Raw genomic sequence first — 56,784 nt, 5'->3', positions numbered from 1 at the left:
GGATCGGAGCCGATCCGCCCTGGCTATTCCGCCGGCACCGCCTGCGGCACCGCCGCGCGCTTCTTCCGCCCGAACCCGTCGAGCGCGAGATAGACGATCGGCGTGGTGTAGAGGGTGAGCACCTGCGCCAGCAGCAGCCCGCCGATGAGGGCGATGCCGAGCGGCTCGCGCAGCTCCGCGCCCGGCCCGGTGGAAAGCGCCAGCGGCACCGCCCCGAAGACGGCGGCCAGCGTCGTCATCAGGATCGGCCGGAAGCGTTCCCGGCAGGCTTCGAGGATCGCCTCCATCCCGCCGGCACCGCCGTTGCGCTCATGGTCCAGGGCGAAGTCCACCATCATGATCGCGTTCTTCTTCACGATGCCCATCAGCAGGATGATCGCGATCAGCGCGATGACGCTGAAGGAGGTGTCGGTCAGGAGCAGCGCGAGCAGCGCGCCGATGCCGGCGGTCGGCAGGGTGGAGAGGATGGTGATGGGGTGCAGCAGGTGCTCGTAGAGGATGCCGAGCACGATGTAGATGGTCAGCAGCGCCGCCAGGATCAGCAGCGGCTGGCCGCTGGTGAAGGACTGGAAGGCGCGCGCGCTGCCGGCGAATTCCGTCCGCATCGTATCCGGCAGCCCGGCTTCCAGCGCCGCCCGTTCCACCGCCGCCGTCGCCTCGCCCAGCGCGACGCCGGGCGAGAGGTTGAAGGTGATGGTGGAGGCCGGGAACTGCGCCTGATGGGTGATGAACAGCGGCGCGGTGCTGCGTTCCAGGGTCACGAGCGAGGAGAGCGGCACCTGCACCCCGCCGGCGCCCGAGAGCCAGATATCGTCCACCTGCTCGGGGTACTGCTGCAGCGCCGGGTCCACCTCCAGCACCACGCGGTACTGGTTGCGCGGGCGATAGATGACCGAGACCTGCCGCTGCGAGAAGGAGCTGTTGAGCGCCGAGGTGATGGCGGCGACGCTGACGCCGAGCCGCGCCGCCGCTTCCCGGTCGATCACCAGATGCGCCACCGGCCCGGCATTCTGCTGGTCCGAGGAGACGTCCTGGATCTGCGGCAGGGTGCGCAGCCTGCGCACCAGCACCTCCGACCAGGTCCGCAACTCCGCGATGTCCGGGGAGAGCAGGACGAACTGGATGGAGGCGTTGCCGGCCCGCCCGCCGATGCCGATATCCTGCACCGCCCGCATGAAGGTCTGGATGCCGGGAATGGTGCCGAGCGGCCGCCGCAGCCGGTTGATGACGTCATCGGCGGAGACGCCCGGCCGCTCCGCCAGCGGCTTGAGGCTGATGAAGACGCGCCCCTGGCTGACCGAGGCATTGCCGTTGCCGGCGCCGATCGCCGAGGCGACGCTGGCGACCGCCGGATCCTGCCGCAACACGGAGACGACGCGGTCCTGCAGTTGCAGCATGGCCTGGTAGGAGGTGTCGGAGGCCGCCCGCGTGGTGGCGATGATCAGGCCGGTATCCTGGTCCGGGAAGAAGCTCTTCGGCACGATGGTGTAGAGCCAGACCGTGATGCCGATCAGGCCGAGAGTCGGGATCAGCATCAGCCGGCGCCAGCGCAGTACGTGCCGCAGGCTCCAGAGATAGCCGTCCGTCATGCCGCGCATCACCCATTCCACCGCCCGCCCGAGGCGGCCGGGCGGCGGCGGGTTCCGCCGCGCCAGCCGGGCGGCCATCATGGGAGTGAGGGTGAGGGAGACGACGCCGGAGAGGGCGACGGCGATGGCGAGCACCACCGAGAATTCCCGGAACATGCGCCCGACCAGCCCGCCCATGAAGAGCAGCGGGATGAAGACCGCGATCAGCGAGACGGTGATGGAGACGACGGTGAAGCCGATCTGCCGCGCACCCTCGATCGCCGCCTGCAGCGGCGGCATCCCGCGCTCCCGCAGCCGCGCCATGTTCTCGATCATGACGATGGCGTCGTCCACCACGAAGCCGACCGAGATGGTCAGCGCCATGAGCGAAAGGTTGTCGAGCGAGTAGCCGCAGAGCCACATCGCCGCCAGCGTGCCGAGCAGCGAGAGCGGCACCGCCGCGCCGGTCGCCAGCACCGCCGAGGTCCGCCGCAGGAAGAGCGCGACGACCAGCACGACCAGGACGATGGAGATCAGCAGGGCGTGCTGCACCTCCCGCACGCTGGCGCGGATCGTCTCCGTCCGGTCGCGGATGGTGCGGATCTCGATGCCGGCGGGCAGCCAGCGCTCCAGCTGCGGCATCAGCTCCCGGATGCCGTTCACCACCTCGATGACATTGGCGTCCGCCTGCTTGAAGACCGTCATCATCACGGCCGGCTGCCCGTCCACCGTGCCGCCCTGGCGGCGGTCCCGCGCATCCAGCGTCACCCGGCCGATCGAGGAGAGGCGGACGATGGCGCCATCCTGCTGCCGGAGGATGATCCGGCCGAACTCCTCCGGCGTCGTCAGGCGGTCATTCACCGCGACGGCCGCCATCTGGTCCCGGCCATCCACCAGCCCGGTCGCCTGGGTCACGTTCGCCTGGCTGATCGCCTGGCGGACGCCCTCCATGCTGACGCCGGCGGCCCTGGCCGCGGCCGGGTCGATGGCGATGCGGATGGCGGGCTGCTCGGCGCCCTGGATCTGCACCTGCGAAACCCCCGGCACCTGGGCGATGCGCGTCGCCACCACGCTGTCCGCAGCGTCATAGACGGTGCCGGGCGAGACCGTGTCGGAGGTCATCGCCATGATCAGGACCGGCGCGTCGCCCGGGTTGACGCGGCGGATATAGGGGGGGGTGGGCAGGGGGGGCAGGTCGCTGCCGGCCGCATTGACCGCAGCCTGCACGTCGCGCGCCGCGTCGTCGATCTTCCGCGCGAGATCGAATTGCAGGACGATGAAATAGGCCCCGAGCGCCGAGTAGGACGTCATCTCGGTGACGCCCGAGATGGCGCCGAGCCGCCGCTCCAGCGGCCCCACGACGGAGGCCGCCGTGGTCTCCGGATCGGCGCCGGGCAGCCCGCCGCCGACGAAGATGGTCGGGATATCGGTCCGCGGCAGGGGGGCGATCGGCAGGGCGAAATAGGCCACGATGCCCGTCAGCGCGACGCCGAGCGCGAGCAGCGCGGTTGCGATCGGCCGCAGGATGAAGGGCGTGCTGATGGACATGCCTGTCATGTCCCGCGGGGATGCTGCCGCATCGCCGCGGCCCCGATCGCCGGCGCCGCGCCCAAGCGCGGCCCGGCTGCGCACCGGCCGCGGCACCCGTTCGGGTGCTCGGCCGGCTTTGCCGGCTGCATGGGTCGCGCGTGGCGGCGGGCCATCATTCCGCCGCGACCGGGGCGCGCCGCCGCACGAGGCGCTGCGCCCGCGCCCGCAGGCGCTCCAGCCCCAGATAGATCACCGGCGTGGTGTAGAGGGTGATCACCTGGCTCAGCAGCAGGCCGCCGACGACCGAGACGCCGAGCGGCAGGCGAAGCTCGGAGCCCGTGCCGCTCTCGAGCACCAGCGGCAGGGCGCCGAGCAGCGCCGCCAGCGTCGTCATCATGATGGGGCGGAAGCGCAGCAGGCAGGCTTCCTCGATCGCCTCGCGCGGCGTGCGGCCATGGTCGCGCTGCGCCTCCAGCGCGAAGTCGATCATCAGGATGGCGTTCTTCTTCACGATGCCCATCAGCAGCACGATGCCGATGAGCCCGACCACGGAGAGGTCGAGCCCGAAGAGCAGCAGGGCCAGCAGCGCGCCGATGCCGGCGGAGGGCAGGGTGGAGAGGATGGTGATCGGGTGGATCAGGCTCTCATACAGCACCCCGAGCAGGATATAGATGGTGACGACGGCGGCCAGGATCAGCCAGGGCTCGCCGCGCAGCGAGCGCTGAAACTCCGCCGCATCGCCCGAGAAACTGCCGGCGATGGTCTCCGGCAGGCCGATCTCCGCCTCCGCCGCGTGGATGGCCCTGATGGCCTCGCCGAGCGAGGCCCCGGGGGCGAGGTCGAAGCCGAGCGTCACGGCGGGGAACTGTCCCTGCTTCGTCACCGTCAGCGGGCCGGCGGCGCGGCCGATGGCGGCGATCTCGGCGAGCGGCACCTGCGGCGTGCCGGCGGGCGAGGAGACCGGCGTGCCCTGCGCCGTCGCCGCCTGTCCCGCGGTCGCGGGCACGCGCAGCAGGCCGATCATGGCGGGGTCGTCGCGCAGCGCCGGGGATGCCTCCAGCACCACGCGGTACTGGTTGCTCTGGGTGTAGATGGTGCTGACCTGGCGCTGGCCGAAGGCGTTGTAGAGCGTGTCGTCCACCGCCTGCATGGTGACGCCGAGCCGCCCGGCCTTGTCGCGGTCCACATCGATCGTCAGGCGCAGCCCGCCATCGCGCTGGTCGGAGGCGACGTCGCGCAGGATGGGCAGCTGCATCAGCCGCCGCTCCAGCACCGGCGCCCAGCGCGCCAGCTCCCCGGCATCGGGGTTCATCAGCGTGTACTGGTAGGGCGTGCTGCCGGGGCGGGCGCCGATCTGGATGTCCTGCACCGGCTGCATGTGGACGGTGACGCCCGGCATCGCATCCAGCCGCGGCTGCAGCCGGGCGATGATGGCCGCCGCATGGTCCGCCCGCGCCTCCCGCGGCCGCAGCACCGCGGTGATCCGGCCGGTATTCGGCGCCGGGTTCACTACGCCCGCGCCGACCACGGAGGTGACGGCGACGACGTCCGGATCCGCCCGGATCGCCTCCGCCACCGCCCGTTGCAGCCCGGTCATGCGGGTGAAGGAGGCATCCTCGGGCCCCTCCACCGTGGCGACGATCAGGCCGGTATCCTGGGTGGGCAGGAAGCCCTTCGGCATGACGACATAGAGCGCGACGGTGCCGGCCAGCGTCAGCCCCGCGACCAGCAGCATCAGCCCCTCCCGCCGGAGGGCCCAGGCGAGGCTGCGGCCATAGGCGTCCCGCAGGCCGTCCAGCGCGCGCTCCGTCAGGCGGGAGAGGCGGCCGGGGCGCTGCGCCGCCGCCGGGCGCAGCAGGCGTCCGCACATCATCGGCGTCAGCGTGAGGGAGACGAACATCGAGACGGTGACGCAGATGGTCATGACCAGGGCGAATTCCTGGAACAGCCGCCCGACCACGCCCGGCATGAAGAGCAGCGGGATGAAGACCGCGACCAGCGAGAGGGTCAGCGAGACCACCGTGAAGCCGATCTGCGCCGCGCCCTCATAGGCCGCCTGCAGCGGCCGCTTCCCCTCCTCGATCAGCCGGACGATGTTCTCGATCATGACGATGACGTCGTCCACCACGAAGCCGGTGGCGATGGTCAGCGCCATCAGCGAGAGGTTGTCGAGCGAGAAGCCGCAGAGCGCCATCACGCCGAAGGTGCCGATGATCGAGAGCGGCAGGGCGACGCCGGGGATGAGCGTGGCGCGGGCGCTGCGGAGGAAGACGAAGATCACCGCCACCACCAGCACCACCGCCAGCGCCAAGGTGAACTGCACGTCACGAACCGAGGCGCGGATGGTCTCGGTCCGGTCGGCGACGATCGAGAGCGTCATCCCCTGCGGCAGCGCCCGCTGCAGCCGGTCGAGCTGCTGGCGCACCTGCGCGACGGTCGCGACGATATTGGCGCCGGGCTGGCGCTGCACATCGATCAGCACCGCGGGCTGGCCGTTGTGCCAGGCGCCGTTCAGCGTGTTCTCCAGCTCCTGCACCGCATCGGCCACGTCGCTGAGGCGCACCGGCGCGCCGTTGCGCCAGGTGACGATCAGCCGGGAAAAATCCTCGGGCGAGCGGAGCTGGTCGTTGGCCATGATGGCCGCGGCCTGGCGCGGCCCGTCCACCACGCCCTTCGGCGTGTTGACATTGCCCGCCGCAATGGCGGTGCGGACATCCTCCAGCGAGAGGCCATAGGCCGCGAGGCGCACCGGGTCCGCCTGCACCCGCACCGCCGGGCGCATGCTGCCCTGCACCAGCACGCGGCCGACGCCGCTGACCTGGGAAAGCCGTTGCGCCAGCAGCGTGTCCGCGGCGTCCGACAGGCGCCAGATCGGCAGTGTCTCGCTGGTGAGCGCGAAGGTGATGATCGGCGGGTCGGCCGGGTTCACCTTCGCATAGGTCGGCGGGTAGGGCAGGTTGGCCGGCAGCGTCCCGCGCGCTGCATTGATCGCCGCCTGCACGTCCTGTGCCGCGTCGTCGATGTCCCGCCCGAGGTTGAACTGCAGGGTGATGCGGGAGGTGCCGGGTCCACTGGTGGAGACGATGTCGGTGAGACCGGCGATCTGCGCCAATTGCCGCTCGAGCGAGGCGGTGACCAGCAGCGCCACCGTCTCCGGCGAGGCGCCGGGCAGCGTCGTCGTCACCTCGATGGTCGGGAAGTCCACCTCCGGCAGGGCGGAGACCGGCAGGCGGGCATAGCCGTACAGCCCGCTGAGCAGCACGGCGACGGCCAGCAGCAGCGTGGCGATGGGCCGCGCGATGAAGGGGGCCGAGACGCCGCGGAAGCGCGAGGAGGGGGGCGGCACCGGCCCGCCGGCCGAGCCATCGGCCGCCGGGCTCATTGGCCGGCATCCGCGGCCTGGCGCGGCCGCAGACGGCGCTCGCCCGGGGCCGGGGTGCTCGGCTGGCCGCCCTCCTCCAGCGGGATCACCGCCGCATCGGGGGTGAGCCGCAGCGCGCCGGAGGTCACCACCCGCTCGCCCGGCACAAGGCCCTGGCGCACCACGGCATCGGTCGCGGTGATGGCGCCCAGCCGCAGCGGCCGCTGCTCCACCCGGCGCTCCGGCGTCACGACGAAGGCAAAGGCGCCGTCCGGCCCGCGCTGCACCGCGACCAGCGGGATGGTGGTGACGCCCGGCAGCCGGTCCACCTCCAGCCGCACATTGACGAAGGCGCCGGGCCAGAGCCGCTGGTCCTCGTTCGGGAAGGCGGCCTTCAGCCGGATCGTGCCGGTCTGCGCATCGACGGCGCTATCGAGGGTCATCAGCTCGCCCTCCGCCCGCGGCGTCGCCTCGCCCTGGCGCACCACCTGCACCGGGACGCTGCCGCGCGCCAGCGCATCCTGCACCCGCGGCAGGTCCTGCTGCGGCAGGGTGAAGACCACCGCGACCGGCTGAAGCTGGGAAACGGTGACGATGCCGGTCGCGTCGCCGGCGCGGACGATGTTGCCCTGGTCGACCAGCCGGAGGCCGAGGCGGCCATCGATGGGGGAGCGGATGGTGGTGAAGGAAAGCTGCGTGCGCGCCGCATCGATCGCCGCCTGGTCGGCCGCCACCTGCGCCTCGTACTGCGCAACCTGGGCGCGCTGGGTGTCCTGCTGCTGGCGGGAAACGCCCTCGTTCCGGGCGAGCTGGGTGTAGCGCTGCAAGTCCAGCCGGGCATTGGCCAGCAGCGCCTCATCCTGCGCCTTCTTGGCGATCGCCTGGTCGAGCTGCGCCTGGTAGCTGCGCGGGTCGATGCGGGCGAGGACATCGCCGCGCTTCACCATCTGGCCTTCCTGGAAGGCGATCTCGATGAGTTGCCCGTCCACCTGGGCGCGGACGGTGATGGTGTTGAAGGCCTGCACCGTGCCGATGGCTTCCAGCCGGATCGGCAGGTCCTGGCGCTGCGCGGCGGCAACGGTCACGGGCACCGGCGCGCCGCGGCCCGGCCGTCCGCCGGCCGCCGGACCCGCCGCCTCGGCCTGCGGCGCCGCGGCGGAGCGCTGCTGCCACCAGAACCAGCCTCCGGCCCCCGCCCCGGCGAGCAGGGCGAGACACAGGAGGATCACGAGCGGGCGGCGCATGGGCAGGGATCGAAGCCTTCGGGACAAGTGGTGGAGATACGCCCGGCCGGCGCAATTCCCATGGGCCGGTCGGGTGACGAATCGTGTCATACGCGGCCCATGGCATGCTGACACATGTCATCCTCAGGCGCCGGGGACCCGGTGGGCCTTGGCCGCGCCGCACTGGCGGCGGGGCAGACACGAACGAGCCGGATGTCAGGCCGGGCTGCCCCAACCGCCGCCGAGTGCCCGGAACAGCCCGACCGCCGCCTGCAGCCGGGCCAGCCGGGCCTGGGCCAGGGTGTTGCGGGCCGAAAACAGGGTCTGCTGGGTGTTGAGCAGGGTGATCAGGTCGATGGTGCCGGCGCGGAGCTGAGCCTCGCTGATGGCATAGCTGCGCTCCGCCATCCGCACCGCATTGGCCTGCAGCGCCTCCTGTTCGGTGGTCTGGCGCAGCGCGACCAGGGCGTTCTCGGTATCCACCAGGGCGTTGAGGATGGCGAAGCGGTAGATCGCCAGCAGCTCCTCCGCCTCCGCCTCCCGCAGCCGCACCTGGCCACGCAGGGCGCCGCCGCGGAAGATCGGCTGCACCAGCCCGCCGGCCAGGGTGAAGACCAGCGATTCCGGCCGGGTCAGCGTCTCCAGCGCCAGGCTGGAGTAGCCGCCCGAGGCGGTGAGGGTGATGGAGGGCAGCAGCTGCGCCCGCGCCACCACGATATTGGCATTGGCGGCGGCGAGCACCGCCTCGGCATTCAGCACGTCGGGCCGGCGCACCAGCATCTCGGCCGGCAGGCCGGGCGCCACGGGCGGCACCACCAGCCGGTTGAAGACGCCGCCCTCCACCGCGATAAATTGCGGCGGCCGCGCCACCAGCGTGCCGAGCGAGTTGCGGTTGGTCTCCACCTCCTGCACCAGGGGCGGGATCAGCGCCTCCTGCTGCGCCGCCACCGTTTCCTGCTGCGCCAGTTCCAGCCCCGTGCCGGTGCCGACCGCGACGCGCTCCCGGATCGCCCGCAGCACGCGCTGGGCGATCTCCAGGTTTTGCCGCTGCAGCGCCAGCCGCTCCTGCGCCCCGAGCAGGGCGAAGTAGGTATTGGCGACCGAGGCCTGGGTGGTGAGCATCACCGTACCGACATCGAAGCGGTTGGCCAGGGCCACCCGTTCCGCCGCCTCCACCGCCGCCCGGTTCTTGCCCCAGAAATCGAATTCGTAGCTGGCCGACAACAGGGCACGGTTGCTCGAGGTCACGCGGATGCGCCGGCCGGCCAAGCCGCCGAGGCTCGCGCTGCTCACGCCGCCGGTCTGCTGCCGCGCGGCCTGGAGGTCGAGATCGACGGCCGGCAGCAGCGCCGCGCCATTGATGCGGAGCTGCGCATCGGCCTGCCGCACCCGGGCGATGGCGGCGGCGATATCGGTATTCGCCGCCATGGCGACGGCCATCAGCGTGTCCAGCTCAGGCGCGCCGAAGCCGCGCCACCAGTCCGGAGCCGGCCATTCCGGCGGGCTGGCGGGATCGGCGGCGGCGAGCCGGCCAGGCAGGCCGATGCCGGATGTCGTGGCCGGCGGCGTCAACTGCGCGCAGGCAGGAAGGAGGGCGGCGGCGCTGAGCAGCGCCGCGCGGCGGCCGAGGGCGGGAGCCATGCCGCTACCGCCGCCCCTCGCGCCGGGCCGCGGCGATCTGCGCCCGGCCGGCGGGCGAGACCGCCTCCATGGCCTGCACCATCGTCGCGGTGAAGGCGAGGCTGAAGGCCGCCCAGCGTTCCGACCAGGTGGCGAGCGCCGCGCGCAGCGCCTCGGGGTCGAAGGGCTCCCGGGCCATGGCCGCGTCCACCGCGCGGCTGGCGGCGCGGAAGGCGGCCAGCTCCCCGGCATAGCTCTCCCGCTCCGCCTCAAGCACGGCGCGGAATTTCGGCCGGTCCTCCGCCGGCAGGGTGGCCTCGATGCGCCCCACCATCCGGTCGAAGCCGCGGCCGCGCGGCTCGACCGGCGCGGGCCGGGTCAGCAGCAGGCCGCCGAGCACGAGGTTCAGCACCACCGAGGCGCCGAGGGCGGCGCCGAGCAGGGCGTGGCGGGAAGGCCAGCGAATCAGAGGGAATCCTCCGCGATCGGCAGCGTCTGCAGCGGCGCCAGCGGGTCCCCGACGCGGGACGGCGAGGCGGCGAGGCCGAGCCAGAGCGCGCAGCACGCCATGGCGGCGAGCGCGCCCCAGCCGGCCGGGGCGGCGGGACGCAGCGCCGCCAGCAGCCGGCTCCAGCGGCCGGGCGGGGCGGGCAGGGGGCTCCGGGCAATCTCCCGTGCCACCGCCGCTTTCAGCCGCGCAACCGAGGCTGGTGCCGGCTGCGGCAGCCCGGCACCCAGCCGGTCTTCCAGCCGACGGGCCTCGGCGAGCATGGCGCGCGCCTCGGCCGAGGCCGCGAGCAGCGTGGCGGCGGCCTGGCGGTCGGCGGGCGGCCAGCGCTCCGGCCGGGGGCCGTGGGTGTCGAGCAGGCGGGCGAGTTTGCCATGGGTCATGGCGTCAGCAGCCTCCGCAGCATCAGGCGGGCGCGGCGCAGCAGCCCTTCCAGCGCGCGCTCCGAGACATCGAGGACGGCGGCAGCCTCGGCGCCGCTCAGCCCCTCCTCATAGGCGAGGGCGATGGCCGCGCGCTGCCGGGCCGGCAATTGCGCCAGGGCGGCGGCCAGCGCGGCGCGCTCCTCGGCCTCGACGGCGGCGGCTTCCGGGCCGGAGGCGGGATCGGGCAGGGCGGCCAGCGCCGCTTCCCCGGCCTGCGGCGCCGAGGCGCGGCGGCGGGTGCGGTCGATCGCCAGGTTCAGGACGATGCGGTGCAGCCAGGTGGTGACCTGGGCACGGCTCGGGTCGAAGCGGCCGGCTGCCTGCCAGGCGCGCAGCAGCGCCTCCTGCGCCACCTCCTCCGCCTCGGCCGGGTCGCCCAGGACCCGCAGCGCGATGCGCAGCGCGCGCTCGCCATGGCGCTCGACCAGCACCGCGAAGGCGGCACGGTCGCCGGCGGCGGACCAGCGCATGAGGTCGGCATCGCTGGCCGTCTCGCGCGCCATCAGGCCGGCGGGGCGGTCCGTCGCCGGCACGGCGGCGGCCAGCGGCAGGCGGGGAAGGGCAAGGAGGATCGGCATCGGATTTCGCCGCGTGCTACGGCCGGGCCGGCGCAAACCCACGCGCGATTCCGCCGCCGCGGCGCAACCGGCCCCCCGGTCACGGCGCGGGAAAGAGCGCGTCCGTCCGTCCCATCAACCAGTAGGCGGTCAGACCAACCCACTCGCGGAACCCCCATTCGAATTCCTGCAGCCGCACCGGGAAGGAGGTGTCCATCCAGGTCGCCACGCTGTAACCGGTGCGGTAATTCACCGGCCAAGCCAAGGCCTGCCAGCCCGCCCGGCGGAACACGCCCATGGCGCGCGGCATATGGCTGGCGGAGGTGATCAGCAGCCAGGTCTCGCCCGGCCCGGGCTGCACCAGCCGGAAGGTGTTCACCGCATTCTCGTGCGTGTTGCGGGACTCGTTCTCGAACACCATGCGCTCGGCCGGCACGCCGAGGTCCAGCCAGAGCTGGCGCGCCACATCCGCCTCGCTCAGCGCGCCCGGCGCCAGGCTGGCCGAGCCGCCGGTGAAGACCAGCCGCGCCTCGGGGTGGCGGCGGATCAGCGCCACCGGCTCGGTCATGCGCTCGGCCGCGCCGTTCAGGGCGGGCAGGCCGCGGGCCTCGGTCATCCGCTGCTCCACCGCGCCACCCAGCACCAGGATGCCGTCGATACGGGCGGGCTCCGTGGCCGGGCGCGAGAAGCGGTCCTCCAGCGGCAACTGGATCCACTGATTCAGCGGCAGCAGGGCAATGAGGGCGAAGAAGCCGAGGCCGGCCAGTGCCGGCCAGCGGCCCCAGCGCTTGCCGCGCCAGAGCAGGGCGAGGCCGAGCAGCCCGAGCAGGATGGCCGCCGTGCCGGGGCGGAGCGGCCACCACAGCACCTTCGAGGCGACGAAGAGCAGGTCCTGCACGGCCTAGAGCTCCAGGATCCGGCCCGGGGCGAGGCGGCCGCGCGCCCAGTCGGCAAAGGCCAGCAGGTTGCCGCGGAAGCGCCCGAAGCGGTCCGCCCAGGGCTCCGGCCAGGGGGAGAGGGCGGCGTTCTTCAAGGTATGGCGCAGCAGGCTCGGCAGGGCGTGCGACCAGGGATAGGTGCCCTTGCGCGCGAGATAGACGGAATTCGCCACCTGCGAGTAACCGAGGCGCCGGCCCGGCGTCCGCCCGAGCTTGGTGCCGAGATGCACGCCGCGCGCCCCGGCGAGGCGGAGGATGACGCCGTGCCGGCCGATCAGCCGGGTGAAGTCGATATCCTCGTACCAGGCATAGAGCGGCAGCGCCTCATCCACCCGGATGCCATGCCGCCGCACAACGCCCATGCGCACCGCCATGTTGCAGCCATAGCCGTTGAAATGCGGCTGCACCTCGAGCGGGTCGCCCGCATGGCGGTCCTGCGCGAGGATGGCGCGCCCTTCCTCCGGCGAGTAGCCCGGGGCGTTGGCCCCATCCGCCAGCACCGTGCCGGTAGTGACGACGCAGTCGGGCCGCGCCGCGAAGACCGCCTCGGTCACGCGGAGATAGTCGGGCGCCGGCAGGAAGTCGTCATCGAGGAACAGGACGATGTCGCAATCCGCGACGGCATCCAGGATGGCGTTGCGCTGCCGCGGCAGGCCGGCGGGGGAGGCGAGGTATTCCACGCCCGGCCGCGGCTGGCCGATATCCTCCGGCGCCACATGGCAGACGATCAGCCGCTCGGGCGCGCGGGTCTGGCGCTCCAGTTCGGCGAGCGTCTCGGCCAGGATGGCGGCGCGGCCGCGGGTGGCGATGCCGATGGCGATGCGCATGGTCAGGCCCTCGCCTCCCGGAGGGCCGGCAGGGGCAGGCCCGCCGCCGCGCCGGGGGTGAGGAAGCCGGCCAGCCTTCCGCGCAGCGTCGCCGCATAGTAGCGCGCCGCCAGCAGGTTGCCGCGCAGCAGGCTGACCGCGACGCCGCCGAGCGGGCGGATCATGAAGGGCAGCCAGACCCCGGCGGGCACGGCGTGGCGGCGCAGCACGAAGCCCATGCCGCGGGCATAGAGCGCGGCCCGCTCCACCGCCACCGGCGTCAGGCGCTTGTCCGGATGCACCACCCGCTGATCGGGGTCGTAGCGCGCGACATGGCCGGCGCGGATGGCGCGGAGCACCAGGTCATTGCCCTCGGTCGAGCCGAGCGGCGTGCCGGGACCGAGCCGCTCGTCGAAGCCACCCATGGCCAGCGCGACCTTGCGCCGGAGAAAGAGGTTGAACTCGATCACGCTGGTCCAGACATTCTGCGGGTCGATCGGCCCGGCCTCCTCGCGCCAGCGGCCGGAGCCGAGGCCGCCCTCGGGCGAGGCGGCCGGACCGGTGAGGATGGCGAGCTCGGGATCGGCCACGAATGCTGCGGTGACGCGCGCCAGCAGCCCGGGCGGAAGGGTGCAGTCGTCATCCGGGAAGCCGACGATGTCACCGCGCGCGAGCGCGAGGCCGAGATTGCGTGCGTGATTGGCATGCGCCCGCTGCGTCCGGTGCCAGGAGAGCGGCAGCCGGCCGCGCCAGGCCTCCATGACGGGCGCCAGCCGGTCATCGGCGTTCTGGTCGACGACGATGACCTCGAGCCCGTCCTGGCCCTGCGCCGCCAGGCTCTCGAACAGCTCACCGAGTTCGCGGTCGCGGCCGCGCGTCGCGACCACCAGGCTGACCTTCATGCCGCCGCGCGCTCCGCCAGCAGCCCTTCGACATGGGCATGGAAGCGTTCGCGAAAGGCGGCGATCGAGAAGCGCAGCGCATTCTCCCGGCAGGCCTCCGGCCGGATGGAGGCGGCGACGGCCTCGAAGCGCTGGACCGCCGCAGTGATGGCGCCAACGCTCTGCTCCGGGAAGAGGATGCCCGTCTCGGGCCGCACGATGTCCCGTGCCCCGCCGCGGCCGAAGGCGATCAGCGGCGTGCCGCAGGCCTGCGCCTCCACCATGCCGATGCCGAAATCCTCCTCCGCAGCATAGACGAAGGCGCGCGCCGTGCGGGTCAGCCGCACCAGCTCGGCCTGCGCCACGCGGCCGCGCAGCTCGATATTCGGCGCGCCGGCCGCCGCCGCGCGGACCAGCGCCGCACCGGGCCCGTCGCCGCAGACCACCAGGCGCCTGTCGGGCATGCCGCGGAAGGCCTCCACCACCAGCTCCACCCGCTTGTAGGGCACCATGCGGGCGGCGATCAGGTAATGGTCCTCCCGCGCCTCGCCCAGCGTGAAGCGTTCCACATCCACCGGCGGGTGGATCACGGTCGAGGGGCAGCGCCAGACCTTCTCGATGCGCTCCGCGATGTAGCGGCTGTTGGCGACCACCGAGTCGACGCGGGAGGCGGTGGAACGGTCCCAGAGCCGCATCCTGTGCAGCAGCCAGCGCGTGTAGAGCGACATCGGCCCGCGCTCCAGCCCGGCCTGGCGCAGATACTGGTGCTGCAGGTCCCAGGCATAGCGCATCGGGCTGTGGACGTAGCTGACATGCAGCTGCCCCGGCCCGGTGATCACGCCCTTGGCGACGGCATGGTTGGAGGAGAGCACCAGGTCATAGCCGGAGAGATCGAACTGCTCGACCGCGATGGGCATCAGCGAGAGGTATTTGCGGAAATGCTTCCGCGCAAAGGGCAGCTTCTGGATGAAGCTGGTCCGCACCGGCCGGCCCTTGAGGAAGCCGCGCTCGCCCTCGGGCAGGACATCGCAGACCACGAAGAGATCGGCCTGCGGCCAGAGCAGCAGCATCTGCTCCACCACACGCTCGGAGCCGGCATAGCTCTCGAGCCATTCATGCACGATGGCGACCTTCACGCGCCGTGCTCCTCCGGCAGCAGGGCGAGCAGGCGCTCCGCGGCGCCGCGCCAGGTGAACAGGGCGGCGCGTCCGAGGCCCCGGGCGCGCAGATCGTCGTACAGGCCGTCCTCCTCGAGCAATCGGGTGAGCATGGCCGGCAGGCGGCGCGCGCCGTCATGGTCGAACCACAGCGCGGCGTCCCCACAGACCTCCGGCACGGCGCCGGAGGCCGCGGCGATCACCGGGCAGCCACAGGCCATCGCCTCCAGGGGCGGCAGCCCGAAACCCTCGTAGCGAGACGGGAACAACAGGCAGAGGGCATTCTCATAGAGCGCGCGCAGCTCGGCATCGCTGACCCGGCCGAGCGCCACCACCGCCTCGCCGGTCGTGCCTCCTCCCTGGCGGAACACCGCCGGATCGGCGGCGCCGGCAATCGCCAGGACATGGCCGTGCCGGGCCAGCAGCCCGGCACACTCCTTCAGGGCGGCGACGTTCTTGTGCGCCGCCGGATTGCCGACGACCAGCGCATAGCCGTGGCGGGCAAGGCCGTGCCGCGCCAGCACGGCGTCCTCGGCCGGCGCGCGCAGGATGTGCTCCGCCCCTTCCGGCATGACGCCGATGCGGGCCGGGTCGATGCGGAGATGGTGGGCGATCCGGCCGCGAGAGAATTCGGAGACGGTGACGATGCGCGCCCCGACCCGCGGCAGGGCCAGGTGCAGTGCCCGGTACCAGGCGCGGAAGGCGCCGGAATAGCTCTCCGGCGTGTCGAAGACGCCGGCATCGTGGATCACCACGGCTTGGTTCGGCCCCATGGCGAGCGGGGCGGTGTTGCCGAGGTTCAGCAACAGGCAGCCGCGGGCGCGGAGCGGCAGTTCCGCCTGTTCCCAGGCCTGGCCACGGAGGAGGGAGGAGGCTTCCTCCCGCAGGTTGCCGAAGGGGGAGGGGCCGCCGCCAGCCGGGCGCAGCAGCCGGGCATCGGGCAGGCGGAACTCGGCCGCCATGGCGTCCAGCGCGCGCGCGATCTCGGTGGCGAAGCGCTGCACCCCGGTCACGCGCTGGGCCAGGAAGCGGCCATTGATCGCAATGGGCATCAGGACCGGCTCTCGGCGCGCAGGAACCCGGTCGGGCGGCGCAGCAGGCCGCGCAGCTGGCTCCGCTCCGCCGGGTCGAGCGAGCGGAGCGCCAGCACCGCGAAGGCCAGCAGGACGAGCAGACCGGTGGTCAGCATGAGGGGCAGGCTGGCCATGCCCGGCAGCAGGGCGAGGCCGAAGCCGGCGGCAGCCAGTACCGGCAGCAGCCGGCGAACCGCGTCCGCCGCCGCAGGGTAGAGCCGGGCGGCCAGCCAGAGCTTGCCCAGGCAGTCCACGGCGCAGCGGAGCGCCCAGGCGACCGCGGCGCCCTCGATCCCCTGCCAGAGCAGCAGCAGGGCGGCGAGTGGCAGGTAGACCACGGCCTGGGCGAGGGCGAAGCGCGCCGTCGCGTCCGGCCGGCCCATGGCATCCACCAGCGCACTCGGCACGAAGGCGAGGCAGGAGAAGAAGATGCCGACGCCAAGGATGCGGAGCACCAGGCCGCCGCCCGCGGCGAAATCCGGGCCGAGCCAGAGCGCCAGGATCTGCTGCCCGCCGCCCGCCAGCACCAGCGCGACCGGCAGGACGAGGCCCATCACCATGAGCGCGCCGCGGCGGAGCAGCGCCGTCGTCTGGCGCGGGAGGGTGGCATAGGCGGAGGCGAAGGCCGGGAACAGGGTCTGCGCCACGGCGACCGGCACCATCCAGACCCGGATCACCAGGTCGAGCGGCGTGGCGTAATACGCGACGGCGGCGAGCGAGAGCAGGGCCCCGATCAGGAAGCGGTCGGCATAGAGCAGCGCCTGGGTCAGCACGCCGGAAAAGCTCATCCACCCGCCCATCCGAAGCAGCGGCAGGACCAGGAGGAGGCGCAGCCGCGTGCCGAGCACCTGGCGCATGAGCCGACGCAGCAGCAGGACGTAGGAGAGGGTATTGGCCAGCCGCACCGCGACGAGGGCCAGCATCACGCCCATCAGGTCGTCCCAGACCAGCAGGACCAGGACGGGGCCGAGATAGTAGAAGATGTTGACCGGGATGGTGACCAGATTGGCCTCCCGGAAGCGCTGATAGGCCGCCAGCACGCCCCAGAGCGCGGCGTTCAGCACCACCAGCGGCGCCGCCACGGCCAGCACGCGCATGCCCGCGATCGCCTGCGGCTGCAACTCGGCCGGCACGTTCAGCAGGCGCTGCACCAGATGCGGCACGCCGAACCAGAGCAGAACCGCCATCACCAGGCTGAGGCCGCCGAGCGCCGTGAGCGCCGCACCGACCAAGCCGGCTGCCTCCTCTCCCCGTCCGGCGCCGATGCGCTCGGACAGGGCGCGGGTCAGGGCCTGGCCGACGCCGAAATCGAACACGCTGAAGACACCGACCAGGGCCAGGGCGAGGGTGAAGAGCCCCCAGCGCTCAACGCCGAGTTGATGGACCAGGATGGGGGTGAGGAGGAGGGCGAGGAGGAGCGGAAGGCCGCGACCCGCGGCATTCCAGGCAACCCCGGCGACCATCATGCGCGCCCGGGTGCGGGATTCGGGGTGGTCCATGGAACCCTTTTCGGAGAGGGCCGAGCGGCCCGGGCGCGGGGGATGGCACCCCCGCGCACCGCATTCAATAGGCGCCGCGGCGCAACAGGACGACCAGCGGCGTCCGCAGCAGGATGCTGAGGTCGGCCCGGATCGAGGGGTTCGCCGCATACTGCGTGTCGAGCGCCACCCGCTGGGCATAGCTGGTGTCGCTGCGGCCGCTGATCTGCCAGAGGCCGGTGATGCCGGGGCGGACCGAGAGGTAGTGCTCGGCGGCGGCGCCGTAATGCTCGGCCAGCTCGGCCGCGACGACCGGGCGCGGGCCGACCAGGCTCATCTCCCCGCGCAGCACGTTGATGAGCTGGGGCAACTCATCCAGGCTGGTGGCGCGCAGCAGGCGGCCGATGCGGGTGACGCGCGGGTCGTCCTTGAGCTTGCGGGTCGCCTCCCACTCGGCCCGGGCTGCCGGATCGGCCGCCAGCAGGGCGGCGAGCCGGACCTGCGAATCGGTGACCATGGAACGGAATTTCAGGCAGCCGAAGCGCCGGCCGCCGCGGCCCACCCGCTCATGCGCGTAGAGGACCGGGCCGCCATCGGCTCGGATGAGCAGGGCGAGCAGCGCGAAGACCGGGGCGCAGAGCAGCAGCAGGCTCCCGGCGGCGAGGATGTCCATGGCGCGCTTGAGCGCGGGCTGCAGGCCGGGACGGCGCAGGGGGATCCCGTTCTCCCGCCGCGGCGCGCTGCCATGGCCCGCCAAGGCGGGGACGGTGACCTCGGATGCCATCGACCGGTAGACCTCTACGCCGAGCATGGCGGCCAGACCCTTCCAGGAGCCGCGTGCCCAGGCAGGGCACGCGCCAGATTATCAACTCTCCGGGAGCAAAGCCGCCCAAGGCGGCTGGTGCACTTCCGGACAGACCTCTTCTGCCCCATGGACAGTGCCGGATTGCGACGCGGTTGCGGCCGGATTGTGGCGGCGCAGGCCGTGCCGGCGCCGGGAGGCCTGCCGCCCGGCCGGGCGGGATTCACGATTGCCTCAACTCATGCGGGTTAAACGCACCCGGACCTGTCGCCGTGCGAAACTCGACGCCAGGGACGGCGTCTGAGGCGGGTGACGGAGACAGGGCTATGATGCGCGTGACGGGCGGGCTGGAATTCGACCTGGATGAGGGGCCGCTGGATGCGGCGCGCGGCATCACGCTGGCCGCGATGATGTCCTCGGCACTCTGGGCCGGCCTGGCGATCACCGTCCTGACGGTGTGGTAAGGTCCGGTCGGCCCCGGGCCTTTCGGCGCCTGCAGGCTGGCCGCGGGCGGAGACCGATGCCGGCCGCAGGCCATCCGGGACTCCAGGCCGGGCAGCTACCGCTGACGGCGTCCACGCCCGTCCGCGATCTTTGCCAGGCTTGAATCGCGGCGCAGGGCGGAGGGACCAGGGCTTCGCGCCGGCCACGCGCCATGCGCCAGGGTGTCATGGCCCCCGCCCTTGCGGCCCGCGCCTCCCGGACCCGGATGAGGCGCGGCCTCGGATCGGGGCCATCATCGGGCGGGCCGCAGAGGACCCGCCCGACGGCGCCTCAGGCCGCCAGCCGCGCCGCCGGCACCCGACGCATGGCGCCGCCCGGCGTCGCGCCCGGCACGGCGGCGGCCAGGTCCGCCGCCACCAGCAGCTTCGCCCAGTCGACCCCCGTCTCGACGCCCATGCGGCGGAACAGCCAGACCACGTCCTCCATCGCCACATTGCCGGTGGCGCCGGGCGCGAAGGGGCAGCCGCCGATGCCGCCCGAGGCGGCGTCGAAGATGCGGCAGCCGGCCTCCCAGGCCGCCGCCACATTGGCGACGCCCATGCCGTAGGTGTCATGGCCATGGAAGGCGAAACGCTTGCCCCAGGCCCTGTGCGCATGCTCGAAGACCCGCCGCACCTGGTCCGGGCTGGCATTGCCGGTGGTGTCGGCCAGCGCGACCTCCATCTCCGGATCCAGCGCCACCACCCGCTCGATGAAGTCGAGCGCGTCCCGCTCCGGCACCACGCCCTCGAAGGGGCAGTGGAAGGTGCAGGAGAGGTTGAAGCGGATCAGCGTGCCCTTCGGGGTGTCCCGGACGATCGCGGCGAGGTCGGCGAAGCTCTCCTCGCGGGTCCGGTTGAGGTTCGCCTTGTTGTGGGCCTCGGTCACGCTCATGAAGAGACCGAGCCGGTCGGCCCCGGCATTGATCGCCGCCTCGAAGCCCTTGCGGTTGGGGACGAGCACGGTGCTCTCCAGCCCCTCGAGCTGCTTCGCCGCCTTCAGCACTTCGCCCGTATCGGCCATCTGCGGCACGGCGCGGGGGGAGACGAAGCTGCCCACCTCCATGCGCCGGAGGCCGGCCTCGTAGCTGGCGCGGACCAGGGCGATCTTGGTCTCGGTCGGCACGAAGGGGCCGATGGACTGCAAGCCGTCGCGCGGCGCGACCTCCGAGAGTTCCACCCGTTCGGTCATGGCTTCGCCTCCTCCTCCAGCATCCGGAATACCTGCTCGTTGTGCGCCCCGGCGGCGGGGCCGGTCCAGCGCACCATCTCGCGCGGGCTGACGCCGTCGAAGCGGAAGGGGGCGGCCGGGTGCAGGATGGGCCCGATCAGCGGGTCCTCCACCTGCATCACCAGCTCCCGCGCGCGGAAATGCGGATCCTCGGCGCAGTCGCGCATGTCATAGAGGCGCGAGCAGGGCACCTCGGCCTTCTCCAGGATCGCCTCCGCCTCGGCCGCCGGCAGGGTGCGGGTCCAGGCGGCGATCACGGCGTCCAGCTCAGCGACGTTCTCGCAGCGCAGCGCGTTGTTGGCGAAGCGCGGCTCGGCCGCCATCCCCGACTTCCCGATCGCCGCCATCAGCCGCTTGAAGATCAGGTCGGAATTGCCGGCGATGCAGAGCCACTTGCCGTCGGCGCAGGGGTAGGTGTTGGTCGGCGCCGCGGTCTTGATGGCCGCCCCCTGCGGCTGCCGCACCCAGCCGAACAGCCCGTATTCCGGCAGCATGCCCTCCATCAAAGAGAAGACGCTGCTGACGAGGTCCACGTCGATCACGCGGCCCAACGCCTGCGGGTCGCCCTTCACCTGCCAGCAGGCCGCGACCAGGCCCATGGCGGCATACATGCCGGCCAGGTCGTCGCTGATGGAGACGCCGCAGCGCGGCGGCGGCAGCTCGGTCTGGCCGGGATTGGCGGTGAGGTGCCGGAGGCCGCCCATCGCCTCCCCGATCGCGCCGAAGGCCGGCTTGTCGCGATAGGGGCCGTCCTGGCCGTAGCCGCTGACGCGGGCGATGACGAGGCGCGGGTTGACGGCATGGAGGTCGGCGGGGCCGAGCCCGTAGCGCTCGAGCTGGCCGGGGCGGAAATTCTCGACCAGCGCATCCGCACGGCCGACGAGCTGCCGGACCTTCGCCTTCCCCTCGGCGCTCTTCAGGTCGAGCGTGACCGAGAGCTTGTTCCGGCCATGCACGCTGAACCAGACGGCGTTGCCGTTGACTGCCGAGCCCCAGCCGCGGACCGGGTCGCCCTCCGGCGGCTCCACCTTGATCACCTCGGCGCCGAGATCCGCCAGCAGCCGCGTGGCGAAGGGCGCGGCGATGTAGTGGCCGAGCTCGATGACGCGGAGGCCGGTGAGGGGGAGGCGCGCTGCCTCCGGGGCGGGGGCTTTCTCGGACATGGCCGGCAGCCATAGAGCAGATCGGCGCCGGCCGGAACTGGCCACACCGGCCGGGCGGGCCGGTGTGGCCGCGTCCGTCAGCGCATCGGGGTGGAGGACATGGAGCCGCCCATGCCGGAGCCCTGCATGCCCGTGCTGCCACCATGCATGCCCATGCCGGAGCCCTGCATGCCCATGCCGGAGCCCTGCATATCCATGCCCGAGGCCTCGGCGCCGGACTGGGCGCGCCGCAGGCTCTGGGCGTTCAGCTCATCGGCCATGTTGTCGGAGGGCGATGCCCCCCGCTGCATCGATGCTCCCCTGTGCTGCCGCTCGGAGGCCGCGTCGGCCGGGAAGGTGGCGAAGGCCAGCGTGACCGCGGCGGCGGCCGCGACGATACCGGAAAGCCGCATCTCTGGAATCTCCCTGTGCTGGTGACGGGGCGTCGCCGCCCCGGACGCGGCGAGACGCCGCGCGGCGGAGTGCGGGGCCGGCCCGCGAGACGGGTCTGACCCACTCTGCGCCAGGTCGCTTCCGCCGGAGAGGCAACGACAGGCCCGCCCTGGGGTTCCTCGCCCTGGCGTTTTGCGCCAGCATCCCCCCTCGACCGCCACAGCAGGGAAGCACGAGACCGATGCCCGACCCCGCCAGCCAGGGCGCCGGCACCGCCGCCGCCCTCGCCGAAGCCGCCGGCCTGCAGCGGGCCTGGGCCGACCACCGCGCCGATGTGGAGGAGGCGATCGCCGCCGCCGCCCGGCTGCGCACCGGCTTCGCCCGCCCCGCCGATCCGGCCGCCGAGCCGCTGCCCGCCCATCGCGCGCCGGAGCCCGGGCGGTGACCGCCCCGCACCTCCTGCCGCTGGCCGAAGCCGCGGCGCTGATCGCTGCCCGTCGCCTCTCCCCGGTCGAGCTGTTGCAGGACTGCCTCTCCCGCATCGCGGTGCTCGATCCGCGGCTCAACGCCGTCATCCGCCTGGCAGCGGAGGAGGCGATGGCCGATGCCCGCGCGGCCGAGACGGAGATCTCGGCCGGTGGCCCGCGCGGCCCGCTGCACGGCATCCCGGTCGGGCTCAAGGATATCATTGACCTCGCCGGCCATCCCACGACCTGCCATTCGAAGCTGCAGATCGACCGCATGGCGACGGCCGATGCCGCCGTGGTGGCGCGGCTGCGGGAGGCCGGGGCGGTCTTCCCCGCGAAGCTGGCGACGCATGAATTCGCCATCGGCGGCCCGGCCTTCGACCTGCCCTTCCCGCCGGCGCGCAACCCCTGGAACACCGCGCACCATCCCGGCGGTTCCTCCTCCGGCTCCGGCAGCGCGGTCGCGGCGGGCATGCTGCCGGCGGCGCTCGGCACCGATACCGGCGGCTCGGTCCGGCACCCCGCCAGCCATTGCGGGCTGGTCGGGCTGAAGCCGACCTATGGTCTCGTCTCCCGCCGCGGGGTCTTCCCGCTCTCCTTCACCCTGGACCATGTCGGTCCGATGACCCGGACGGTGCGGGACAACGCCCTGCTGCTGAACGCCATGGCCGGGCACGACCCGGGGGACCCGGGCAGCGCCGCCCGCCCGGCCGAGGACTACACGCGGGACCTGCATCGCGGCGCGCGCGGCCTGCGCATCGGCTATGTCCGGCACTTCCATGAGCGCGACATGCCGGCGACGCCGGAGGTGGCCGCCGCGCTCGATGCCGCCGCCGCCCTGCTGGCGGTGGAGGGCGCGACGCTGCTCGATGTCACCCTGCCGCCGCTGGGCGAGTTCGCCGCCGTCAACCGCGCCATCATGCTGCCGGAGGCCGCCTCGGTGCACGAGGCCTGGCTGCGCGAGCGGCCGGGCGACTATGCCGCCGTCACCCGGCGCCGGCTGCTGCCGGGCATGTTCATCACCGGCGCCGATTACGTGCAGGCGCAGCGCCGCCGGCGGCAGCTCGTCGCGGCGGTGGAGGCGGCCTTCGCCGAGGTGGACCTGCTGCTCTGCGCCAGTTCCATGGACCCGGCCAGCCTGATCGACGACGAGCCGGAGGTGGAGCGCACCTATCCCCGCCAGGCCCGCACGCCCTTCAACGTCACCGGCCACCCGGCGATCTCGGTGATGTGCGGGCTGAGCAGGGCGGCGGGGCTGCCGCTCGGCATGCAGCTGGTCGGGCCGTCCTTCAGCGAGGCGCTGATCTTCCGCGCCGCGGCCGCCTATGAGCGCGCGGCACCCTGGCGGGAGATGATGCCGCAGATCTAGGGCGGATGGCGGACGGGCGTGAATGCCCGGAGGCGTGACTCTACTCGAAAGACAAAGAGCTGCAGCGGATTGCGTTCAGGTAGGGACGCAATCCGCTGCGGAGCGGATCCCTCCCGGGCCCGCATGCGCGGGACCGGGAGGGATCCGCAAACCATGTCCTGCAGCGGAGGGGCGTTCCGTCCTGAATGCAATCCGCCATAGCCGGCCGTGGCCTTTCGAGAGCGGGTCCTACCGCGAGGCGCCCCAGGCCGCGAGACGGCGCGAACAGCGCGCGATGAAGGCACGCAGCGCCGCCGGGCTGCGCGGCGGGGCCGGCGGCGCGGTCCCTCCCCCGGCCAGCCGTTCCACGAGCACCTCCGGCGGGCAGGGCAGCCCGGTCACCGGGTCGCGGCAGCGGAGATGCAGGATCAGCGCGCCCGCGACCAGCTCGTCGAGGGTGAGGCGCCGGCCGCGGCGCGGCGGCGGGTCGCGGTCCTCGGTCAGGCCCCAGCCGGCATAGAAGGGCTTGCCCCAGGTGACGACGCGGAGGCCCCGCAGCAGCGCCTCGAAGCCCGAGAGGCTCGACATGCAGTGCACCTCCTGCGCCACGGCATAGAGTGGGCCGATCGGCACCTCCCGCAGCACCTGATCGGCCAGCGCCGCCGCCTCTGCCGGTGGCACCGCGCCGCGCCGCATGCCGGCCTCCACATCGGGGTGGGGCTTGAAGAGGATGACGGCATCCGGGTTCTCCGCCCGCACCGCCCGCAGCAGGCCGAGATTGGTCCGGATGTGGCCGCCGCCACGGCGGATCGCGGCATCGTCCTCCACCTGGCCGGGCACCAGGATGACACGGCGGCCGGCGGGCAGGGGCGGCAGGCGCGCCTCGCCCGCCAGGTTGTATTTGGTGACGCCCGAGGCGGTGATGGCGGCCCGCAGCCGGGCGGCGCGCGCCAGCAGCGCCTCGTCGAAGGCCGTCCGTGTCAGCAGGCGCTCCAGCGCGCTCTCGGTCGAGGGATCGAAATGGATGCCTGCCCCGTCCAGGACGAGGGAGGCCGCGCGCGCCCGATGCACGCCAAGCCCGGCCGAGCGGATGAAGCCGTCCTCGATCTGCACCAGCCCAACGCCGGTGGCGGCGGCGCGGGCCGGCAGATTCTCCGGCATCACCGCCGCCCAGACCGCGACATCGCCGCCCTGTTCGCGCGCGAGCCGCAGCGCGGTCGAGCCGCGGAAGACGATGCGTGGCGGACCGGCATGCCCGGCGAGCGCCGCCTGCATGGCGCCGCGCTTGAACACATCCATGCCGGTGCAGGCGACGATCCGGCGATTCATGGCCTCGGCCTGCCGCCATGCCACGAGCTGCGCGATGCCCTCCGCGGCGGTCCAGGGCCTGGCCCGGAAGGGGTCGGCCCAGCGGGTCGCGGCCAGCAGGGCGGCAAAGGCCATGTCCGCCGGGGCGCCGCCCCAGGGCTCGGCGCCCCGCAGCCGGGCAGGCAGGCCTGCGGCCCCGGCCAGCAGCGCCATCTCGTCGGAGAGCGTATGGCATTCCGCCGCGAGGTCGAGCAGCGTCCAGGGGGCGAGGCGGCCGGGCAGGCGCTGGCCCGCCGAGTCCGGGAGGACCGGCCGGGCGGTGGCCGGCGCCGCCGGATCGAGCGCGAGGAGCAGCCGCCGCCCCTTCGCAGCGACGCGGGCCGTCGCCAGCATCGCCTGCGCCGCCGCGCTTTCGGCGGGCTCGCCGGGGTCGAGCACCAGCACCGCCGCGCCGGAGGGCAGGCCGAGCCCGGCCGGCCCGGGATCCGGCAGCCCGGGGGCGCCGCCGACCCGGCCGGACCGGAGCATCGCCATGACCGCCCGCGCCTCGTCGCGGGCCGCCGCATCGGGGGCGCCGCCGGCCAATCCCACCGCGATCGCCGCTGCCACCGGGTCCGGCCCATCGGCGAGCAGCAGGGCGACGGGCGCCCAGGCGGCGCCGAAGCGCGGGGCGCGGAACAGGCCCTCCGTGGCCCGCATCGCCGCAGGCGGGCGCTCTCCGCCGGAGAAGAAACCGTCAAGATTTGCGGGGATACTGTCCGGCCGCACCGCCACTGGCCGGGTTGCCCCGTGATGGGCCGGCCCTCTCATGCGCCTGCGGGATCCGGGATACGGCGGACGGGAAGGTTCACTAACGCTCACCTGAAATAGGTTGCTCCCAACTCGCACTTTGGTAGAGGAAGCAGCGGAGGCTGCGAACACATGATTTTTGTCTCGGGCGTCTCATGGCGTCCTGCCGTGAGGACTTCTGGCCGGGCAGCCCTGTTTGGTGCGCTGTTTGTCCTGGCTGCCTGCGCCGGGCGGGACCCGGCGGTGACGGGTGCCGCCGTGCTGCCAGCCCTGGCCACGGCGCCGCAGGACCCGCTCGGCCGATTCGTCGCGACCGCTGCGCCGGGGCAGCAGGGGATGGTGGCGCTGCCGGATGGCCGCACCGTGCAGGTCCGGCTGGTGCGCGCCTATGCCGCCGCCAGTGGCCGCGAGTGCCGGGAGGTGTTGCTGGACGAGGGCATCGGCGGCCGGGCCAGCCTGCTCTGCCAGGCGGATGGCCAATGGGTCGCGGCGCGGCCGCTGCTGCTCGGCAGCGGTGCGGTCCGCCCGTGAACGACCAGGTCGCGCCCGAGCCGAGCCTGTGGACCTGCTTCCGCATCCAGGCGCGCGTGATCGGCGCGCTGATGCTGCGGGAGATGGGCACGCGCTTCGGCCGCGACAATCTCGGCTATCTCTGGCTGTTCCTCGAGCCGATGATGCTCGGCGGGGCGATCGGCGTGCTGCACAAGGCCTCCGGCCATGGCATGCCGGGCGGGCTCGATCCCCTGGTCTTCTGGGTGATCGGCTACATCCCCTTCTACCTGTTCCGCGGCATCATCAACCGCGCGCCGAACGGGATCGCCGGCAACCAGTCGCTGCTCTATCACCGCCAGATCACCATGCTCGACATCATGGTCGCGCGCCACCTGCTGGAGGGGGCGGCGGTCGGCATCGCGCTGATGCTCTTCCTCCTTCTGTTCGGCGCGGTGCTTGGCGTATGGCCGGACCAGCTTGGGCTGATGGTGCTCGGCATGGTCCTGATGCTGGGCCTGGCGCAGGGGCTTGCCCTCCTGATCGCGGCCGGCAGCGTCTACACGGAACTCTTTGATCGCCTCACCCACCTTGCGACCTACCTCTTCATGGGCGTGGCCGGCGCCTTCTTCATGGTGTTCTGGCTGCCGACCGACCTGCAGCGGACGGCGCTGATGATCCCGACCGTCCATTGCTTCGAACTGGTGCGGCACGGCCTCTATGGCACGGTGGTGCCGACCTTCTACGACATTCCTTATGTGCTGGGCTGGGTCACGGTGCTGCACCTGCTCGGCATGGCGGCGCTGCGGAAGGCGCGCCGCCACCTCGTGGTCTGATGCCATGATCCGCCTGCTGGGTGTCCACAAGAGCTACCCGACGCATGTCGGGCCGAAGGAGGTGCTGCGCGGGGTCGATGCCACCTTCGGCCGCGGCGAGAGGATCGGAATCCTCGGCCGCAACGGTGCGGGCAAGACCACGCTGCTGCGCCTGATCGCCGGGGTCGAGCACCCGAACAGCGGCCGCATCGAGCGGCGGATGAGCGTCTCCTGGCCGCTCGGCTTCGCCGGCGCCATGCACTACAGCATCTCGGGCGCCGACAATGCCCGCTTCATCGCCCGGATCTACGACAAGCCGATCAAGGAGACGGTCGAGTTCGTCGAGCATTTCGCCGATCTTGGCCATTATTTCCGCATGCCGGTCAGGACCTATTCCTCCGGCATGATCGTCCGGCTCGGCTTCTCGCTCTCCCTCGCCGTCCATTTCGACTGCTACCTGGTCGATGAGGCGATCGCGGTCGGCGACAGCCGCTTCGCCGAGCGGGCGCGCGCCGCGCTCGCCGACCTCAACGCGCGCAGCGCGCTGCTGCTCGTCTCACACCAACCCGAAACCGTGCGGGCCTTCTGCAAGACCGCAGCGATCCTCCAGGATGGTAGGCTGACCCGCTATGACAATCTGGACGAAGCAATCGCCGCCTACCGGGCTGCCTGACACCGCCAGCGATGCGGCCGGCTGGTCCGGGCCGGTGCCGATGCCGGGCCTGCTCGCCCGGCTTCGCCGCTTCGTCCGGCGGAATGCCTTCAAGGTCACGGTGCTGCTGCCGACGCTGCTGGCCGCGCTCTACCTCTATGGCATCGCCGCGCCGCAATACGAATCGGAGGCCCGCTTCCTGGTCCGCGGCCGCTCCGGCGGCGGTGGCGGCGGCATGGCGGAGATGATCGCGAGCGCCGGCTTCCGCCCGGCCTCCGAGGACGCCATGGGCGTGCGGGACTACCTGCAATCGCACGATGCCGTCACCGCGCTGCGCGAGCGCATCCCGCTGGTCGAGATCTTCCGCCGGCCGGAGGCCGACCGCCTGGCGCGGCTCTGGTGGTCGGAGCCGACCACCGAGCGGCTGCTCGACTATTTCCGCCGCATGGCCGGCGCCGAATACGACTCGACCAGCGGCATCACCACGCTGCGCGTGCGCAGCTTCCGGGCCGAGGACTCCCAGGAGATCGCGCAGCAACTCCTGACGCTGTCCGAGGAACTGGTGAACCGCCTGAACAAGCGGCTGCAGGAGGACGGCCTGCGCGTCGCGCGGGAGGAGGTGGCGCGGGCCGAGGCGCGCCTCGCCGCCGCGCAGCTTGCGGTCGGCGAGTTCCGCGAGCGCGAGAGGGCGGTGGACCCGACCCGCTCGGCCGGCCTCGCCCTCGACAATATCGGCCGGCTGGAGGGCGCGCTGGCCCAGGCGCGGGCGGAGCTGGCGGAGGCGCAGCGCTTCAGCCGCGCCGACAATCCCCGCGTGCTGCAACTGCGCAACCGGGTGGAGGCGCTGACCGGCCAGGTCGGCGAGGAGCGCGGTCGGCTCGGCAACCGGGAGGCCGGCGTCTCCCAGCAGGTCGGCGAGTATGAGCGGCTGGAGGTCGAGCGCGAGCTGGCGCGGGCGCAGCTTGCCTCCGCCACCGCCTCGCTGGAGCGGGCGCGCGGCGACGCGCAGCGCCAGCAGATCTTCCTGCTGCGCGTGGTCGAGCCGAACCGCGCCGAATATGCCCGCTACCCCAAGGCCATGCTGACCATCCTCTACATCTTCGCCTGCCTGTCCGTCGGTTACGGGCTGGCCTGGCTGCTCATCGCGGGAATGCGCGAACATGCCTCGTAATTTCAGTGGATTATTGATCGCCGGGCTGCTCGTCTCCGGCGCCGCCGCGGCGCAGACGCCGATGCAAATGCTGCAGCAGCGCGGCGCCGCGGCGCTCGCGCCCTCCCAGGGCGTGGTGCAGACGCTGCCGAACCTGGTGGCGCCCGACCGGGTCCTGAACCGGGCGGGGACGGAGACGCAGTCGGAAGGCGGGCCGGTTGCGGTCGGGCCGCTTGGCGATGGCGCCCGCACGCCGGGTGCGACGGCCGTCTTCGGCGCCTCGCTCTTCACGCGGGAGGCGACGGCGGTCAGCGACGCGCCGAACCCGAACTACCAGATCGTCCCGGGCGACCGCGTCTCCGTCCGCGCCTGGGGCGCGGTGGAATCGGAAGTGATGGGCCAGGTCGACCCCTCCGGGATGCTCTTCCTGCCCAATATCGGCCCGATCCGCATCGCCGGCACCCGCGCCGGCGACCTGCAGAAGGTGGTCGAGGCGGAGGTGCAGAAGGTCTACACCAACCAGGTGCAGGTCTATGCCGTGCTGCTCTCGACCCAGCGCATCGGCGTCTTCGTCACCGGCTTCGTCCGCACCCCCGGCCGCTTCGCCGGCTCGGCCGCCGACAGCGTGGTGGATTTCCTGGTGCGCGCCGGCGGTGTCGATCCCGGCCGCGGCTCCTACCGCGAGATCACGCTGCAGCGCGGGGGCCGGGCGGTCACCACCATCGACCTCTACCGCTTCCTGATCGAGGGCCGCCTGCCGAACATCCGGCTGCAGGAGGGCGACACGCTGGTGGTGGCGCGGCAGCGCGCCGTGGTCGGCGCCGATGGCGCCGTGCGCAACAACTACCTGTTCGAGGTGCCGGCCCGCGCCATGACCGGGCGCGAGCTGCTGGACTATGCCCGGCCGCTGCCCTCGGCCACCAATGTGGTGGTGAAGGGGACGCGTGGCGGCCAGCCCTTCTCGCGCTATGCCACATTGGCGGAGTTCCAGACCCTCACCCTACAGGACCAGGACACCGCCACCTTCATCACCGACGCGCCGGCGCGCACGGTGCGCGTGACGGTGGAGGGGAGCCGCATCGGCCCCTCCGTCCTGGTCGCCGACCGCGACGCCCAGCTCTGCCAGGTGCTGGACCATGTCGCGGTGGATCCGGTGCTGGCCGATACCCGCTCGGTGTTCCTGCTGCGCCCCTCGGTCGCGCAGCAGCAGCGCCGGGCGATCGACGAGGCGCTGGACCGGCTGGAGCGGCAGCTCTTCATGGCGGTCTCGCCCACCACCGGCGTCGCCGCCATCCGGGCGAGCGAGGCGAATCTCGTCTCCTCCTACATCCAGCGCGCCCGCCGCACCCAGCCCGAAGGCCGGCTGGTGGTGGTGGACAGCGGCGGACGCTGCGCCCCGCTGCGGCTGGAGGATGGCGATGTCATCGTCATCCCGGAGCGGTCGCAGACCGTGCTGGTGGCGGGCGAGGTGACGGCGCCGCGCGCCGTGATCTGGCGGCCGGAGATGAAGCTGGCCGACTTCGTGAAGGCGGCGGGCGGCTATTCGCCGCGCGGCAGCGACAGCTCGCTGATGATCCGGCGGGCGAGCGGCGAGCTGGTGCTCGACCCGGCGGAGATCCCGCGGCCGGGCGACGAGCTGATCGTGCTGCCGCGCCTCGACCCCAAGGCCTTCCAGATCGGCAGCGACCTGCTGGGCCTGATCTACCAGATCGCGGTGGCGACGCGGATCTTCCTGTAGGTCCCGGAGCCTTTCGCGGACGGGCCTGGATGCCCGGGAGCATGCCTTGCGCTCCGGGCCAGGGCCTGCAACGGGGTGGCGTCCAGGCATGGACGCAATGCGTTGCGGATGCCGGGACGAAAAAGCCCGGATGCGGTCTCCGCATCCGGGCTTTCTTCTGGGCGCGAGCCGGAAGTTGATGGTGACCGGTCGACAGCCCCCTCGATCGCCGGAGGGTCTGCGCCGCAAACCCTGGCTGCATCGCGCCGGCGACGGGCGCCCGTCCGGGCGGCCGGCATGGCCGGAACATCCCGGCCGCTGGCCAACCCACCGGCCGGGAGAGCCTGCGCCCCGGCGGCGGGCAAGCCCTTCAACCGACGCGGCTTTCCGGCCCGCGCCGCACAGATCTCCAAGGCCGGCCGGCTCTGTCAGTCCTGCACTGCCGCCTGCTCGAAGCCCATCGGCACCAGGCCGTTGGCGATGCCGAGCGCGCTGCGCAGCTGCCGCAGCATGGCCTGCGCCGCCTCGCCCAGCTCCTCCTCCGGCCCGGCCACGCCTTCCACCGTGGCCATGGCGCGCCGCCGGTCGGCGACATTCGGCAGCAGCCTGGGCAGCGCCGCCAGGGCCTCGGCCGGGGCCATGCTGGCGATGACCGTCTGCTCGCGGATCAGCGCCTGGCGCGCGCTCGCGGTCATCTCGCTGAACGGCGCCTCGTTCTGCATCAGCGCGTTGGAGCGGGCGAGGCGCGAGCGCCGCACGCCGCCGCGCGCCTGGGCCAGCAGGATCATCATGCGCACCACCGCCTCGGCATAGCCGCCGGTGGAGATGCGGGCGAGGGCCTGGCGCACCTCCGGCGCATCCGCCAGCGCCGCGGCGGAGGGCGGCTCCTCCGGCGTCTCGCCGCCGGCGACACCGGCTGCCGCCAGCATGCCATAGACGCCGTGGAAGGCGATCTCGGTCCAGGCGTCGCGCCAGTCCCGCCAGGTATCGATGCTGCGCTCGACGCTGTCGGCCCAGAGCCGCTCCCAGGCCAGGAAGGGATTGTCGCGCCGCGCCGGGGCGCGGTGCTGCCGCGCCTGCTCCGCGAGGCCCGCGACCGGCGCCATGAAGGGGTTCCGGTCGCTGATCAGCGTGCGGCGCAGGCGCAGGGGGTGCATCTGCCGGCGCAGCTCGGCGGTCTCCTCCGTCGCCAGCTGGCGCACGATCGGCGCGGCGAAGAGATCATAGAGCGACTGGTTCAGCGCCGAGATCTTGGCGACCGCCGGGAAGGCCTCGTTCTTCGCCTCCCCGCTGCGGGCGCGGATGTCCGACATGGTCCGCTCCTTGAGCTCGACCTGCCAGGCATTGCTGTCGGGGTCCCGGGTGATCAGCATCTCGTAGAGGCCGGGGGCGACGCTGTCGATCAGCGTCAGCAGCTCGGCGATCTCGCTGTGCTCCTTCAGCGCGATGGCGCCGGAGACGAAGATGCCGAGATGCCCGATCTCGTCATGCATCAGGTAGACGATGGTCTGGCCGAGCGTCTTGATCTCCTGCTCGTCGCGGTAGACGTCGGCGATCCAGCGCAGCGCCTGGCCGGGGGGCGTGATGTTGTCGCCGGCCGAGGCGAAGACGATGACCGGGCTGCGCACCGCCCGCATGTTGAAGGTCGCGCCGCCGCCGGCCGAGATCTCGCCGCGGGCGAAGCGGTCGCCGATGAACAGGTTCTCGACGATCCAGCGGATCTCGTCCCGGTTCATCAGGAAGTAGCCGCCCCACCAGCGCTCGAACTCCAGGAAGCGCTCGGTCTCGGTATCGGCCTTCTGGAAGAGGTTGTAGTACTTCTTGAACCAGGTATTGCCGGGCGAGAGGCTCTCGAAATTCAGCACCAGGTTGGCGCCGTCGAACTTGCCGTTGCCGAGATCGGCCAGCAGCGCCGCGGGCCAGGAACCGCCGGCGAGGCCGCCCAGGTAGCGCATCGGGTTCCGCCCGCGCTCGCCCGCCCAGTAGGAGAGGGGGGCGCCGTTCAGCACCAGCGCACCGGTCAGCTCGGGCTGGCTGGCGCCCAGCATCATCACGGCCCAGCCGCCCTGGCAGTTGCCGATGACGACGGGCTTCGGCGCCGCCGGATGCGCCTCATGCACCTTCTCGAGGAAGATGCCCTCGGCCCGGGTGATGTCGAGGATGGTCTGCCCGGGCTCCGGATCGCGAAAGAAGATCACGAAATAGACCGGATGGCCGCGACGGAGCGCGACGCCGACCTGACTGTCCGACTTGAAGCCGCCGATGCCCGCGCCATGGCCCGCCCGCGGGTCGATGATGACGAAGGGGCGCAGCTTCGGATCGGTGGGCGGGCAGCCTGCCGGGACCTTGATGCGCACGAGCGCGTAATTGCAGGGCCGCGAGAGGGTACGGCCATCCACCACCATCTCCCAGTCGAAGACCAGCACCGGCGGGCAGCCGGCGGTCTCGTGCTCGACGAAGGTGTTGCCGGCCTGGCGCATGGCGTCCCAGAACAGGATGGCGCGCTGGCCAGCATCCACCGCATATTCCATGGCATCGCGCGCGAGCGCGGCGGGGTCGGCCGAGGGCGGTGGCACCTTCGGCGGCTCGAAACTCGGTCGCAGCGCCTCGGCCTGCCGGCGAGCCACATCCGCCAAGGCGCGCGCCTGGTCCATCACGCGGGACATGGTCTCGGCCCCGCGGAGCATCAGCTCACGGGCCGGGGGCGGTGTTACCACGGTCATTCGTTAGGCATTCCTTCTCGCGAGCCTATGGTGCACCGCAGCATGCTGCGGGTCCAGTGAAATGAGAAACCGGTGCAGATCGTCCGCGGCGGGGGCGCGCCACCGGAACCGGAGCCGCGCGGGTAACGCCCGGTCTGCCGCATGGCTCCCGCGCATTGCATCAGGGCGGAGGCATATGCCCGGATGCATCCTGCCGTCACTGCCGGATGATGTGCCAGTGCACCGTCAGGTTGACCTCCACTCCCCTGGGATCGGCACCCGGCGGAAACGGCGGCAACTGCGCGTTCCGGAACGGCATTTCCAGCCCGGAATCGAGCCAGAGCGAACCGGAGCGCCGCACCAGCCGCCAGGACCGGACCCGTCCATCCGGATCGACGATGAGCTGGATGCGGTTGGTGCCCTCATCGCCCACCACCGCCGCATTGGCGGGGTAGCGGACATGCTCGTCGATCCAGCGGCGGAAGGCGTTGCGCCAGTCCGGCCCGACCTCGGCGCCTCGGACCGTGACCTGGGGCTCCGGCCCGGTGCGGCCGGGGAGGGCGAGCGAGCCGAGCGAAAGATCAAGGCCCTGCCGCGCGGTGTCCGGCCACGGCGGCGGGGTGAGTTGCAGGCCCTGCGGCAGCCAGAGGCCCGGCAGCCGCTCCGCCGGCGGCTGCGGCGCCGGCCGGGCGGGGCGCGGCGGGGCCGTGACCGCCGCCTGCTGCTGCGGGCGCTCCTGGCGTGGCGCGGCCGGCGGTGGCGGAGGGAGCGGCAGCGCCTCGACCGGGGCCGGTGGGGGAGGCGGCGGCGGGGCAGCCTCCGCCAGCCTTGCCGCGGCCGGCGGCGGCGCGGGAGGTTCGGGCAGCGGCGGGGCCGGTACGGGCAGCGGCTCCGCCAAGGGGGCAGGGGCCGGGGGTGGCGTCGGTGGCGAGGGCGGCGGCGCGAGGGCCGGGGGGGCGCCCGGTTCAGGTTCGGCCGGCCGCTCGGGGGCGCCTGCCTGGTAGTAGACGGCGTAGGAGGGCGGCGGCAGCGGCTCAGGCGGGCGCGGGCGCGTGAGGGTGGCGAGGACCACCAGGGCCAGGAAGCCGGCATGCAGGAGAAGGGAGCCGACGAGCCCCGGGCGCAGCCCGGACCGGCGGCGGCGCGGCTGCCGTCCGACCCCCATAGACCCTGCCATGCTCATGGCAGCGGCCGGTCGCGCCCCGGCGGGCCAGCGACGCCGGCCGGCGCTTCGCCCCTCGCGGTGCTCCACCCTGGTCTGTCAGCCCTGGCCAGGCTTCCCGGTCCCGCCGCCCGGCGTGAACATGCGGAACATCGAGGCCATGGCGTCGCGCATCTGCTCCGGCGTCTGCGGGGCGAGCGGCATCCAGGTCTTCAGCAGGGCCTCCGGCGAGAGAACATTGACCGCATCCAGCATCTGCTGCTGCAGCTTGGCCATGACGGCATCCTGCATCGGCCGCAGATCGGGCAGGCCGAGGAACCGCCGCGCCTCCTCCGGGGTGCAATCGATCTCGACATTCACCTTCATGCCTCACGCGCTCCCCGCCGGTCCGGCCGATCATACTGTCCCGCATCAAGCCCCGCACCTCGATGCGGCCTCAGCCGCCGCTGGCGGCGGCAGCCCGGGACATGGGCCGTCCAACATCATATGGCGCCGCAACCGGCGCGCCGCCAGCACCCGCCGCGGCCTGGCGATGCCCCGGGATCGTCACCACCGGCCGGCTCCGGGAACAGCGTCGCTACCAGGAGGCGGGTTGCACGCCCCCGATGCCCGTCGGAAGCGCCAGGCTCTCGAACAGCAAGGGGGCGTGATCCAGGCCGGATGGGACGTTTCCCGGATTCCTGGCCGGGCGCGGCGGCTGCCCCATCGCGGCAGGCGGGCCGGGAGGCCGCGGCGTGCCAGGGCACGGGCCGGCGCCGGGAGCGGCACGGGGCCGGGGCTGTCTGCCGGGGCATCGGCGAAGCGCATGGCCTGTGCCGCCATGCGGCCCATGCACGCCGGATCCTGCCCGGGAAGGAAACGCAAGGTCCCGTGCGCGTGCCGGGGGGGGGCCGTCGGCTTCCGCCGTCCCTGCCGGCAGCCGGTGCCGGGGCGCATGACCCCGGGCACCGGCCGTGGGGTCACATCTTCGGCTTCTCCCCGGCGCCATGGCCGCCATGGCTGTGCTGGCCGCCCTTGCGGCCGGCCTCGACCGCCTTCTGGCGGTCATTGGCGAAATTGCCGGGATTGTTCGCCTTGCCCTGATGCGTGCCGCCCAGGCGGCCGGCCTCGCGGGCCTTCTCTCGGTCATTGGCGAAATTGCCGGGGTTGTGCCTGCCACCACCGCCACCCGAGGACTGCTGATTGGCCATGGCCGTTTCCATGTGTCTTGCTTCTGATGAAGCCACCGCAATGATGGCTCCACACCAGGAACGCGCAGCGCCGTCGCCGTTTCCCCGTTCTGCTTAAAAGTTGGACGTTCTGAGAACGGTTGCAGCGGGAGCCTCCTCCTACGCCGCTGTTTCGGGCGAGCGGGGCCCTCCCGGCCCGAGGTCCGACCATTCGGCCCGCCCATTGGCGCCCAGTCCCCCCCCCCCCGTCACCCGCTGGGTGGGACCACCCCGTTACTTTCCCTTGCCGGCAAAGCCGGCAACCATGCGCGGCCAGGCAGGGCACCAAGCTGCCGGCCCGCCGCAGCATGGACAGGAGGGGGCTGATGGCCGACCCGACACCGCGTGAGATCCTCGACGCGCTCTGGCAGGGAGCGGGTCTTGCCGGCCCGGCGCCGGCCGCGCTGAGCGGGGAGGAGCCGGTCCTGCCCTCCTCCTTCCGCATCGGGGCGGCCGCGCAGGCCGTGGTGGCCGCGGCGACGGCCGCGGTGTCTGAGGTCCACCGGCGCCGCGGCGGGCCGGCGCAGCAGGCCAGGGTTGCGATGCGCGAGGCCGCGCTGGAATTCGGCTCGGAGCGGTATCTCCGCCTGGACGGCAGGCCGGCGCCGGCAGGCTGGGATGCCATCGCCGGTACCTATCGCTGCGGCGATGGGCGCTGGGTCCGGCTGCACACCAACTTCCCGCACCATCGCACCGGCGTGCTGCGCCTGTTGGGCTGCGAGGGCACGCGCGAGGCGGTGGGCCAGGCGCTGCTGGGCTGGGAGGGGATCGCCTTCGAGCAGGCGGCGGCCGAGGCGGGGATGTGCGTCGCCGCCATGCGGAGCTTCGCCGAATGGGATGCGCATCCACAGGGGCAGGCAGTGGCAGGGCTGCCGCCGCTGCGCCTCGAGAGGATCGGGGAGGCGCCGCCGGTCCCGCTGCCGCCGCTTGCCGCGCGGCCGTTGCAGGGGTTGCGGGTGCTGGACCTGACGCGGGTCATCGCCGGGCCGGTCTGCGGGCGGACCCTCGCCGCGCATGGCGCCGATGTGCTGCATGTCAGCGCGGCGCATCTGCCCTCCTTCGACGACCTGCTGCCGGATACCGGCCGCGGCAAGCGCAGCGCCGCGATCGATCTGCGGGCGGAGGCGGGCAGGGACACCCTCCAGGGCCTGGTGGCGGGGGCCGATGTCTTCCTGCAAGGCTACCGGCCGGGCGCGGTGGCCGGGCATGGCTTCGCGCCGGAGGCGCTGGCGGCGCTGCGGCCGGGCATCATCTGCACCTCGCTCTCGGCCTATGGCGAGGTGGGGCCCTGGGGCGGGCGGCGCGGCTTCGATTCCCTGGTCCAGACCGCCAGCGGCTTCAACCATGCCGAGGCGGTGGCGGCCGGCGCCGATCCCTCTGGCCCGGCGCCCAGGGTGCTGCCCTGCCAGGCGCTCGACCATGCCTCCGGCTTCCTGCTGGCCTTCGGGACGCTGGCGGCGCTGCTGCGGCGGGCGGAGGAGGGCGGATCCTGGCTGGTCCGCGTCTCGCTGGCCGGAACGGGGATGTGGCTGCGCCGGCTCGGGCGGCTGGAGGGCGCCTTCGGCGTGCCGGTGCCGGAGATCGATGAGCTCGGCGAGTTGCTCGAGGAGATGCCGAGCGATTTCGGCCGGCTGACCGCGCTGCGGCATTCCGGCCGGCTGCCGGAGACGCCGCCGCGCTGGGCGCTGCCGCCGGTGCGGCTGGGGACGCATCCCGCGGCCTGGGCGTGAGGCACGACGGCGGACCGGGCGCGGTTCTCCGGCCTGCCAAGGCGCTCCGGCGTGGCGACCCGCTTGCAGCGGCCTTCCCGAGCGGAAGCAGGCAGGGGCGAATGGCAAGACTGTCGAGGCGGGTGGTGCAGGCGCCGTACTGGCCGAGTCTTTCGCCACAATATCGCAACGTCCCGCAGGGCGTAGACCAGCGCCATCCCGGGGGGCGTCCATGGTCGGGCTGCCGGCGGGGCGGTTGATGGTCATCGCCGCGGTCCGGGTCGTCCGTCCGATCCCTCCCGGTGCCCGGCTGGCCGCCGGGCTTGCATTCCGGCGCGTAAGGCAGCCTAAAGCGCCGCCTGCGTCCATGCCGCCGGCGTGATGCGGCATTTCCGGGAGGACCTGATGAGGAAACGATTCACCCTGGGCCTTGTGGCCCTTGCCCTGCTGGCCCTGCCGGCGGCGGCCCAGACCTTCCCCGACCGGCCGGTGCGGCTGGTCGTGCCCTTCGCGCCCGGCGGCGCGACCGATGTCGGCGCCCGGGTGCTGGCGGAGGCACTGGGCCAGGTGCTGCCGCAGCCGGTGGTGGTGGAGAACCGCCAGGGCGGCGCCGGCATGGTCGCCTCGGAATTCGTCGCCCGCGCGGCGCCGGACGGCCACACCATCCTGTTCAACAACACCAGCCATGCGGTGCTGCGGGTGGTGGTGCCGAACGCGCCGATCGACCCGATCCGCCAGCTCTCGCCGGTCACCGTCCTGTCGGAGATGCCGATGGTGATGCTGGTGGCGAACAGCTTCCCGGCGAAGGACGGCCGGGAATTCCTGGCCGCGGTGCGCGCGGCGCCCGGGAAGTACGATTATGGCAGCACGGGCGGCGGCGGCACGCTGGGCATGGCGGCGCTGCTCTTCCAGCGCACCGCCGGCGTGCGGATGAACGAGATCCCCTATCGCGGCGGCGCGCCGGCGACGCTCGACCTCGCGGCCGGGCGCATCAGCCTGGTCTTCGACATCGCGCTGACCGGGCTGCAGACGGCGAAGGGCGGCCAGGCCCGCGCCTTTGCGGTAAGCGGGCCGGAACGCAGCCCGGCGGCACCCGAGATCCCGACCTGGCGGGAGATCGGCGTGGATGCCGAGATGGTGGTCTGGCAGGCGATGTTCGGCCCCACCGCGACGCCCGCGCCGATCCGGGACGCGCTGCATGCCGCGGTGGTAAAGGTTCAGCAGATGGAGGCTGTCCGGCGGAAATGGACGGAACTTGGCGTCGACCGCGTGCTGGCGACGACCCCCGCCGAGGCCGAGCGCTATGTCGCGCGTGACGTGGAGCGCTGGGAAGGGCTGATGGCGACCGCGCAGCAGCGCTAGGGCGGATCGCTCCCGGGCGTGAACGCCCGGGAGCGTGACTCCGCCCGAACAACAGAGAGCCACAGCGGATGGGCGTTCGGATGGGAACGCCCATCCGCCGTAGGGCGGATCACGGACGGGCATGAACAAGGCGCCCCGCGGAGTGTGCCGGGCAAGGTCCGCGGAAGCCCCGTCCTCAGGGCGCAGGATGCTGCTCGGCAAGCAATGACCTGCAGCGACCGTTGGAGCCACGCAGGCGGCGTGACTGGCGTATTCGAGCAAGGACCGGACCATCCAGCCCACGCCATGCCGCGCCTCGGATGGCTTGGCACGAAACGGCGCAGGCCGTGAACGACAGCGGGGCACCATGATCCCCTGCCAGCGCGGGTTGCCGCTCTCCGCCCGAATCGATGTTCGCCATCGGCGCGGCCGAGGGCGCCGCGGCCGGCTGGGATCATCCTTGCTGCGCGTCGGCTGCGCGGCTCGGCCCGCAGCCGCGCGCTTCCTGCACGACAGGACCGCCTGCGCCGGGCTTTGCTGTTGCGGCGTGGCATGAGCAGCGCGGTTTGCGCGCTGAGGGTTCCCCGCCTTGCGCTGGCGCAAGGCAGCGTTGCGCAAGCGCGCGACCATTCGCCCCGCACGCGAAGGAACGGGGCTGCGATCCATCCTCGATGACGAGGCCAGCGGGCTGCCGGATGTCTCCCCGCCCCGTTCGCCGCCGCGGCGATGGCCGGTCCCGGCCCAGGGACCGGGAACAGGAGATGGACATGCGACGATTGCTGATGGCCGGTATTGCCGGTGCCGCCCTGATGCTGGGCGCGCCCGCGATGGCCGCCGATGACGACGCCCTGCACAAGGCGGCGGTCGAGAATTTCAAGCCGATCCCGGCCATGGTGCCGAGCGTGCAGGGCAACCCGGTAACGCGGGAGAAGATCGATCTCGGCCGGATGTTGTTCTTCGATCCGCGCATCTCGGCCAGCGGCTTCCTGAGCTGCAACTCCTGCCACAACCTGGCGATGGGCGGCGGCGACAATATCGAGACCTCGATCGGCCATGGCTGGCAGCGCGGCGGCCGCAACGCGCCGACCGTGCTGAACTCGGTCTTCAATGCCGCGCAATTCTGGGATGGCCGCGCCGCCGACCTGCGCAGCCAGGCGACCGGCCCGATCCAGGCCGGAGTCGAGATGGCGGCGACGCCCGAGCACGTGCTCGGCGTGCTGAACAGCATCCCCGAGTACAGGCAGCGCTTCACCACCGCCTTCCCGGGCGAGCCGGCGCCGGTCAGCTTCGCCAACCTCGCCAAGGCGATCGAGGCCTTCGAGGCAACGCTGATCACGCCGCATTCGCGCTTCGACCAGTATCTGGAGGGCAACCGCGGCATCCTGACGGCGCAGGAGAAGAAGGGCCTCGGCCTGTTCATCGAGACCGGCTGCGTGGCCTGCCACAACGGCGTCAATCTCGGCGGGCAGGACTACTTCCCCTTCGGCGTCGTGGAAAAGCCGGGCGCCGACATCCTGCCGCCGGGTGACCGCGGCCGCTTCCAGGTGACCCGCACCGCCGCCGACGACTATGTCTTCCGCGCCGTGCCGCTGCGCAATGTCGCGCTGACCGCGCCCTATTTCCACACCGGCAAGGTGTGGGAGCTGGAGCAGGCGGTCTCGATCATGGGCACCAGCCAGCTCGGCAAGGAGCTGAGCAAGGATGAGGTCGCGGCCATCACCGCCTTCCTGCGGACCCTGACCGGCGAGCAGCCGCGGGTCGAGCTGCCGATCCTGCCGGCGAGCACGGCGGAGACGCCGAAGCCGCAGCCCATGGCGGGGATGCAGCCCCCGGCACCGGCTTCCGCCGCGCCCGCGGCGCCGGCCGCCCCGGTGCGCCAGCGCCGCTGAGCAGGGGCTACAACCGGTAGAAGGCCCGGGCCGTGTCATGCAGCGCGGCCCGGGCCAGCGTCTCGCCCAGCACGCTGCGCAGCAGGTCGATATCCGTCGGCGCGAAGGGGCGGGCGGCGCGGACCGAGGGCAGGTCGGTGCCGAACATCAGGGCGGCCGGGGCGACCGCCGCGATCCGCTCCAGCGCGCGCGGCACATTGAGCGCGACCCGGCCGAAGCCGCTGGCCTTCACCTTGGTGCCGGCGCGGGCAAGGTCCAGCACCACCGGCAGCCCCGCCTCCGTCATGCCGAGATGGTCGATGACGAGCGCGGGCAGCCGCGCCAGCGCGTCCACCGCCGGCGCCAGCGCCGCGGCATCGGCATAGACCTGGGCATGCAGGCCGCAGGCGGCGGCGCGCACGGCATGGGCAGCGACGGCCTGCGCATCGCTCCATTGCCCGCGCCAGAGGCTGTAGCGCAGGCCCCGCACGCCGGCCGCGGCCAGGGCGCGCATCGCCTCCTCCTCCTGCGCCGCGTCCGCCTGGGCCACCACGGTGAAGCCGGGGCCGAGCGCCGCCGCGGCCTCGAGCAGCGGCCGCGGGTCGCCGCCCTGCACGCTGCCCGCGACATTCACCCCGCCGAGGATGCCAAGGGCCCTGGCCCGGGCGCGGTACTCCTCCACGCCGAAGGGCGGCGGGACGAATCCGGCATGGCCGGGCATGGCCTCGTCCGGGGCGAAGATGTGGAAATGGGCGTCGATGATCGGCGGCATGCCCGGGCGCTCCGGCTCAGTCCGCGGTGATCTTCGCCTCGCGCACCAGCACCTCCATGGCCGCGCGTTCCTTCCTCAGGAAGTCGGCGAATTGCGCCGGATCGGTGCCGAGGCCGATGGCGCCGAGCGCCGTGAGGCGCTGCTGCACCACCGGATCGGCGAGCGCCGTGAGGCAGGCGGCATGGATGCGTTCCACCGCCGGCGCGGGCAGGCCGGCGGGGCCATAGACACCGTTCCACTCCGCCTGGTCATAGCCGGGGAAGCCCTGCTCCGCGACGGTCGGCACATCGGGCAGGGAGGAAACCCGGCTCGCGGTGGAGACGGCGAGCGCGCGCAGCCGTCCCTCCTGCACCAGGGCGGCAGCCGAGGCGACGGTGGCGAAGCCGAAATCCACATCGCCCGCCAGCACCGCCTGCAGCGCTGGTCCGCCGCCGCGATAGGGCGCGTGCGTCAGCTCCACCTGGGCGCGGCTCGCCAGCAGGGCGGTGGCGATGTGGTTGGAGATGGCATTGCCGGAGGAGGAGTAGCTGAGCCGTCCCGGCTGCGCCTTCGCGCGCCCGAGCAGGGCGTCCAGGGTCCGGAAGGGGCTCTCCGGCTTCACGATGAGGATCAGCGGGTAGACCGTGACGCGGCTGATCGGCGTGAAGGCGGTGTGGTAATCGAAGGCGAGGTTGCGGAAGATGAAGGGCGCGACCGCCTGGTTCGCCGCATCCACCAGCAGCGTGGTGCCGTCCGGCGCGGCGCGCGCCACCTCCTGCGCGCCGATCGTCCCGCCGCCGCCGGCGCGGTTCTCCACCACTGCGGGCTGGCCGAGGACGCCGGAGAAGACCGGGGCGAGGAGCCGCGCCGTGGTGTCGGCGCCGCCACCCGGGGTGAAGGGCACCACCAGCCGCACCTGTCGCGGCGGCGCCCAGTTGGACAGCGCCGGCCCGGCGGGCAGCGCCGCCAGCAATGTCGTGCCGCCGGCGAGCAGCCCGCGGCGCCCCATGGTGATTCGGTCGTGATGCATCCTGGCCTCCCGGTGCCTCCAGGATAGGCCGCAACGGGCCTGCCGCCTACCGCCCGGTCCGGCGGCGCAGCATGTCGGGCAGCATGGCGTTGAAGGTCTCCGCCGCCTCATAGGCCACCCAGTGGCCGGCGCCCGGGACCACGCCGGTCCAGGCCTCGGGCTGCACCTCGCGTAGCGCCTGGAAGCGCAGCTCGACCTCCGGCCAGGCGATCGCGTCCCGCTCGCCATAGAGCAGCGCGACCGGGCAGCGCGCCCTGGCGATGGCATCCTTCAGCGAGGTGCTGCTGGCGAAGCCGCGGCTCTGGAAACGGGCGTGGCGGGTGTTCCATTCCTGGATCACCAGCGCCAGCGCATCGATCCGGGCCGCGTCGGCGAACATCAGCGCGGCGAGGTTGTGGCGATGCGCCGCGATGCGCGCCTCGCCCTCCAGGCTGCGGACCTTCGTCAGCTCCGTCACCTGCCGCTTCAGGCCGAGCGCGCCGGCGCCGACCAGCGTCACGCTGCGCAGCTCCTCGCCCGCCTGGGCCGCGACATGGCCCGACAGCAGCGCGCCGAAGGAGAAGCCGCAGAGGTCGTAGCGCGTGCCCGCGCCGAGGACCCGGGCGATTCCCTCCCGCACCACCGCGGCCACGGGGGCGGGCGTCTCGGCCGGCGGGGGCATGGCGCTCTCGCCGAGGCCGGGCAGGTCCGGGCAGACCACTATGCGATGCCGCGACAGCGGGCCGATATTGCGGGTCCAGTGCCGCCAGGAGCCGCTGCCGCCATGCAGCAGCACCAGCGGCTCGCCCTCTCCCCAGACGCGCCAGGCCATGCTGCCCTCGCCGCAGGGCGTCTCCAGGCGACGGGCGGCGGCATCGAGCCGGGCGAGCAGCGCCTCCGGCGCTTCCCATGTCCTGGTCAGGACGTCCTGCATCACGTCTTGGTCCCGCTTCCCTGTCCCGGCCATGCTTTGTCGGCCGGGCGGGGCGGGCTGGCAAGACAGGCTCAGCGCGCCCGGTTGGTGAAGCGGGCATTCCCGAGCCCGGTGCCGATGGTCAGCACGCCCCAGTGCTTGACATCGTCCATCCAGGGCACCTGGCTCAGCCCCTGCACCACGGCATCGTTGTGCATGACCACCACCGTCTCATGCCCGCCGATCTCGGGCAGGGTGGCACGCAGGCGTTCGGGCAGGTTGAAGCGGCTGCTTTCCCAATTGCCCGGCAGGTTCTGCGCGCCCTTCTCGATGCTGCCATCCGGCCGGATGCGGCCGGGGCAGCCGACGCCGATGAAGGGCGCGAGGTGCAGCCCGCGCTTCTCCGCCTTGCGCATCAGCTCGCCCATCATGGCGCAGAGCCGGTCGATCGCCTCCTCCCGCGCCGGCTTGTCCGCCCGGTGCTGCCAGATCTCGCTCTCCCAGATGCAGGCTTCCGACAGATTGGCCGCCTTCTTCAGATGCTGCCGCACCAGGCCGGCGCGCATGTTGGAGCCGCCGATATCCACCGCCAGGAGCGCATCATGCCCCTTGAAGATCCAGGGTGGGGCAAGCTGCACGGCGCCGATCATCCCGGCCTCGTCCGGATCGTGGCGGATGGGGACGAGGTCGATGTCGATCTTGTCGCCCTTCAGCAGCATGGCGGTGCGACCGATCGCCAGCTCGCCGACCCGGCTGCCGCGCATGCCGCCGCCGATGACGATCCGCTCCGTGCCGCGCCATTCCTTCAGCTTCAGCAGGGCCTTCACGACGGCGGTGAGGGACTGGGCGAATTCCTCGACCACGCCATGCACCAGGCCCGCGGCCTCGGTATCGCCGCTCGCCAGCATGTCATCCAATTGGCGGCGGTGGATCTCCTGGGTCGGCGCCTCGCCCAGCGGATCCTCCTTGTCCACCTCGCGCAGGCGCTTGCGCCACCAGTCGAGGATGGCCTTGAAGGCCCGGCTGCTGGCGCGGTCGCCGAGGAAGCCGTCGGGCGTGCGCAACTCGGCATTGTAGCTGTCCACGGTCACCGCCGGCAGGCTGTCCGCGCCGTGATCCTGGAAGCGCGGTGGGGCAGGGCGGGTATCCGGGTCACTCATGAGAGCGGCAACGCCGCGCCGCGCCCGACGTTGCCGACCGCCCCGGTCGGCTGTTGGAGTGCGGGCGAATCCCTCCGGCGCCCCGGGCTCAGCGCTCGGGGTAGCGGATCTCCACCACCTCGATGGTCTCGACGCCCTGGGGCGTGCGCAGCTTCACCTGATCCCCGATGCGGGCCCCGAGCAGGGCGCGGGCGACCGGGGAGACCCAGGAGATGCGGCCGGCATGGCTGTCCGCCTCGTCCACGCCGACGATGGTGATGGTGACCTCGCGGTCGTCCTCCCGCGCATAGGTGACCGTCGCGCCGAAGAAGACCTGCTCGCGCTTCGTCTGGGCGGCCGGGTCCACCACCTGCACGCGTTCCAGACGCTTGCGCAGGAAGCGGACGCGGCGGTCGATCTCGCGCAGGCGGCGCTTGCCGTACTGGTAGTCCGCATTCTCCGAGCGGTCGCCGAGGCCGGCGGCCCAGGACACCACCTCGACCACCTTCGGCCGCTCCTCCGTCCAGAGGCGCTTCAGCTCCGCCTCCAGCGCCGCATGCCCGGCGGGGGTCATGTAGAAGGGTGTTCCCGGCGGCAGGCCGGGCGGGCCGGCCTCGTCGTAGTCATCGTCGTCGCTCATGCCGCGAGGTGTAGTCCCGGGCCGGGCCGGCGGAAACAGACAGACCGGCGCCTCCCTGGCCTCCGGCGATGGGCCTCGCGCCGCGAGCACCCGGCCTGCCGGCGCCCGCTGTCCGGAGAGGCGGGGCAGGCCATATTGTGCGGCGATGGAATGGCAGGCCCCCGCCGTGGTGCTCGATGCCCGCCCGCTCGGCGAGAGTGGCGCGGTGGTCTCATTGCTGACCGAGGCGCATGGGCGGCATGCCGGCCTCGCCAAGGGCGGCGCCTCCCGCGCCCAGGCGCCGCTCTGGCAGCGGGGCAACCTGGTCGAGGCGCGCTGGGTGGCGCGGCTGCCGGACCAGCTCGGCAGCCTGAGCGGCGAGCTGGTCCACCCGGCGGCGGCGCTGGCGCTGGAGGACCCGCTGGCGCTGGCGCTGCTCTCCTCGGCCTGCGCGGTGGCGGAGGGGGCGCTGCCGGAGCGGGAGCCGCATCCGCGCTGCTTCCAGGGCCTCGTCTCCCTTATTGCCCGGCTGGCGCGCGGCGCCGGGGCGCTGCTGCCGGATTACGTGCGGTGGGAGGCGGAGCTGCTGGGGGAGCTGGGCTATGGCCTCGACCTCGCCCGCTGCGCCGCCACGGGCGCGACGGAGGACCTGGTTTGGGTCTCGCCCCGCACCGGCCGGGCCGTCAGTGCCGCGGCGGGGGAGCCCTGGCGGGACCGGCTGCTGCCGCTGCCGCGCTTCCTGCTCGGCCAGTCCGGCGGGGAGGGGCCGGCGGAGTGGCTCTCCGGCCTGCGGCTGACCGGGCATTTCCTGGCCCGCGACGTGTTCGGGGAGCGGCCGGGCGGGTTGCCGCAGGCGCGGACCATGCTGCAGGACCGCGTGGCGCTTCTGGGGGGCGTGACGTGATAGGCTCGGCCGGGACTGCCCCGGGCGGGACAAGCCCGTCGGCGAAGCGGAGCCAGGCTGTTGCGCATTCCCCTCTCCCGGCGAGCCCTCGCCGGTCTCCTCATCCTGTCGCCCGGCCTCGCCGCGGCGCAGCCGGCGCCGGACCTGCCGACCCCCGCCGGGCCCTTCCTCGAGATCGTGCCGACCGGCGGCCATGGACCGGTGCGGCTGGCTGCCGCCCAAGTCGTCCGGATCGGCCGGGCGGAGGGCTATACCGTGATCGACACCGCCGCCTGGGTGCAGCAGCGCACCGTCGAGGCCGCGGAGTCCGTCGCGCGGCGGGTCTCGGCCACCGGCCAGCGCCTGGTGCCGCTGACCGATCTCAGCGGCCAGCGCTGCTGGCTGGCGGCCGAGCGGGTGGTGCTGGTCCGCGGCTCGGAGGACCGGCACGCCACCGGGGCGCGTGCCGCCCTCGTCCTGGTCGGGCTGCGCTTCGGGCAGGACGTGGCGGTGCGGGAGACGGTGGAGGAGGTGATGGCCGCGCTCGGCCGGTGAGGCGGCCCGATGACCGAAGGGCCGGATGGCCCGGAGGTCTGGATCGGCCTGCCCGGACAGGAGCCTTTCCGTTGCCAACCAGGCGTCGTTGTGGCGCCAGCCGCCCGGACCGGCTAGAACCTCTGAGAACATAGCGCGAATCCCGGACCCCATGCCCGACGACATCAAGGCCCCGCCGGCCGGCCCGGACGGCGGCAACATCAAGGACGCCCGCCTGGCCGATGCGCTCTCCGAGCGCTACCTGGCCTATGCGCTGTCCACCATCATGTCCCGCTCGCTGCCGGATGTGCGGGACGGGCTGAAGCCGGTCCACCGGCGCCTGCTCTGGGCGATGCACCAGCTGAAGCTCGACCCGGCTGCCGGCTTCAAGAAATGCGCCCGCATCGTCGGCGACGTCATGGGCAAGTACCACCCGCATGGCGACGCCGCGATCTACGACGCCATGGTGCGCCTCGCCCAGGACTTCGCTGCGCGCTACCCGCTGGTCGAGGGACAGGGGAATTTCGGCAATATCGACGGCGATAACGCCGCGGCCATGCGCTACACCGAGGCCCGGCTGACCGAGGTGGCGCAGGCCATGCTGCAGGGAATCGACGAGGATACCGTCGATTTCCGCGCCACCTATGACGGGGAGGAGCAGGAGCCGGTGGTGCTGCCGGCGGCCTTCCCCAACCTGCTGGCGAATGGCGCGAACGGCATCGCGGTCGGCATGGCGACCAGCATCCCGCCGCACAATGCCGGGGAACTCTGCGACGCGGCGCTGGCGCAGCTTGCGCTGTTCCGGGAGAAGGGCCTGACGCTGGCCGCCGTGGCGACCACGGCGCCCGAGGCGCGCGCCGCCTTCCTGGACACCTCCCTCGCGCCCATGCTGGCGGTGCTGCCGGGCCCCGACTTCCCGACGGGCGGCGTGCTGGTGGAACCGCCGGAGGCGATCCGGGAGGCCTATGCCACCGGCCGCGGCGGCTTCCGGGTGCGGGCGCGCTGGGAGAAGGTGGCCGGCAGGAACGGCACCTGGACCGTCGTGGTCAGCGAGATTCCCTACCAGGTCCAGAAGGCCAAGCTGATCGAGCAGATCGCGGCCCTGCTGGAGGAGAAGAAGCTGCCGCTGCTCGGCGATATCCGGGACGAGAGCACCGATGTGGTGCGCATCGTGCTGGAGCCGAAGAACCGCACGGTGGACGCCGCCGTGATGATGGAGACGCTGTTCCGCGCGACGGGCCTCGAGGCGCGCATCCCGCTCAACATGAACGTGCTGGATGCCGACCGCACCCCGCGCGTCATGGGCCTGCCGGAGGTGATCTGGAGCTGGCTGGACCACCGGCATGTGGTGCTGGTCCGCCGCACCGAGCACCGGCTGGCGGCGATCGCCCGCCGGCTCGAGATCCTCGACGGCTATCTGATCGTCTACCTGAACCTGGACGAGGTCATCCGCATCGTCCGCGAGGAGGACAAGCCGAAGGAGGCGCTGATGGCGACCTTCTCGCTGACCGAGGTGCAGGCCAACGCCATCCTCGACATGCGGCTGCGGGCGCTGCGCAAGCTCGAGGAGATGGAGATCCGCCGCGAGCACAAGAAGCTCTCGGCGGAGCAGAAGACGCTGCAGGGGCTGATGAAGTCCGAGGGCAAGCGCTGGGAGGCGATCGAGGCCGAGCTGGCCGCGACCAAGGCGAAGTTCGGCGGCGGCACGCCGGTGAAGGGCGCCGATGCCGCCGCGCATCCCTGGGTCCGCGACCCCTATGCCCGCCGCACCGAGACCGGCCGGGTGCTGCCGGCCGTGCTGGTGGACGAGGCGGCCTTCGTCGAGAAGGAGCCGATCACCGTCATCCTCTCCGAGAAGGGCTGGATCCGCGCCCAGAAGGGCCACATCGCCGAGGATGCCGAGCTGCGCTTCAAGGAGGGCGACCAGCTCCATACCTGGGTGCATGCCCAGAGCACCGACCGCATCGTCCTCCTCGCCACCAATGGCAAGGCCTATACGCTGAAGGCCGAGGCCATCCCGCGCGGCCGCGGCGATGGCCAGCCGGTGCGGCTGATGGTGGACCTGACGAATGAGGACGCGATCGTCCGGATGTTCGTGCATGAGGACGGCAAGCGCTTCCTCCTGGCGTCCACCGATGGCAGGGGCTTTCTGGTGAAGGGCGAGGATCTGCTGGCCGAGAAGCGGACGGGCAAGCAGGTGCTGGTGGTGGAAGCCGGGAAGGAGGCCGCGGTCTGCGCCGAGGCCGAGGGCGACACCGTCGCGGTGATCGGGACCAACCGCAAGCTGCTGCTCTTCCCCCTCGACCAGGTGCCGGAGATGGCCCGTGGCCGCGGTGTGCAGTTGCAAAGCTACAAGGATGGCGAGCTCTCGGACCTCAAGGTCTTCGCCCGGAAGGAGGGGCTGACCTGGATGCTGGGCGACCGGCAGCGGGTGGAGACCGACCTCACGGGCTGGCGCGGCAACCGCGCCGGGGCGGGCAAGCTGCCGCCGAACGGCTTCCCGAAGAGCAACCGCTTCGAGTAGGCGCAGAGCGCGGGACGCGGCGCGTCGCCAAGGACCTGCGGCGGACCGGCCTTCAGGCAGGAACGCAAGCCGCTGCAGGCGCGGACGGGGCCGGAAGACGGGGCCAGAACCGGGGGGCTCGCATTCCGGCCCCGCCGCCCCGGGGCCGCTCAGGTCCCGCCGGTCCGCCCGAACCAGACGCCGAGCAGCGCGCCGAGCGCGACCAGCAGCAGCCCGCCATTCACCACCAGCAGCAGGGCGGGCGGGATGCGCCAGACATCGGAGCGCCGCGGCGCATCGTGGCCAGGATGCAGGTCCCGCCAGACCGCGACCGCGAAGCAGAAGGCGGAGAACAGCACCAGCAGCGTCGCGTTGAACAGGATGGCCCATTCCGGCAGCACATTGCCGAGCGAGGTCTTGGCGCCGACACCGGCCGCGAGCGAGACGAGGCCGGTGCGCACCCAGGCGGCATAGGTCCGCTCCGCGGCGAGCACCGTGCGGTCGGCGGCATAGAAAACCCGGGGGTCGTGGCTCTCATCCGGCATGCCACCGGCAACGCGCCGGCCGCCTGCCGGCTTCCGGAGGCTAGCCGGCCGTCTCCGGCACAACCGGCTCCTCGGCCGGCACCATGGTCTCCTCCAGCACCCGCCAGATGCCGCCGGTCAGCACCTCGCTCGGCCGGAAGCGGCTCTTGTAGGACATCTTCCGGCTCTCCGGGACCCAGTAGCCCAGATAGACGAAGGGGAGGCCGAGGGTCCGGGCGCGGGCGACCAGCCAGAGGATCGCCCAGGAACCGAGCGAGCGCCGCGCCGCCGCCGGGTCATAGAAGGAATAGACCGCCGAGAGCCCGTCCGAGAGCCAATCGGTCAGGCAGGCGCCCAGCAGCCGGTCATTCGCATCGCGGAACTCGACCATGCCGGTCGTGATCGGCGTGTCCTCGACCATGGCGCGGTAGTCGTAGAAGCCCATTGCCGCCATGTCGCCTTCGCCGTGACGGGCCTGCTGGTAGCGCTGGAAAAGCTGGAACTGCTCCGCCGTCGCCCGTGCGGGCATCTCGAACCCGGCGAGGTCGGCATTGATCTTCTGCAGCTTCCGCTGGGCGCGGTTCGGCTCGAACTCGGTGGCCAGGATGCGGATCGGGATGCAGGCATTGCAGCCGGGGCAGACCGGCGAATAGGCGATGTTGTGGCTGCGCCGGAAGCCGGCCCGGGAGAGACGGTCATGCAGCGCCTCCGCATCCGGGCCCGTCAGCTCGGTCACGATCTTCCGTTCCGTCCTGCCCGCCAGGTAGGGGCAGGGGAGCGGCGCGGTGGTGTAGAAGAACTGCGGGCGACGATTGGGGCGGTGCAGCATCGGCAGGGAGCAGTGTCGGTGGGACGGGGCGTGGAATCAACCACTTCGGCGCAACAAGGTTCGCTGGATTTCAGGGATCCAGGCGGAACCGGCCATGCAACTCACCCGGCGCCCGGCGCAATGTGATCATGCCGCCATCCCGCCAGCGCGCCAGCAGGTCCCCCCAATGGCGGGAGGCCGGGTGGCCGGACTGGCCCGTGGCGATGATCGCGGTGGTCCGGTCCGGGTCGGCGAGGTCAGCGACCAGCCGCAGCCCGGCGCCATGGACATGCGCGTAGGGCTCCGCCCCGAAGCCGCGGATGCCGCCGCGGGCGAGGGTCCATTCATCCCCGCCGGTCGCGGCGGATAGGCTGGTGAGCGGGCCGAGGCCGGGCAGGAAGCGCAGCAGCGGGTGCTCGAAGCGCGCGACATGGGCGCGGCCCCAGCGCCAGTCCGCCGGCCTGCCTCCCTGCATGGTGGCCAGCCGCCCGACCGCATCCCGCAGTGCCTGGTCGGCCAGCGCGGCGCAATCACCGCCGCACCAGGGCGCGCCCCGTCCATCGGGGGCCAGCACGTGGCGGAGGAATTCCGCCCGCGGCCGCCAGGCGCCCTCCGCCACGCCGCCCCGCGCCAGGGCCAGCCGGCCGACCGCCTCGATCCAGGCGTTGAAGATCAGCGGCTCGGGCCGGTCGGCCGCGACATCGCCATCCCAGGCCAGCAGCAGGTCGCGGGCATCGCCGGCGATGCCCTCCGGCCGCGGCGGGCGCCGCAGCAGCGCGTCATGGCCCCGGAGCAGGTCGCGGGCGAAGACCGAGACGGTGTCCCGCTGCATGGCGGCGAAGCCCGGCGCGTCATGCTCGGGCTGTTCGGCCAGCAACTCGCCGAGGCGCCGGAAGCGCCAGTCATCCGGCCAGTCGCGCCCGAGGAAGACCGCGCTGTCCGGCGGCACCGGGCGGTTGTTGGCAGTGGCGATGACGCCGGTCGCGGGATCCTCGACATGCGGCAGCGCATCGAAGGGGATCCAGCCGGACCAGTCATGGCTGCCATCCCAGCCGGGGGCAGGGAGCACGCCATCCCCGGCGCGGCGCACCGGTGTCCGGCCGGTCAGGAACATCCCGATCCTCCCATGCCGGTCCGCCACCATCAGGTTCTGCGGCGGGCTGCTGATCCGGGAGGCCGCCGCCCGCGCCTCGGCCAGCGAGGCGGCACGGTTGAGGGCCAGCAGCCCGGCCGCGGAACTGTCCGCCGGGGCGAGGTTCGCCATCGCAACGGCGAGCACCCGGTCGGCCGGAATCGTCTCGTCGAGGTCGGAGAGGACCGGGCCGTGCCGCGTCTCCCTGACCCGCAGCCGGACGGGATCGGAGCCGCGGACCCGGATCACTTCCTCCCGCACCGTGAAGGGGCGGGGCCCCTCCGGTGTCTCATAGAGATCGGGACCCGCCAGGCGCTCGACGAAGACATCCTGGGTGTCGGAATGGGTGGTGGTGAAGCCCCAGGCGAGGTCGGCATTGCGGCCGATGACCATCAGCGGCACGCCGGGGCTGGTGGCGCCCGCCAGCATCCGGCCGTCAGCCAGGTCGATCCGCGCGAGGTACCAGAGGATGGGCGCCTGGAAGCCGAGATGCGGGTCGGCGGCGAGCAGCGGCGCGCCGGAGGCGGAACGCGCGGGCGCGACCGCCCAGGCATTGCTGGCCGAGGCGGGCAGCGTCCCCGGCTCCGGGAAGCGCGGCAGCGCCGCCGCCAGCCGGCCGAGATGCCCGGCATCGAGCGCGGCGAGGTCCGGCCGTCCGGGGCTGGCATCCTCCGGCCAGAGCTCGCGCTGCCGCTCGGCCGGCAGGATCGCCGCGAGGCGCGCCCGGTCCAGCTCGCTCCGCCAATTGCCGGAGAGCCAGAGGCCCATGACCTTGGCCCAGAGCAGGCTGTCCGCCGGGCGCCAGGGCGCGGGGGTGCCCAGGAGCAGGAATTCCGGCGCGGCGAAGCGGCCCCGGGCCGCGATCCAGCCATTCACGCCGGCGGCATAGGCCTCCAGCAGGGCCCGAACCTCCGCCGGCAGGGTGGCGAGGTCCTCCTCCGCCCGTCGGGCCAGGCCGAGGGTGCGGACGAAGCGGTCGGCGCGCAGCGTCGCCGGGCCGGCGATCTCCGAGAGGCGGCCGGAGGCGCCGCGCCGCATCATCTCCATCTGGAAGAGCCGGTCCCGCGCATGCAGCCAGCCGAGCGCCATGGCGGCATCCGCCTCATCCCGTGCGGCGATGCGGGGGATGCCGTGCGCATCGAGCGTGACCGTGACGCGGCCCGAGAGGCCCGGCAGCGTCGCCATCCCCTCCCGCCCGGGCAGGGTCCACCAGACGAGCCCGGCGATCGTGCCGCCGAGGGCGAGGAACAGCAGCGCCAGGGCGAGCAGGAGGCGGCGCAGCCAGCGCCAGGCGGCGCGCGGGCGGCGGGGCGGCTTGGGGGACAGGGCGGTCAGCCCGCGCGGGGCGGCACGGAGGCCGGCATGGCATCGACCATCATCGGCCCGACCTAGCGCGAAGCGCCCGGCCGCGTCCATGCGTGCGATGCGGCGGGTGGCCGGTGCCATGGAAGGGGCACGCCCCGCGGCGAAGCGGGTTCCGCCCCGCCGTCGATCCGCCTAGCATCCGTCCCAACGACCAAGAGGATGGAGGAAGCGCATGCGGGGCGTCGTGTTCAACGGGGACCGGGAGCTGGAGATCATGTCCTTCCCCGACCCCACGCCGGGCTTCGGCGAGGTGGTGCTGGAGATGAAGGCCTCCGGCATGTGCGGCAGCGACCTGAAGCAGTACCGCCGGCCGAAGGGCGTGCGCCAGGGCATGGGCCTCGCCGCTGCCGAGGGGCCGGTGATCGTCGGGCACGAGCCCTGCGGCGTGGTCGCCGCCATCGGCCCGGGCGTCGATCCGCGCCATGCCAGGCTGGGCGACCGGGTGATGGTGCACCACTACCAGGGCTGCACCACCTGCGGCCATTGCCGCACCGGCTGGCAGCAGCTCTGCCAGAAGACCTCCGTGAAGGTCTACGGCAACAACGCCCATGGCGGCCATGCGCAGTACATGTGCGTGCCCGCGAATACCCTGGTCCCGCTGCATGAGGGGCTGAGCTTCCAGGCGGGCGCCGCCATCTCCTGCGGCACCGGCACGGCCTGGGGTGCGCTCAGGCGCATGAACATCTCCGGCAACGACACCATCGCCATCTTCGGCCAGGGGCCGGTGGGCCTCTCCGCGACGCAACTCGCCTCGGTCATGGGCGCGCGGGTGATCGCGCTCGACATCTCCCCGCAGCGGCTGGAGCGGGCCAGGGCCTTCGGCGCGGCCGAGACCATCAACCCTTCCAACGTGGATGCGGTGGCTGCCATCCGCGACCTGACGCATGGGCTCGGCGCCGACCTCACCCTCGATACCTCCTCCTCGCCGCAGGCGCGCATCCAGGCGATCCGCGCGCTGAAGGTCTGGGGCACCTGCTGCTTCGTGGGCGAGGGCGGGGAGGTGACGATCGACGTCTCCCCGGACATGCTGCGCCGGCAGGCGACGGTCATCGGTTCCTGGACCTTCTCCTCGGTCGGCCAGGCGGACTGCGCGCAGTTCATCGTCGACCGCAACATCAAGGTGGACGACCTCTTCACCGAGACCTGGCGGCTGGACCAGGCAGAGGAGGCCTACAAGCTGTTCGATACCCAGACGAGCGGCAAGGGCGTGTTCCTGCTCTGACCCCCACCGGGCCTGGCTGCGGCCCGTGTCATGCCAACGGCCCGGATGCGCGACCGCATCCGGGCAGGAATGCCGCGCCTGCTGCGGGCGGCAGACGCCGCCTCGGCACGGGCGCCCGGCCGCGCCGCGGCGGCACCGGTCGCGGCCGCCCGTATCAATCCCCGAGCAGGACGATGCGTTCGGGCTGGGCCGGAGCGGGGTTCCAGTCCGCGCGGATGCTGGCGTAGCGGCTGGCGACGCAGCCCCAGAAGAACAGGTTGCCGAGGAGGAGCATCGCCGCAAGCGCGGCATTGCTGCGGGGCAGGTGCTGCGGGCTGGGGGGCATGGTTGGCCTCCTGACCCGAGGCAGCATGCGGCGCCGCCATGCGGATTGCGGTGCGCCGGGGCACAGGCCGGGATGCGGTCGAGCGAGGTGTTGCCATCCGCAGGCCGCCCGTCCGGTTCAGCCTTTGCGCAGGATGGGAGCGTCCGGCATCACGCGGCCAGGGCCGGCCATGCGCAAGGCATGGATGCCCGGCATCCGCTTCGCCGCCACGACCGCCTGCGGCTGCGCCCGGCCAGCCCTGCGCGTCGAGCCCGGTGGGGCGGGCAGCCGCCGGTGCCCGGCACCAGCGGCTGTGCGAAGGGCATGGCGGCGGCGAGGACACGTCCCGCCGCCGAAGCCCGTATCAGGCCATGTTCACCATGATGGTCTTCTTGTGCGTGAAAAACACAATCATGCCTAAGCTCTTGATCTTGCACATGCCCCTGTAGAACACGCGCGGGAACGTGATGCAACGTTTCTGCACAGCGAAAGAAAAAACGGTGATGATTGCAGTAAAGATTGGCAAGAGCGCGACGAAAAAAGTATAAGAGGGAAGTGGAAAGGCAAGAAACCTGCACAATTTGGCAAGTGGTTCTGCCCTGAAGCCCGGCTCTCCTTGGCAAGCGGTCGATCGGAATACAAGCCAAGGAGCCCAAGAATGGCCCAAGTCATCCCTCTGTTCGGCAGCAGGCCGAAAGTTGATCCGGTTAATTCTGCCGTCGCGCCCGAGCCCGCACAGGAGCCGGAGCTCGCGAAGCAGACAGCCGAGACGGAGCAGGTATCGTTGCACGACGGCGATCTCGTCGTCTACCGGCGCCCCAACGCGAGCAGCAAGTGGCAATATCGCCTACGTCTGCCCGGCGGCGAGTACGAGCGCAGGACGACAGGAAAGCGCACGCTCGACGACGCGAAGAAGGTAGCTGAGGCGAGGTATCAAGAGGTTAGGTGGCGGGAGCAGCGCGGCCTCAGCACCAAGGCCACGCCCTTCGCCACTGCAGCCGAAGCCTACATCGCTCACCGCGTCCGCGACGCCGACCAGGCGCCCGCGGCGAAGCGCGCTGCGAGGATGCGCAAGGCGGAGATGGAGGCGAGCATGATCCGGCGCTACCTCCTGCCCCACTTCGGCGACGCGCCGCTCGATGAGGTGGACGCGCAAGCGGTCGAACGCTTCCAAGACGCATATTTCGAGCAGTGGAAGGCGGGGCAGGGGGCGAAGCGCGTCCAGTACCGCACTCGCGACAACAAGGGGCGGGAGTACACGAAGTCCCTCGCGGTGCAGATGCCCGGCACGCACATCCGCAAGCCGGGCGTGAACAGCCGGATCCTGTTCGAGCGGCTGGTGAGGCACATCTTCGAGCGCGCCATCAAGGATGGCCGTATTGCGAGAACGGAGATGCCAGAGCTTGACGCAACCAAGTTCGTCCGTAACCGTCGCGGTGCATTCAGTGCAGCAGAGCAGGCGAAGCTGCTGGCTCACCTGGAGAGCCGCATCGAGAAGACCACGAAGAAGCACCACCAGGCGTCGCGCCGGCTGCTGTGGCTGTGGGTACGCTTCCACCTACTGACCGGGCTCAGGCCGGGGGTGGAGGGCACCACGCTCAGGTTCCGGGATGTAGAGTTCGTCGATGGCCAGACGCCGCACTACGTGGTGCGAGTCCAGCAGGGCAAGACCGGTTCTCGGCCCGTGGTGGTGGATTTGCGGCTCAAGGAGGTCATAAATTCCATTGAGGCGCAGCACCCCGATCCGAAGCCCGACGCCTGCCTCTGGGTAAAGCCAAACGGGGAGCCCACCACGCGCTTCGGCGAGGGCTTTAAGGGCGTGCTGGAGGAGCTCGGCCTCAGCCGCGATGCCAATGGATTGCTGCGGACCGCGTACAGCATGCGCCATTCGTTCATCACCGACGCGATCCAGCGCGGCGTCAATCTGAGCATGCTGGCGGACAACGCGGGGAATTCGGTGGAGCAGATCTCGGCGCACTACGACCACGTGATCCACACGCAGCACGCGGCGGAACTCCTGAAAGGGGTCACCAGCTAGGTGGACGGAACAGCAGGATACGCCTGAGCGTGGGCTATCCTGCCCAGATAGGCGCCATCCGGTGGAAGCTGGGCTAGCGGCTCGAGAGTTGCCAGCCGCGCGTCGACATTCGACTCCACGGCGCGGCCGACAGGCTTGGAACTAGGCCGCCGCGCCTGAACTCAGCGACCACCGAGATGTCGCCCTTCGCCGGTCTGTCCGCTCTATATCTTGCTAACGCCTGGCGAGATCGGGAAAATCCATTGCTTTCGCACTCGGGCGGGCAGTGATGCTCGGCAATGACGGTCTCCATAGGTGGTAGAAAAGCTGAGTTGCAGCTGCATCTCGTTAGAACTCGGCGTGACTGGACACACGAACTGATCTTCTGCCTGGATCTGAAAGGAGAAATGTGGTGAGTTCGGAGAAAATTAATGCAGGCCGATCCAGTCCTCCACTTACCGAGGATGAATGGATTCTGCTGCTGGACGTTTACCTGCGGAACCGGAATCAGTCGCTCGCACCCTCTCATCCTGCATTGAAGGAGGCCAGCTCTGTCCTTCAGATGCTGGGCGAGAAGACGGGACGAGCGACCGGACCTGCTTTCCGCTCGACGACAGGCCTAAGTCGGCAGGTAAGGCTGTTCCGTGACCTAGAAAGTGGGAAATCCGACTCCCAGCCAAAGCCAACAGCGACTGTCAGTGCTGTTTGGAATCGGTATTCTGCGGATCCGGAGCTCTGCCGAAAGACGGCAGAAGAGATTCGTATGCGCATCAGGTAATTGCTGGGTGTTGTAGTACCTTGTGCCGCTTTCGGGTGGGAGCGAGCGCACGACGTGCATAGGTGACACCTGCCAAGCACTGCGTTTTCGCAGAAGCACGCGGGAGCGAATCGCGCTTATGGGCGGCCGAATCGCTCCAACAGCCACTTTGTGTCCGTTCTCTGCGGCACCCTGCGCCCACTAGGCCCCTTCAGCATGGCGACAATCGACCGAGATTCGTCTGGACCTACACTGATGTGGATCGGGCGGTCCCGACCGTAGAAGGAGCTACGCGGGAAACTGGGTGACGGCCAGCCGATCAGGCGGCGGTCTGTGCTGGCGTCTCCTTGACCTCGACGCCATTGCGGAACCTGACACCCTGGATGACCTTCGGCAACTGGTTC

47 protein-coding genes are annotated in these 56,784 nt (G+C 72.1%); 16 read left to right on the top strand and 31 right to left on the bottom strand.

Annotated features, from left to right (window positions below):
- Positions 1 to 23 precede the first annotated feature (23 nt).
- The 14 genes from LHA35_RS20420 to LHA35_RS20355 all read right to left on the bottom strand — a co-directional run bounded on the left by LHA35_RS20420 (position 24) and on the right by LHA35_RS20355 (position 17,909).
- Positions 24 to 3,116, bottom strand: coding sequence for an efflux RND transporter permease subunit (locus LHA35_RS20420; RefSeq protein ID WP_226611627.1), 3,093 nt, complete (start codon positions 3,114 to 3,116; stop codon positions 24 to 26).
- Between the two features lie 154 nt (positions 3,117 to 3,270).
- Positions 3,271 to 6,480, bottom strand: a complete 3,210-nt coding sequence (locus LHA35_RS20415) for an efflux RND transporter permease subunit (protein WP_226611625.1) — start codon at positions 6,478 to 6,480, stop codon at positions 3,271 to 3,273.
- A complete protein-coding gene (locus LHA35_RS20410; RefSeq protein WP_226611623.1) occupies positions 6,477 to 7,703 on the bottom strand; it encodes an efflux RND transporter periplasmic adaptor subunit in 1,227 nt (408 codons plus the stop codon). Before LHA35_RS20410 ends, LHA35_RS20415 begins: the two co-directional genes overlap by 4 nt.
- 195 nt (positions 7,704 to 7,898) lie before the next feature.
- Complete coding sequence (locus LHA35_RS20405; protein WP_226611621.1) at positions 7,899 to 9,323, bottom strand: efflux transporter outer membrane subunit; 1,425 nt, start codon at positions 9,321 to 9,323, stop codon at positions 7,899 to 7,901.
- A 4-nt stretch (positions 9,324 to 9,327) separates the two neighbouring features.
- Positions 9,328 to 9,717 (bottom strand): periplasmic heavy metal sensor, encoded by a 390-nt coding sequence (locus tag LHA35_RS20400; protein ID WP_338050927.1) that lies wholly within the window; start codon positions 9,715 to 9,717, stop codon positions 9,328 to 9,330.
- A gap of 50 nt (positions 9,718 to 9,767) precedes the next feature.
- The gene (locus LHA35_RS20395) at positions 9,768 to 10,193 is read right to left on the bottom strand and encodes a hypothetical protein (RefSeq protein WP_226611619.1); all 426 of its coding nucleotides are present in this window, start codon (positions 10,191 to 10,193) and stop codon (positions 9,768 to 9,770) included.
- The gene (locus LHA35_RS20390) at positions 10,190 to 10,813 is read right to left on the bottom strand and encodes a sigma-70 family RNA polymerase sigma factor (RefSeq protein ID WP_226611617.1); all 624 of its coding nucleotides are present in this window, start codon (positions 10,811 to 10,813) and stop codon (positions 10,190 to 10,192) included. Before LHA35_RS20390 ends, LHA35_RS20395 begins: the two co-directional genes overlap by 4 nt.
- Before the next feature lie 79 nt (positions 10,814 to 10,892).
- Complete coding sequence (locus tag LHA35_RS20385; RefSeq protein ID WP_226611615.1) at positions 10,893 to 11,690, bottom strand: YdcF family protein; 798 nt, start codon at positions 11,688 to 11,690, stop codon at positions 10,893 to 10,895.
- 3 nt (positions 11,691 to 11,693) lie between these two features.
- Positions 11,694 to 12,557 (bottom strand): glycosyltransferase family 2 protein, encoded by an 864-nt coding sequence (locus LHA35_RS20380; RefSeq protein ID WP_226611613.1) that lies wholly within the window; start codon positions 12,555 to 12,557, stop codon positions 11,694 to 11,696.
- 2 nt (positions 12,558 to 12,559) lie between these two features.
- Positions 12,560 to 13,438, bottom strand: coding sequence for a glycosyltransferase family 2 protein (locus LHA35_RS20375; protein WP_226611605.1), 879 nt, complete (start codon positions 13,436 to 13,438; stop codon positions 12,560 to 12,562).
- Positions 13,435 to 14,553 carry a glycosyltransferase gene (locus LHA35_RS20370; protein ID WP_226611603.1) on the bottom strand — a complete coding sequence of 373 codons (1,119 nt, stop codon included), beginning with the start codon at positions 14,551 to 14,553 and terminating at the stop codon, positions 13,435 to 13,437. The genes LHA35_RS20375 and LHA35_RS20370 overlap by 4 nt, the downstream gene beginning before the upstream one ends.
- The gene (locus LHA35_RS20365; protein WP_226611601.1) at positions 14,550 to 15,626 is read right to left on the bottom strand and encodes a glycosyltransferase family 4 protein; all 1,077 of its coding nucleotides are present in this window, start codon (positions 15,624 to 15,626) and stop codon (positions 14,550 to 14,552) included. Before LHA35_RS20365 ends, LHA35_RS20370 begins: the two co-directional genes overlap by 4 nt.
- Positions 15,626 to 17,146 carry a flippase gene (locus LHA35_RS20360; RefSeq protein WP_226611599.1) on the bottom strand — a complete coding sequence of 507 codons (1,521 nt, stop codon included), beginning with the start codon at positions 17,144 to 17,146 and terminating at the stop codon, positions 15,626 to 15,628. Before LHA35_RS20360 ends, LHA35_RS20365 begins: the two co-directional genes overlap by 1 nt.
- Before the next feature lie 64 nt (positions 17,147 to 17,210).
- A complete protein-coding gene (locus LHA35_RS20355) occupies positions 17,211 to 17,909 on the bottom strand; it encodes a sugar transferase (protein WP_226611597.1) in 699 nt (232 codons plus the stop codon).
- 344 nt (positions 17,910 to 18,253) lie between these two features.
- On the opposite strand from LHA35_RS20355, the gene LHA35_RS20350 reads away from it, so the two are divergent.
- Positions 18,254 to 18,391, top strand: a complete 138-nt coding sequence (locus tag LHA35_RS20350) for a hypothetical protein (protein ID WP_226611595.1) — start codon at positions 18,254 to 18,256, stop codon at positions 18,389 to 18,391.
- A gap of 310 nt (positions 18,392 to 18,701) precedes the next feature.
- Here the strand turns inward: LHA35_RS20350 and LHA35_RS20345 are convergent, their stop codons facing one another.
- From LHA35_RS20345 to LHA35_RS20335, 3 genes are all read right to left on the bottom strand, one after another.
- The gene (locus LHA35_RS20345; RefSeq protein ID WP_226611593.1) at positions 18,702 to 19,601 is read right to left on the bottom strand and encodes a hydroxymethylglutaryl-CoA lyase; all 900 of its coding nucleotides are present in this window, start codon (positions 19,599 to 19,601) and stop codon (positions 18,702 to 18,704) included.
- Positions 19,598 to 20,803, bottom strand: a complete 1,206-nt coding sequence (locus LHA35_RS20340) for a CaiB/BaiF CoA transferase family protein (protein WP_226611591.1) — start codon at positions 20,801 to 20,803, stop codon at positions 19,598 to 19,600. The genes LHA35_RS20345 and LHA35_RS20340 overlap by 4 nt, the downstream gene beginning before the upstream one ends.
- A 77-nt stretch (positions 20,804 to 20,880) precedes the next feature.
- Entirely contained in the window at positions 20,881 to 21,195 is a 315-nt protein-coding gene (locus LHA35_RS20335) for a hypothetical protein (RefSeq protein ID WP_226611589.1), read from the bottom strand.
- A gap of 221 nt (positions 21,196 to 21,416) precedes the next feature.
- On the opposite strand from LHA35_RS20335, the gene LHA35_RS20330 reads away from it, so the two are divergent.
- On the top strand, positions 21,417 to 21,620 hold the full coding sequence (locus LHA35_RS20330) for a hypothetical protein (RefSeq protein WP_226611587.1): 204 nt from the start codon (positions 21,417 to 21,419) through the stop codon (positions 21,618 to 21,620).
- Entirely contained in the window at positions 21,617 to 23,011 is a 1,395-nt protein-coding gene (locus LHA35_RS20325) for an amidase (protein WP_226611585.1), read from the top strand. Before LHA35_RS20330 ends, LHA35_RS20325 begins: the two co-directional genes overlap by 4 nt.
- Before the next feature lie 228 nt (positions 23,012 to 23,239).
- Here the strand turns inward: LHA35_RS20325 and LHA35_RS20320 are convergent, their stop codons facing one another.
- Entirely contained in the window at positions 23,240 to 24,997 is a 1,758-nt protein-coding gene (locus LHA35_RS20320) for a capsular polysaccharide export protein, LipB/KpsS family (RefSeq protein ID WP_226611583.1), read from the bottom strand.
- Between the two features lie 258 nt (positions 24,998 to 25,255).
- Between LHA35_RS20320 and LHA35_RS20315 the strand changes: the two genes are divergently transcribed.
- The 5 genes from LHA35_RS20315 to LHA35_RS20295 are packed head-to-tail and all read left to right on the top strand — an operon-like array spanning position 25,256 to position 29,931.
- Positions 25,256 to 25,618: a DVU3141 family protein gene (locus LHA35_RS20315; RefSeq protein ID WP_226611581.1), complete on the top strand. Its 363-nt coding sequence runs from the start codon at positions 25,256 to 25,258 to the stop codon at positions 25,616 to 25,618.
- Positions 25,615 to 26,412, top strand: a complete 798-nt coding sequence (locus tag LHA35_RS20310; protein ID WP_226611579.1) for an ABC transporter permease — start codon at positions 25,615 to 25,617, stop codon at positions 26,410 to 26,412. Before LHA35_RS20315 ends, LHA35_RS20310 begins: the two co-directional genes overlap by 4 nt.
- Before the next feature lie 4 nt (positions 26,413 to 26,416).
- A complete protein-coding gene (locus LHA35_RS20305; protein WP_226611577.1) occupies positions 26,417 to 27,064 on the top strand; it encodes an ABC transporter ATP-binding protein in 648 nt (215 codons plus the stop codon).
- Positions 27,021 to 28,214 carry a capsule biosynthesis protein gene (locus tag LHA35_RS20300; protein ID WP_226611575.1) on the top strand — a complete coding sequence of 398 codons (1,194 nt, stop codon included), beginning with the start codon at positions 27,021 to 27,023 and terminating at the stop codon, positions 28,212 to 28,214. The genes LHA35_RS20305 and LHA35_RS20300 overlap by 44 nt, the downstream gene beginning before the upstream one ends.
- A complete protein-coding gene (locus LHA35_RS20295; protein ID WP_226611574.1) occupies positions 28,204 to 29,931 on the top strand; it encodes a polysaccharide biosynthesis/export family protein in 1,728 nt (575 codons plus the stop codon). Before LHA35_RS20300 ends, LHA35_RS20295 begins: the two co-directional genes overlap by 11 nt.
- 407 nt (positions 29,932 to 30,338) lie before the next feature.
- On the opposite strand, the gene LHA35_RS20290 is transcribed toward LHA35_RS20295, so the two are convergent.
- From LHA35_RS20290 to LHA35_RS20270, 4 genes are all read right to left on the bottom strand, one after another.
- Complete coding sequence (locus LHA35_RS20290; protein WP_226611573.1) at positions 30,339 to 32,633, bottom strand: DUF3141 domain-containing protein; 2,295 nt, start codon at positions 32,631 to 32,633, stop codon at positions 30,339 to 30,341.
- 196 nt (positions 32,634 to 32,829) lie between these two features.
- Positions 32,830 to 33,789 (bottom strand): TonB family protein, encoded by a 960-nt coding sequence (locus LHA35_RS28755; protein ID WP_264185673.1) that lies wholly within the window; start codon positions 33,787 to 33,789, stop codon positions 32,830 to 32,832.
- An 84-nt stretch (positions 33,790 to 33,873) separates the two neighbouring features.
- Complete coding sequence (locus LHA35_RS20275) at positions 33,874 to 34,140, bottom strand: DUF6489 family protein (protein ID WP_226611571.1); 267 nt, start codon at positions 34,138 to 34,140, stop codon at positions 33,874 to 33,876.
- A 593-nt stretch (positions 34,141 to 34,733) separates the two neighbouring features.
- Positions 34,734 to 34,964: a con-10 family general stress protein gene (locus tag LHA35_RS20270; protein WP_226611569.1), complete on the bottom strand. Its 231-nt coding sequence runs from the start codon at positions 34,962 to 34,964 to the stop codon at positions 34,734 to 34,736.
- Positions 34,965 to 35,308: 344 nt separating this feature from the next.
- Between LHA35_RS20270 and LHA35_RS20265 the strand changes: the two genes are divergently transcribed.
- The 3 genes from LHA35_RS20265 to LHA35_RS20255 all read left to right on the top strand — a co-directional run bounded on the left by LHA35_RS20265 (position 35,309) and on the right by LHA35_RS20255 (position 39,921).
- Positions 35,309 to 36,712 (top strand): CoA transferase, encoded by a 1,404-nt coding sequence (locus LHA35_RS20265; protein WP_226611567.1) that lies wholly within the window; start codon positions 35,309 to 35,311, stop codon positions 36,710 to 36,712.
- Between the two features lie 384 nt (positions 36,713 to 37,096).
- The gene (locus LHA35_RS20260; RefSeq protein WP_226611565.1) at positions 37,097 to 38,053 is read left to right on the top strand and encodes a Bug family tripartite tricarboxylate transporter substrate binding protein; all 957 of its coding nucleotides are present in this window, start codon (positions 37,097 to 37,099) and stop codon (positions 38,051 to 38,053) included.
- Positions 38,054 to 38,799: 746 nt separating this feature from the next.
- Positions 38,800 to 39,921, top strand: coding sequence for a cytochrome-c peroxidase (locus LHA35_RS20255; RefSeq protein WP_274708051.1), 1,122 nt, complete (start codon positions 38,800 to 38,802; stop codon positions 39,919 to 39,921).
- Positions 39,922 to 39,928: 7 nt separating this feature from the next.
- Here LHA35_RS20255 and LHA35_RS20250 read toward each other — a convergent pair whose 3' ends face one another.
- The 5 genes from LHA35_RS20250 to greB all read right to left on the bottom strand — a co-directional run bounded on the left by LHA35_RS20250 (position 39,929) and on the right by greB (position 44,352).
- A complete protein-coding gene (locus LHA35_RS20250; protein WP_226611563.1) occupies positions 39,929 to 40,672 on the bottom strand; it encodes an amidohydrolase family protein in 744 nt (247 codons plus the stop codon).
- A 16-nt stretch (positions 40,673 to 40,688) separates the two neighbouring features.
- Positions 40,689 to 41,681, bottom strand: coding sequence for a Bug family tripartite tricarboxylate transporter substrate binding protein (locus tag LHA35_RS20245; protein WP_226611554.1), 993 nt, complete (start codon positions 41,679 to 41,681; stop codon positions 40,689 to 40,691).
- A gap of 46 nt (positions 41,682 to 41,727) precedes the next feature.
- Complete coding sequence (locus LHA35_RS20240; protein ID WP_226611552.1) at positions 41,728 to 42,594, bottom strand: alpha/beta fold hydrolase; 867 nt, start codon at positions 42,592 to 42,594, stop codon at positions 41,728 to 41,730.
- A 71-nt stretch (positions 42,595 to 42,665) separates the two neighbouring features.
- Positions 42,666 to 43,733, bottom strand: coding sequence for a hypothetical protein (locus LHA35_RS20235; RefSeq protein WP_226611550.1), 1,068 nt, complete (start codon positions 43,731 to 43,733; stop codon positions 42,666 to 42,668).
- An 88-nt stretch (positions 43,734 to 43,821) separates the two neighbouring features.
- Positions 43,822 to 44,352 (bottom strand): transcription elongation factor GreB, encoded by a 531-nt coding sequence (gene greB, locus LHA35_RS20230; protein WP_226611548.1) that lies wholly within the window; start codon positions 44,350 to 44,352, stop codon positions 43,822 to 43,824.
- 145 nt (positions 44,353 to 44,497) lie between these two features.
- On the opposite strand from greB, the gene recO reads away from it, so the two are divergent.
- The 3 genes from recO (at position 44,498) to parC (ending at position 48,272) form a co-directional block, all read left to right on the top strand.
- Complete coding sequence (gene recO / locus LHA35_RS20225) at positions 44,498 to 45,235, top strand: DNA repair protein RecO (RefSeq protein ID WP_226611546.1); 738 nt, start codon at positions 44,498 to 44,500, stop codon at positions 45,233 to 45,235.
- Between the two features lie 60 nt (positions 45,236 to 45,295).
- Positions 45,296 to 45,769 (top strand): hypothetical protein, encoded by a 474-nt coding sequence (locus tag LHA35_RS20220; protein WP_226611544.1) that lies wholly within the window; start codon positions 45,296 to 45,298, stop codon positions 45,767 to 45,769.
- Between the two features lie 151 nt (positions 45,770 to 45,920).
- On the top strand, positions 45,921 to 48,272 hold the full coding sequence (parC, locus tag LHA35_RS20215) for a DNA topoisomerase IV subunit A (RefSeq protein WP_226611542.1): 2,352 nt from the start codon (positions 45,921 to 45,923) through the stop codon (positions 48,270 to 48,272).
- Positions 48,273 to 48,421: 149 nt separating this feature from the next.
- On the opposite strand, the gene LHA35_RS20210 is transcribed toward parC, so the two are convergent.
- From LHA35_RS20210 to LHA35_RS20200, 3 genes are all read right to left on the bottom strand, one after another.
- Entirely contained in the window at positions 48,422 to 48,796 is a 375-nt protein-coding gene (locus LHA35_RS20210; RefSeq protein WP_226611540.1) for a DUF202 domain-containing protein, read from the bottom strand.
- 40 nt (positions 48,797 to 48,836) lie between these two features.
- Positions 48,837 to 49,604 carry an arginyltransferase gene (locus LHA35_RS20205; protein ID WP_226611538.1) on the bottom strand — a complete coding sequence of 256 codons (768 nt, stop codon included), beginning with the start codon at positions 49,602 to 49,604 and terminating at the stop codon, positions 48,837 to 48,839.
- Between the two features lie 70 nt (positions 49,605 to 49,674).
- Positions 49,675 to 52,161, bottom strand: coding sequence for a penicillin acylase family protein (locus tag LHA35_RS20200; RefSeq protein ID WP_226611536.1), 2,487 nt, complete (start codon positions 52,159 to 52,161; stop codon positions 49,675 to 49,677).
- 91 nt (positions 52,162 to 52,252) lie between these two features.
- On the opposite strand from LHA35_RS20200, the gene LHA35_RS20195 reads away from it, so the two are divergent.
- Positions 52,253 to 53,302 (top strand): zinc-dependent alcohol dehydrogenase family protein, encoded by a 1,050-nt coding sequence (locus LHA35_RS20195; RefSeq protein ID WP_226611534.1) that lies wholly within the window; start codon positions 52,253 to 52,255, stop codon positions 53,300 to 53,302.
- A 154-nt stretch (positions 53,303 to 53,456) separates the two neighbouring features.
- Here the strand turns inward: LHA35_RS20195 and LHA35_RS20190 are convergent, their stop codons facing one another.
- Positions 53,457 to 53,627 carry a hypothetical protein gene (locus tag LHA35_RS20190; RefSeq protein WP_226611532.1) on the bottom strand — a complete coding sequence of 57 codons (171 nt, stop codon included), beginning with the start codon at positions 53,625 to 53,627 and terminating at the stop codon, positions 53,457 to 53,459.
- 637 nt (positions 53,628 to 54,264) lie between these two features.
- Here LHA35_RS20190 and LHA35_RS20185 point away from each other — a divergent pair.
- Positions 54,265 to 55,644 carry a tyrosine-type recombinase/integrase gene (locus tag LHA35_RS20185; RefSeq protein ID WP_226611524.1) on the top strand — a complete coding sequence of 460 codons (1,380 nt, stop codon included), beginning with the start codon at positions 54,265 to 54,267 and terminating at the stop codon, positions 55,642 to 55,644.
- The last annotated feature ends 1,140 nt before the right edge of the window (positions 55,645 to 56,784 follow it).

Source organism: Roseicella aerolata, assembly GCF_020523605.1.
Classification (GTDB): Bacteria; Pseudomonadota; Alphaproteobacteria; order Acetobacterales; family Acetobacteraceae; genus Paracraurococcus; species Paracraurococcus aerolatus.
This window is presented reverse-complemented; position numbering and strand designations above follow the sequence as displayed.

Coding starts and splice junctions, on each gene's coding strand:
- LHA35_RS20420 (WP_226611627.1), bottom strand. CDS start 3,116: ATGTCCATCAGCACGCCCTTCATCCTGCGGCCGATCGCAACCGCGCTG.
- LHA35_RS20415 (WP_226611625.1), bottom strand. CDS start 6,480: ATGAGCCCGGCGGCCGATGGCTCGGCCGGCGGGCCGGTGCCGCCCCCC.
- LHA35_RS20410 (WP_226611623.1), bottom strand. CDS start 7,703: ATGCGCCGCCCGCTCGTGATCCTCCTGTGTCTCGCCCTGCTCGCCGGG.
- LHA35_RS20405 (WP_226611621.1), bottom strand. CDS start 9,323: ATGGCTCCCGCCCTCGGCCGCCGCGCGGCGCTGCTCAGCGCCGCCGCC.
- LHA35_RS20395 (WP_226611619.1), bottom strand. CDS start 10,193: ATGACCCATGGCAAACTCGCCCGCCTGCTCGACACCCACGGCCCCCGG.
- LHA35_RS20390 (WP_226611617.1), bottom strand. CDS start 10,813: ATGCCGATCCTCCTTGCCCTTCCCCGCCTGCCGCTGGCCGCCGCCGTG.
- LHA35_RS20380 (WP_226611613.1), bottom strand. CDS start 12,557: ATGCGCATCGCCATCGGCATCGCCACCCGCGGCCGCGCCGCCATCCTG.
- LHA35_RS20375 (WP_226611605.1), bottom strand. CDS start 13,438: ATGAAGGTCAGCCTGGTGGTCGCGACGCGCGGCCGCGACCGCGAACTC.
- LHA35_RS20365 (WP_226611601.1), bottom strand. CDS start 15,626: ATGCCCATTGCGATCAATGGCCGCTTCCTGGCCCAGCGCGTGACCGGG.
- LHA35_RS20360 (WP_226611599.1), bottom strand. CDS start 17,146: ATGGACCACCCCGAATCCCGCACCCGGGCGCGCATGATGGTCGCCGGG.
- LHA35_RS20355 (WP_226611597.1), bottom strand. CDS start 17,909: ATGGCATCCGAGGTCACCGTCCCCGCCTTGGCGGGCCATGGCAGCGCG.
- LHA35_RS20350 (WP_226611595.1), top strand. CDS start 18,254: ATGATGCGCGTGACGGGCGGGCTGGAATTCGACCTGGATGAGGGGCCG.
- LHA35_RS20345 (WP_226611593.1), bottom strand. CDS start 19,601: ATGACCGAACGGGTGGAACTCTCGGAGGTCGCGCCGCGCGACGGCTTG.
- LHA35_RS20340 (WP_226611591.1), bottom strand. CDS start 20,803: ATGTCCGAGAAAGCCCCCGCCCCGGAGGCAGCGCGCCTCCCCCTCACC.
- LHA35_RS20335 (WP_226611589.1), bottom strand. CDS start 21,195: ATGCGGCTTTCCGGTATCGTCGCGGCCGCCGCCGCGGTCACGCTGGCC.
- LHA35_RS20330 (WP_226611587.1), top strand. CDS start 21,417: ATGCCCGACCCCGCCAGCCAGGGCGCCGGCACCGCCGCCGCCCTCGCC.
- LHA35_RS20320 (WP_226611583.1), bottom strand. CDS start 24,997: ATGCGGGCCACGGAGGGCCTGTTCCGCGCCCCGCGCTTCGGCGCCGCC.
- LHA35_RS20305 (WP_226611577.1), top strand. CDS start 26,417: ATGATCCGCCTGCTGGGTGTCCACAAGAGCTACCCGACGCATGTCGGG.
- LHA35_RS20300 (WP_226611575.1), top strand. CDS start 27,021: ATGACAATCTGGACGAAGCAATCGCCGCCTACCGGGCTGCCTGACACC.
- LHA35_RS20295 (WP_226611574.1), top strand. CDS start 28,204: ATGCCTCGTAATTTCAGTGGATTATTGATCGCCGGGCTGCTCGTCTCC.
- LHA35_RS20290 (WP_226611573.1), bottom strand. CDS start 32,633: ATGACCGTGGTAACACCGCCCCCGGCCCGTGAGCTGATGCTCCGCGGG.
- LHA35_RS28755 (WP_264185673.1), bottom strand. CDS start 33,789: ATGGCAGGGTCTATGGGGGTCGGACGGCAGCCGCGCCGCCGCCGGTCC.
- LHA35_RS20275 (WP_226611571.1), bottom strand. CDS start 34,140: ATGAAGGTGAATGTCGAGATCGATTGCACCCCGGAGGAGGCGCGGCGG.
- LHA35_RS20270 (WP_226611569.1), bottom strand. CDS start 34,964: ATGGCCAATCAGCAGTCCTCGGGTGGCGGTGGTGGCAGGCACAACCCC.
- LHA35_RS20265 (WP_226611567.1), top strand. CDS start 35,309: ATGGCCGACCCGACACCGCGTGAGATCCTCGACGCGCTCTGGCAGGGA.
- LHA35_RS20260 (WP_226611565.1), top strand. CDS start 37,097: ATGAGGAAACGATTCACCCTGGGCCTTGTGGCCCTTGCCCTGCTGGCC.
- LHA35_RS20255 (WP_274708051.1), top strand. CDS start 38,800: ATGCGACGATTGCTGATGGCCGGTATTGCCGGTGCCGCCCTGATGCTG.
- LHA35_RS20250 (WP_226611563.1), bottom strand. CDS start 40,672: ATGCCGCCGATCATCGACGCCCATTTCCACATCTTCGCCCCGGACGAG.
- LHA35_RS20245 (WP_226611554.1), bottom strand. CDS start 41,681: ATGCATCACGACCGAATCACCATGGGGCGCCGCGGGCTGCTCGCCGGC.
- LHA35_RS20240 (WP_226611552.1), bottom strand. CDS start 42,594: ATGCAGGACGTCCTGACCAGGACATGGGAAGCGCCGGAGGCGCTGCTC.
- LHA35_RS20235 (WP_226611550.1), bottom strand. CDS start 43,733: ATGAGTGACCCGGATACCCGCCCTGCCCCACCGCGCTTCCAGGATCAC.
- greB (WP_226611548.1), bottom strand. CDS start 44,352: ATGAGCGACGACGATGACTACGACGAGGCCGGCCCGCCCGGCCTGCCG.
- recO (WP_226611546.1), top strand. CDS start 44,498: ATGGAATGGCAGGCCCCCGCCGTGGTGCTCGATGCCCGCCCGCTCGGC.
- parC (WP_226611542.1), top strand. CDS start 45,921: ATGCCCGACGACATCAAGGCCCCGCCGGCCGGCCCGGACGGCGGCAAC.
- LHA35_RS20210 (WP_226611540.1), bottom strand. CDS start 48,796: ATGCCGGATGAGAGCCACGACCCCCGGGTTTTCTATGCCGCCGACCGC.
- LHA35_RS20205 (WP_226611538.1), bottom strand. CDS start 49,604: ATGCTGCACCGCCCCAATCGTCGCCCGCAGTTCTTCTACACCACCGCG.
- LHA35_RS20200 (WP_226611536.1), bottom strand. CDS start 52,161: ATGGCACCGGCCACCCGCCGCATCGCACGCATGGACGCGGCCGGGCGC.
- LHA35_RS20195 (WP_226611534.1), top strand. CDS start 52,253: ATGCGGGGCGTCGTGTTCAACGGGGACCGGGAGCTGGAGATCATGTCC.
- LHA35_RS20190 (WP_226611532.1), bottom strand. CDS start 53,627: ATGCCCCCCAGCCCGCAGCACCTGCCCCGCAGCAATGCCGCGCTTGCG.
- LHA35_RS20185 (WP_226611524.1), top strand. CDS start 54,265: ATGGCCCAAGTCATCCCTCTGTTCGGCAGCAGGCCGAAAGTTGATCCG.